The organism is Spongiibacter marinus (assembly GCF_016906995.1).
Taxonomy (GTDB): Bacteria; Pseudomonadota; Gammaproteobacteria; order Pseudomonadales; family Spongiibacteraceae; genus Spongiibacter; species Spongiibacter marinus.
The window spans coordinates 228,687-285,320 of the sequence record NZ_JAFBBD010000007.1 but is presented as its reverse complement, the minus strand read 5'-3'; the positions used below and the strand labels follow the sequence as shown (position 1 = coordinate 285,320).

Here is a 56,634-nt window from a genome sequence, read left to right as displayed (position 1 = left end):
AGGCGGGAAGTCGGTTGCTGGTGGTTTTGGTCGATTACTATCAACCGATAACCCGCCTGTTTTTGCAACCTACCCACCTGAATTTACGAAGAACCGATAAAAAGCCTCAATGCTTAATTCCGCGGTAACGCCAATATTGGCGTATAGCAGCCCCACCGGCAGCAGCGCCTCTTTGATCTCAGAGCCAGGGCGATGCAGCGCGGTCACATCGAAGGGACTAATAATATTCACGCCGTTTTGAATAAACGTGCTTTCCCCCCAGCTCAACACCATATTGCCGGCCCGCAGTTCTACGGGGGCGGAGCCAAGCTCAAAGTTGCCGTAGAGGTAGTAATCCAAAAACTCAGCACCCTGGCTTTGGGCCAGGTCATCAAAGCCCTCCGTTTCCAGGGTGCCGTCAACACGGTAATTGTTTGGCACATGGCCGTGAGCGACGTCACCCTCAGCCAAGGCATAGTCATACCAATATTTGAAACGCGTGAACAAACCGATGTTGTCCAGGCTCAACTCAAGGTCGTGCACCCCCTTGAATAACAGGGAATACATATCACCTTTGTCGTAATTTAAATTCCCATCATCGGTGGTACTCACCGACGCGCGCCCCTTACCGTTGGTGTTACCCGGACTGAGATAGTCCTCATCCGGGTCCTCCGCACGCCAACTGGCACCGAGAGAAAGGGTCGAATTGAAACTGCCTTCAATCTCCCCCCAGTTAAACGTCAACGCCTGACTCTGGATGGGAACACCCAAGGTCAACGCACTTATACACACTGCTAGATAACGACGGGAACCAACTGCTGAAGTGTTCGCCATGCTTATTCTCCTCGCTTTTTGGAGAGCAAAGTCTCTGCTTATTGCAGTCAGACTAAAGCCCAAGACGAGGTCAGCACTTGTCCTAGATCAAGGAATGCGGCATCGCGCCCGCAGAAGTGAATACACAGGCGCACTAAGACACAGGATCGCCAAATGCCTAAACAATGTCGGCTTAGCGCGAGATTACTATCAAAGACAAGTGCATGAAGAAGGGGGATTTATACATAGAAGGGATGGTCTATGACCTGTTCACACCAACGACATCGTCGCTTTAGTGTGAACAGACCACCGACACACTCAACGCAGATATTGTGCGCAAAGGAAAAGTATGACCTATTTACTGGGCAAGCAGCCCATTCACAATGCGGTCATTGGCCATATCTATCGCCTTAAGAACACCATATCGGTAATACTCAGGGGTAGCGACAACAGAGATTTCCGTTGTTTTAGCAGAACCGCCGGTGAACAGGCCCACAGCAGAACTAAAGGCATTGGCGGCTTTTTGACTGCCAGAAGTGGTGTCTTCGTTCCGCCCGTAGGCCCCTCCAACTACAATGGGGTCCTTGAGACTGACATAGCCGTTATCTGAAAAGGTCCCACCTAAGTCAACAAGGAACTGCGCGGCAGAACCCGTCGTCACCTGAATACCTTGCCCTACGGTCACCGAGGCGCTCAGCGTGGTGCTTGTGCCGCCACCAAGAGGCACATCCTTAAAGTAATTCACTTCATAGTCAGTATCACTATCAAAGTACGCGAAATGAACATTGTAGTTGATGGCAAATACTGGTGCGCCCGCAGCTTCAGCCAATTCAGCAAAGGCATAAGGCATCGGCTTAACTTGGCTAATTTGATCGGGCACCGAGTATATATTCAGTGAATTCGCGGAGAAGGTCACCTGCTCAGGAGACGATTTCTTCAAAAAAGAAGACAGCCCCGAAGGCGTATAGGGAGCCTCTAGAGGCTTTAATTTTTTCCAAGGTTTTAGCTTTTGCAAATCGCTGACCGGCCTAACATTGAAACCCTTTGCAGTTAAATCAGCGACAAAGTCAGCATATGCCTCGTCGGTAATTTTTTGGAAGGTGGTATCTGGCACGCCGGTTAAATTGGCCTTCAGGGTACTCTTTGCGTATTGCGAGCCACTGCTTTGACGAATCATGGGGCTTACAGACTTCGACGAGCTTGAGTCCTTAGTTACGAAAGAAACCGCAAACTGCGCAACATAGACATCTTTACGCGCCCCGAGCGTAGCAACATTCTTACTTTCGAGGCGATCACCACCGCCACCTCCTCCTACCGAAGCACACCCCACTATCAACGCGGCTATACCGACGACGACAATTAGCCTTTCTTTCATGCCTATCTCCTTGTCAAAATTATTTTCCAACGATAGGAGAAGCGCATAACGCTTGCACCCCCTTGTTCAGGGGGGATATGCAAAGTGTGTGATAAAAAGCTAAATCAAGGGCGTAAGCTACGGCGACGACGGTGACGAGAAATTTATGACGGTGCATTTAGTAATAACTTTTCCAACCCCGGAGGAAGTGGTTGTTGATCTTGATGCGCGAAAAAATACCTGCTCGAACCGAAGGACGAAAACCTATACTGCTGTGGCGGAGTCTCACCGCCATACTTGGTAACTCTTCATTCAGAGAGTTCGCCGTCAGCCGACTAATTATGGCCGGGCTACTGGGGGCAACACCGTAATTGTTCGTTAGCACTACTTCATCACGCGCGCTTGCACAGCAATTTTCTTCCCGCCGTCACACCGCAAATTGCCACTAAACTCCGCTTCATAGTGTTTTCGCGAGCTGTTAATCACCTTCGCCCGCTCGCTGCCATCTGGCTGTAAACGGCAGCTTGTACCGTCTGCTAAGGTAATGTCCAATTGCTTGAGCGATGAAGGCTGGCCCGGAAGTGTCATCACCTTGGCGGAGATCGCGGCGGCACCCATCGACTTCATATCCTCGCTCATACTCGCGCCGCCTACCATGGCAACCATAGATGTCCCGCCAGGAACGACAATACGGCCTCCAACGGTACCACTAAGGTCACCGGTGTAGTTTACCGTCCAGCCCCTCTCTGATTCGGCGCGGGCACTCCCAACACCCCCTATACACACTCCAAGAATGAGTGAAAAAAACGCACGTATCATCAAGTTAGGCTCAGCGCCAACATCTGGCGCCGTAGCGGTCTTGGCCTGCAGGGTGGTATGAATCATCCGTGATCTCCAATACTGTTTTAGGATGGACTTGATACCCGCTGTCCAGCGGAGTATCTACTCCTCATGAGTGGGGTTCAATGAACCCGGGTATATTCAAGGCGCATCAGCTGGTTTCCCTGAACCAAGGTATCTTTCCCCTTAATTCTCCAAGCCTCTTCACTCTCTCCCCGTTTGAAGACTAAGTAGGCGCGATCGCCCGAGTCACGAACAAATATATCATCGTATACCTGGCGGCTGCCGTTCGCTTCGACAAAGTCATGCCCAATGGTAATTTCCTGCACTCCCATTGCCGAAGCCATGGATCCAAACAGGCCATCAGCGCGGTCTGCAGCAAGTCTGTATTGCCCTTCATAGCCGTGGTCACCACAGGCATGGAGTATAAGCAGGGCGGTAAAGGAGAAAATGAAGCGTAATAGATTCATAACAACACCTTCCTTGGCTAATGTCATTACGACATAGTAAAGCGCGGAAGCACCTTTTTGGCTAGCCATGACCCTGCCTTTTTGCTGTACCGGTGAAGCGTTCACTTTCGCCAACGCAGCACTTCGTATCACGCCTCGTTCCGAACTGGAGAATCAGAAAAACAAAGACGACGGAAATATTTATTCATCTAATTCAGACACTTAAATAGCGATTTGCTTTCAACTACCGCTATAGCGTCAAATGAAATGAACACTGAATGTGGAGGTAGACATGGGAGAGTTTACGGGGCTGATTGCAGCGATCGCTTTAGTCGCGTCAGCTATCGCAATTCCTGTGGTGATGTGGCGATACGGCGACAAAATCGCTCACTGGTTCGACCGTTCTGACAAGGACAAGAATTAAGGATCTTTTTGAAACCGTCTTGCAGACGTCTAAATTTGCCGACCTTAGCCCCAACGACCGAGAAACGGGCTCACATTAAAACTTGAGAGCTACGCAGTAACTGAGAGGTGAGCTTAAGCGAGAGGTCTTCAAAATGTGGCACAGAACCTATCACGGTCGTGCCACAACACCTTTATGGGAGCATAAAAAACCCGGTGCTGCTTTCGCAATACCGGGTTCTTAAATAGTGGCGCGCTCGGGAGGATTCGAACCTCCGACCGCCTGGTTCGTAGCCAGGTACTCTATCCAGCTGAGCTACGAGCGCGTCGAGGTGGCGTACTATATTCAAGGTGGTTTTAGCTGTCAACGGGATTTTGAAAAAAAGCTTAAAAATCCTCGCGTTGAACGACTTTTAACCAACTCAACCGCGCTATTGCGCGGAATACGGCAGGCGCAGGATCCGGTCGCCAATAAAGGAGCCCACGTACACAGCATCGTCCACCCGCTGGGCAACGGTGCCTGCGCCCATAGGCGGCCCGGACACACTGACCACAACTCGGCTTTGCAGAGTGTCTGGGTCGAGCTCCACAATATCAAATGCCGCGGGACAGGCGCCCTCTTCAATACTGGGGCACACAATGAAATCCCCCAGCGTGAAGTTGTGGCTGGCGATTAGCAGCTTGCCGCGACCATCCCACTGGCTGTTGTCCGGATGGCTAATTTCCACCTCCCCAAGCAGCTTGCCTGTGCGGCGATCCAGTTTTTGCAGCGTTGAACCCGCCCAAAGGTTTACAAACAGGGTTTCGCCATCTGCCGAGATTTGAATGCCATTGGGGTAGTCACCGCTAAACCCTGGCAGTTTGCTAAATTGTTCACCGTCCCACACCCAGATGTGGCCAGGGTTAAAGCCCGCCAGAGCGGTAATCTCCTGCCAACCCAGTGTACCGACCGGCGCGTCGCCGCGGGTATACATGTGAGTGGCCATAAAGCCGCCCTCAGGCAAGGCCACAATATCATTCAAGAAGCTGCCTTCAGGGGGAATAACGCAGCCGCGCCAAAAGGGTTCAATCGCGCCGTCTTGGTCACGCAACTCGAAAAACTCCACCGACTCACGGCCACCGTGGTTGACCACCAGCAATTGCAGTGTGCCGCTCTCGTGGCGCGAGAGGTGAATGCCGTGTGGCGCGAAGACGCTTGGGTCCGGCGCGGCACAATCGGCATCCCCCCAACCATCGGAAACCGCCACCTCAGCCATCGGCCATACCTGCTTGCTGCCATCCCGGGTATCCAGCAGGGCCAAAGACCCCGCAACGCTGCCGTGACCCGCCGCCATTTGACTGACGACCAAATGGCGGCCGTCGGGCATGAGCTCCATATCTTCGGGCTTCTGCCAACCACACAATACCTCTCGCTCCGCCACGCCCTGGCAGTCACTAATTACCTGAGGGCGCTCAACGCAGCCAGCCAGCAAGAATGCTGTTATCAATAACGTTTTTTTCACCGTGTTGTCCTTATCGTTATTCACCGCAGACCACCCTGCCGCAAGCGGTGTAGAAAAACCAGTTGTGTCGCGGTCAGTGTTTTTTCTTGACCCTGTAGCAATGAATAGGCTTTAGCGTGGACAATATTGAACACTCTCGACCCCGGCACCTGGCAGCGTAATACCCTGCCTAACCAGAGCTTGTTACACTGCGGCCATGACACAACGATTGCACATTGCCGTATGGATTTTATTGGTGCTAAGCCAACCACTGCTGGCGCTGGAGAGTAGTGCTTCCAGTTTGGCCAGTGAACCCCAGACAAGCCCTACGGCAGTAGCGATGCAGCACTTGGCAAATGCCAGCTGCTGCACTCACCCCAATCAGCAAATGGATTGCGAAGGTCACCAAAATTGCCAATCCACCGAAGAAGCGTCGGCCCACCACTCTGGCGATCATACTGGACTCGATCACAGCCGTTGCTGCGAACAACACTGCGACTGCGCCAATAGTAGCTGCGGGCCAAGCCTGCTCAGCCAACTGGCATTGGCGGTTGCAACATCACGCGACAATATGATCAACAGCGCCGCCGCTGCTTCAGCAAAACGTTACAACGAGCGCCTGTTACGTCCGCCTATCGCTGCGTAATCACCCCCTGTAGCGCGGCAGAATGTACTTTGCCGCAAGTGATTATCGACTTTATAGGACGTTTCCAATGACACTTCGCACTACTATTTTGGCGGGCTTTGCAGCAGCTAGCCTAAGCATTTTAGGCAGCCCCTTACACGCGCAATCAACAAAGGCTGAGCTCACGGTTTATAAATCCCCTCAGTGCGGCTGCTGCACAAAGTGGGCTGACCACATGGATGAAAACGGCTTTGACAGCACCGCGATAAATCGTCACGACATGGCCACACTAAAGGCCAGCCTCGGCGTTCCCAGCGGGCTCCAGTCCTGCCATACCGGCCAAGTGAAGGACTATGTGTTCGAGGGGCATATACCCGCCGACGTAGTAAAACGCTTTCTTGAAAATCCCCCAGAGGATGCCTACGGCCTCGCCGTGCCCGGTATGCCAATCGGCAGCCCCGGCATGGAAATGGGCACGCGCCACCAAGACTACGATGTCATTTTGCTAAAACGCAGCGGCAAGCACGAGGTGTATACCCGCGTTAGTCAGCACAGCGCGCCGTAGGAGAATAACAATGAAACGTGAATATCCACCGGCCAACATCCCGCGCCGGCGCTTTGTCACGGGTGCAGCTAGCGTTATTGCCCTGACAGGCCTCGCAGGCTGCGCGAGTCAGGCACCCCATCAGCAGGCGGAACGACGCCCTAGCGCAGAATTACGTGGCAATCGCTTTGACCTGCACATCGACTATCTACCGGTAAACATCACGGGACTCGACAGTCTGGCAACGGCGGTCAATGGCAGTGTGCCCGCCCCTACCCTGCGCTGGAAGGAAGGTGAAGAAGTGCATATCCGCGTGCACAATCACCTGCCACATACCAGCTCAATACACTGGCATGGCTTGATTTTGCCAACGGATATGGACGGCGTTCCCGGACTGAGTTTTGCCGGTATTCCGCCCGGCGGCTACTACGATTACCGATTCCAGGTAAAGCAGAGCGGCACCTACTGGTACCACAGCCACTCTGGGTTTCAGGAACAGACGGGGCTCTATGGCGCCATTATTATTGACCCTGCAGACGACGACCCGGTCGCCTATGATCGCGAGCACGTCATTGTACTTTCCGACTGGAGTGACGAAGCCCCCGAGGCGCTCTATGCCCGCCTGAAAAAGCAGAGCCATTACTATAATCGGCGCGAACGAACGGCCGTCGATTTGTGGCAAGACATTCGCAGACAAGGCATTGCCGCCACTTGGCGAGACCGCGCCATGTGGAACCGTATGCGCATGAGCGACAGCGACATTGCGGATATCAACGGCATCGCCTACACATTTTTAGTGAATGGGCTCAGCCCAGATGCAAACTGGCTTGGCCAATTCTCCGCCGGCGAACGCCTGCGCTTACGGGTGATTAATGCCGCGGCCATGACCCTGTTCGACGTTCGTATTCCCGGCTTGACGATGACAGTGGTTGCCGCCGATGGGCAAAATATCCAGCCGGTCAGTGTTGATGAATTTCGTATCGCACCGGCAGAGACCTACGATGTGATCATTCAGCCCAGCGCCGACCGTGCTTACACACTGTTTGCGCAGAGCATTGATCGCAGCGGCTATGCGCGGGCAACGCTCAGCCCCAATAAGCAGTGGCAGGCCGACATACCTGCGATGGACCACATTGCGAGGCTCGACCACCGAGATATGGGGATGGCTCACGACAACAGCGCGCACACCTCGATGGCGGGCGACACCATGTCAGCGATGCAGCACAAACGGCCTTCCCACGAGGCGCATGCTCACCACGGCCATCACGCGATGATGTCTGAGCCGCTGCCAGATACCCCAGCACCTGCTGGCCAGGGCAGCAAGCAAACATTCCAGCATGCCGCCACTGAATTTGGTGTAGGTGTTGACATGCGCGCAGGTATGCCTGCCAACGGCCTTTCCGACCCAGGCATTGGCCTACGCGAGCACGCCCAGCGCTATGGCAGAAAGGTTCTGCGCTACAGTGACCTGTTCGGCCTTCACCCCACCCGCGACCCACGCGACCCGGAGCGAGAGCTGGCAATCCACCTTACCGGCAATATGTCTCGCTACATGTGGTCGATGAACGGCGTCATGTTCGACGACGCCGAGCCGATCATTCTGCGCCACAATGAGCGCCTGCGCTTTGTCGTCGTCAACGACACCATGATGACCCACCCCATTCACCTGCACGGCCTGTGGAGTGAGCTGGAGACCGGCGACAGTGGCCACATCCCGCGCAAACACACCGTCATTGTGCAACCAGGGTCGCGTATCAGCTACCTCGTTAGCGCCGATGCCATTGGCCGCTGGGCCTATCACTGCCACCTGATGTTTCACATGCCTGGTATGTTTCGCGAGGTTCGCGTAGTAGGAGGCAAGGTATGAAGAAACACTATGTACTGTGCGCCGCGCTACTGGCGGGCCCCGCGTTGGCCGGGGGCAAAGCCGACCCCGTGCTGGCAAAGTTTATGGTCGACGAAGTTGAGCAACGCAGCGACCATCAGCAGGCATTTAGCCTCCAGGGGTGGCTAGGGACTGACCTCAACAAACTGTGGCTAAAGGCTGAACGCGAGGCGCACGACGGCTCCACAGAGGACGCGGAACTTCAGCTTCTGTACAGTCGCGCCATCGCGCCCTATTGGGATCTTCAAGGGGGACTGCAACGAAGCTTCAGTGAGGATGGTAGCGACGACAGCGTGGTTATCGGCATACAGGGCCTTGCCCCCTACCACTTTGAAGTCGATGCCGCGGTGTTTATCAACGACCAAGCCGAGCTCTCGGCCGAGCTGGAGCTTAGCTACGAACTGAGGCTGACCCAGCGTTGGATTCTGGAACCGGAAATCACACTTGAAGCAGCCGCTCAGGGCGACTCGGAAAATGGGGCCGGCCTGCGCCGGGAGGAGCACGCCTTGCGGCTCTACTACTATCCAGAGCGGGAATGGGCACCCTATATCGGCGCAGTGTGGCAGCAGCTGTATGGCGACACCGCCGACATTGCGCAACGCCGTGGCAACCCCCGCCAGCAGGAACAGTTTGTGGTGGGAGTGCGCGCCTGGTTCTAAGTGGCGAGCGACTATTCCGTAAACCTATAGCCCATAAAAAAGGCCCGCATTACGCGGGCCAACATAACCTGGAGAGGTTATTCGGTTGCCGAAGCACGCAGCCGTGCTGGCGCTTGGCGTAAAACGCTGTGATCACTTCCTAGAAGCGCACCATTAACTCTGCACCGTAGCTGCGCGGCTCACCCGCGAGATACTGGTCGAAACCAAAGCCAGCCTGCAGGTTGATCGCATAGCTATCGTATTCCTCATCGGCCAGGTTTTTGCCCCACACAGAAATACTGTAGCTGTCGTCATTGGCATACCAACTGATGCGACCGTTGTATAACCAGTAGGCATCCTGACGAATTTCACCGTAGCCATAATCGTCGTTGTAGGCGCTGTACCACTGATCATCCTGGAAGTTGGCATTCACATTGACGCTAAGGTAGCCGTGCTGAGTGACGAGCACATCGTAGTCGGCCGAAATACTAAAGTTGAACTTGGGCGCCGAGATCAACTCATTGCCCGACAGGTCAACCGTATCGTCCTGATTGGCGATGGTCTCAGTATTTGCCAAGGTCAGTTCGGTGTACTCCGTATCTAGATAACCGGCTCCCAGTTGCAGGGTAAGACGCTCCGTCACCCGCGCCCACAGCTCGGCTTCCAAACCCTGAATAGTCGAACCACCGGCATTCTCCAAGAAGTTGGAGATGCCCACCACGTTAATGAACTGCTGATTGGTGTAGTCATAATGGAAGGCCGCGGCATTCAAGCGCATGCTGTTATCAAATAAATCGGCCTTAAAGCCCACTTCGAAGGCGTCGATATATTCTGGCGACGCATAGGCAGTTTCCAGCGGTCGCTCGATGTAATAAGCACCGCCGTTAAAGCTGCCGCTGCGATAGCCTCGGCTCGCACTGGCATAGACCATCAACTCGTCGCTGAGTCGGTAATCCAGCCCCACTTTGCCTGTCCACTCTTTCTCAGTGGTATCCAGCTCGGGTGCCGAATCCAGGGTGTAAGGGCCATGGGTATAGCCGGTCTGCGTGATCTGCAGCAATTCCAATGGGTTTTGTAACAGACTCTGAATATCACTCACGGTGAGCGGCAGAGTGATCCACGCATTATCAACACCGGTGGTGTTGCCGGGTACATAGCTACCGCGCGGCGTGCCGTCGTTGGCCAGGCGCGAGATATTCAAATAACTCAGCGTGTTTTTGTCCTGGGTGTAACGCAGACCGACATCCATGCCAAAGTTCGCACTAAAGTCGAAACGCATTTGGCTGTATACCGCGGCGCTGCTCTTTTCGGTCGCCAAACGTTGGTCCAGCTTACCGAAGTCGATCAAGTAGGGAAAAATGGGAATGGTATCTGGCTTCGCCAAGCCCACCCGCAGATCGGGGATCTGATTGAAAATATCGTAGATATTGTTCATGTACAGGTCTTCCTGACCATAGAAGACCCCGGCAATGATGTTAAACATGCCGTCAAAATTCGAGGTAAAACGCAAATCCTGGCTGTAGCTAATGGAGTCAGAGGCCCAGGTTATTTCCAGCAGGCCATTGGGGCTGCCGTCGGTGTCGGCCTTTTGATAATAATCGGCATCCAAGTAGGAGCTGACCGACGTCAGGCTGTAGTTTTCGGCGTTGTAGTTAACCGTAAGCACGGCCAGGTCCGTGTTAGTGACCAGCGCGCCGGCGTTGTTCACCTCACTCTCATGGAAGTCCAGGCCACGGCTGGGGCGTGAATAACCGGTGTAGTCAATAAAGCCGTTGGAGTCGCCTTCTAGACCCGTACCTCGCAGGTCGGTGCGTGGTTCATTGCGCGGCGGTGTGCTGATCGCATCATTATTCGAGGTGGTGTATTTCAGTACCGCGTCCCAGGCATCACTAATGCGCCAGTTTAAGGCCAAGCGCGCGCCTTTAAAGTCGGTTTGTGCGGCATTCTCATCTTTGCCACGCACGTTAACGTAGCCGTCATTTTTCTTAATGCTGCCGGCCAAGCGGCCAGCCAACACACCGGGAATCAGCTCAGACTCGGCAGCGGCCTCAACGGTGGTGGCGTTATAACTGCCCGCGCCAAGTTTCAGGAAGCCACTCGCTGGCTCATCAAAGCCAGGTGTGCGGGTAATAATATTGATGGCACCACCAGTGGTGTTCTTCCCGTAAAGCGTGCCCTGCGGGCCGCGCAAAACCTCCAGGCGCTCAACATCAAAAAAGTTGGCCCCGTGGCTGTATACCGGGCCGAGATAGGCCTCATCAACATAGACGCCTATCGGGCTCGCCTGATTGGAGCTGTAGTCAGACATACTGACCCCGCGAATGGAGAAGATCGGCTGAACGTCACCATAGGGGCCGCTGACCTGCATATTCGGCACCTGGGCCGAGACGTCGTTGGCGTTTTCAAAGCCCAGTTTATCCAACTGATCCCCACCCAGACCGGTAACTGCCACGGGAATATCTTGTGCACTCTGAGAACGTTTTTGCGCCGTGACCAACACTTCTTCAAGTGCCGGTGCGCTGTGGGCCGTTAACGATACCGCCAGCGCGGCGGTCACTGCGCTGCGCATCGCCACTGCCGAACCACGGTGGGCGAGCCTTTTCTTCTGATCGCGGGACATGAACCACTCCTTACTCATCCGGCTGTGCGCCGGTTATTGCTTATTATCAGATGCCGTCATTGGCGATGCTTGTTAAGGACATCGCCCAACGGCAGTGACGAAAGTCTACAGCACAAATAATTGATATTTTCGGACATTTATCCCAATCCTCGGACATATTTATCAAATTGAGCACCAGGTTCTGCACCTCTGCGGGGCAATGCCGTTGCACAAACGAGAACGATTAGCGATACTCAATTTATAATTTCGGACATAACAACAGATGGGTTAAGTGATGCAAAACTGGGACTTCTGCCGCAGTGTAATGAGCGCGCAAATTCTGGTGTCGTTGGGAGAAGAGCTAGGCGCCCCCATACACGCCCTGCTTCACAATAGCGGTCTGAGCCAAACCCACCTCAACAACCCTGAAACAGTGGTTGAAGCCCAGAGTGAACTTGCCGTTATCCGCAACCTGCTTGGAGCACTGCCGCCCATCGAAGGCTTGGGCCTGACCGCTGGGCAGCGCTACCAACTGTCTGCCTACGGCATATGGGGCTTTGCCATCGCCAGCAGCCCCACGCCGAGAAAAGCCATTGAATTGGCGCGTAACTATCAGGAGCTTACCTTCGTTTTTGCAGGCTTTACCATTGCAACGCGCGGCGATAAAACGTGCATTATCTTTGACGACAGCGATGTGCCAGAAGATGTTCGCCTGTTCTGCCTGGAGCGCGAAATGGCCGCCGCCGCGGTAATTATGCGCGAGCTGCTGGGCAGTGATTTTCAACCCGACAGGGTGTGCTTCCGTCACCCGCGCCCGTCGTATGCCGAGCGCTACCACGACAGCTTCGGTGGGCCGGTTGAATTTAATGCCGAATACAATGCCCTGGAATTTCCCAACTCCTTATTGGATATCCCGCGCACCGTCGGCAATGAAAACACCGCGAATCTACTGGCAAAACAATGTGGCGAGCTGCTCGCCAGCCGCAGTGCCCGCCGCGGCCTTTCGGGAAAAGTGAGGGAATTGCTGTTGCGTCAGCGCCCCATGGAGATGGACATGGAGGCGGTGGCAAGCAGCCTGCACATGACCTCCCGCACCCTGCGCCGCAAACTCGATGCCGAAGGCAGTTCATTTCGCCAACTCAGCGACGAGATCCGTCTCACACTGGCGGAAGAGCTACTGCGCAGCACGCCCTTGAGTATTGAACAGATCGCCGAGCGATTATCCTACGCTGATGCCTCTAGCTTCTCGCAGGCTTTCAAACGTATGACCGGCAATACCCCCGGCGCCTTTCGCAAGACTCACCAACGCCGCTAGGCCAGTGAGGAGAGAAACTGCTGGTAGCACTTGGCACTGGCGGCGGGGCGCTCCAGCATCGGCAAGTGACCCGTCTGTTCCATAATGGTAACGCTCGCGTGGGGCAACATGGGTCGCATCACCTCCACGCTACTGACGTCGAGCACCCTGTCCTGACGCCCCCAGATTACCAGTGCGGGCAAAGACAAGGCAGGCAGTACAGCATCTAGCCCACCGTATATTTCCTGTTGGTACTGACGGAAAATAGCGGCTATACATTCTCGGCGCGCCATCGCCGCTCTGGCCATATAGTTGCGAACCAACCTGGGGAGAAAAGGCTGTTTCTCACACACGAGGGCTAAGAGTCGATCAAAGTCTGACTCCGACGACACCAGCAAGGGGTTTACCCCTTTCTCCAGGTCACGCTCCATATCGCAGCGTTCAGGCGCTTGAATACCGCCATTATTAAACAAGCAAATACTGCGCAACTGCTGTGGATAGCGCTGGGCATATACCGCCGTTAAGTGGCCGCCCATTGAGCTACCTGCCATGTGGCAGCGACCGACGCCGAGCGCTGACAAGAGTCCTCTCAATCGCTCTGCCTGGGCAGCCATACTGTAGTCCAAGTCCTGTCGGCAGGGGTTTTCACCAAAGCCCGGCAGGTCCACGGCAATTACGTGGTAATTTGCGCGCAGCCGACCGGCGAAACGCGTCCAGTTATCTTTGTCGGCGCCAAAGCCATGCAGCAATACAATCGTGTCGCGCTTCCCCACGCCACCTTCAAGATAGTGCCAGGGCTGTTCGCCCACCATGCAAAACTTTGCTCGCAGGCCACAGCGCCAGCGGTCAGCAGCCAGCGCTGCACGCGCCAAGTGATCACTTAACATCGCATGCTCCCCGGCTAATTGATCGATGGCGACGCATGGCTTTCTGCCATATGCGCTGCGCTGGCGGGGCTGAACTGGTAGTCATCAGGCGTAAAACGCCGGTGCATCGCCCGAAAACGAAAGGTGAAATCCGGCCACAGCTGAGTGATTTTGCCGCTGCGGTGCTTATACCAGCTGTCGCAGCCCGTGGCCCATATTGAGGTATCAAGCCGTTTGTGCAGCGCGCGGTTAAACTGCTTCTGCACCGCCTCACGCACTTCAACTTCCACACAATGGCGCTGCTCGCATTCGTCTAACAGCCGGCTGATCGCCTGTATTTGCGTTTCGATCATGTACACCATGGAGCTATGCCCCAGGGTTACGTTCGGGCCAACGATCAACATCAGGTTGGGAAAGCCGTTAACCGTTGTGCCCAAATACGCCTCTTCGCCATCGCGCCATGCCTCTGCCAGAGACTGGCCCCCGCGACCGTGAATGATCTGGGCAATGGGGTTTTCGGTGGCATAGAAGCCCGTGCCGAAAATAATACAGTCCACCTCGCGCTCGGTGCCGTTGGCATCGACGATACTGTGCTCGCGAATCTCTTGTATGCCATCGCTCAACAAGCTGACATTCGGCCGCTGCAGGGCGGGGTACCAGTCATTGGAAATCAGCACACGCTTACAACCCACCGGATAGCTTGGCGTGACTCGCTCGCGTAGCGCCGGGCTTTTTACCTGACTACGTATGTGCTGCAGTGCCATGCGCTCATACAGTTTCATTAGCGAGGGGTGCAGCACCATTCCCAGTATGCGGGTTTCGTTGTGGCAGTAAATCTTGCTGCGCAGCGCCAGGCGTACGCCGGGTAAGTAGCGAAAGGCTGCCTTTTCCAACTCACTGTATGGCCGGTCTTTGCGGGGAATAATCCAGTTCGGTGTACGTTGGTAAACATCGAGTTGCGCGGGCTGGTCGGCAATTTCAGGTACAAATTGGATGGCCGACGCGCCGGTGCCAATCACCGCCACGCGTTTACCGCGCAGGTCGTAGCTGTGATCCCAGTTGGCTGAGTGAAAGCACTTTCCGGCAAAGCGCTCCACCCCCGGAATATCCGGCAGGCGCGGCTCGGCCAATCCACCGTTGCCGCTGATCAGCATGCCGACATTGTAATTCCCGCCTGTGGTCTCCAGCTGCCAGCGCTGGCTGTGCTCACAGTAATGGGCAGCGTTGAGTTGGTGGCCAAACCGAATATGAGGCAGCAAATCCCACTTTTCCGCCACCTCCCGCAGGTAGCGCTTTAACTCTGGCTGGGTGGGATATACCCGCGACCAGTCACAGTTGGGTTCGAATGAAAAAGAGTACAGATGAGAAGGCACATCGCAGGCGGCGCCGGGGTAGTGATTATCTCGCCAGGTACCACCGACATCCTCGGCACGCTCAAGGATGATGAAGTCTTCCCGTCCCTTTTTTTTCAACTCTATCGCCATACCCAGGCCGGCAAATCCGGTGCCGACGATGGCATAACTGTGACGTGTTGCAGAGGAACCGCTCGATGGCGCGAGCGACGGTGCAGCAGATGGCATAGGCGTTACCTGTTATTTCTTTTATGAACTACCGCCAAGCTTAGGGGCCGCTAGTCCTTCACCCAATGTCTGCGAAGGACACATCATTTAGTTATTCGGACAGGCACAGACCGGGCTGCCACTACCGCAATTGCGCGATAAACCCTTCCGACTCGGCGATAGCAGCCTCCATGGTTGCAATTAATGCGGTGACATCGCGGTCGATGGTGGCCAATTCACCCTTGATGGCTGAGATCGCCGAAGCATTGAGGTTGTGCTTCAAATACAGCACATTGTCTTGCAGGTTATCCAATACGGGCGCCAAGCTTTTCTCTGAGCGCCGCAGACTTTTGCGCAGACGGTTGTAGCGATTTTTTGTGTCGCGGAGTTTGGCTGCACTGTCATCGCGCAGGCGCGCATTACTGTACAGCGAGAGCTCGTCCTCCCACTCCTCAAACAGGGCCTCAGCCACGCTTTCCACTGCGTCGATACGGTCGCGGATGTCGTCCGCTGCCGCGCGACTGTCTTCAAAGCTGGCATTGAGACGATCGTAAAGTTTTTCTAAGTCGCCGCCGTCAAAACTCACCACCGAGCGAAACTCACCCAAGGCGTCGCGGAATTGCTCCTGTGCCTCGCGCTGCGATTCCGTTGCCTCTTCCACGCGATCAACCAAAATGTCTCGCTTGTGGATCCCCACCTTTTCCATGGCGTTGTAGTAGGTGGATTCACAGGCGACAAGAACCAGTGCAGCAATGACAAGAAATAAGCGCTTAGCGACCATAGGGCATTCCAGTTAGTGGGCGGAGAACAGACCTTGTGTTGTGTGGAGTAGTGTTCTGTGCAAAAGCATAGCGCCCCGCCGCGCTGCGCACAAATCGCATTGCGCACAACTCCACAACGGCGACTATAGTTAGACGCAAAGCGATAAAGCCTTATCTTATTTATGCATTGGAGGGCGCGAATGCCAACAGAACTCGCCAAACAAGATATCACCATCCTGCGTATTCTTCAGCGCGACGCCAGCAAGACATCCAGTGAGATTGCCGAAACCCTCAACATGTCCCAGTCGCCCTGCTGGCGGCGGATCAACCGGATAGAGCAAGCCGGTATCGTGCGTAAAAAAGTCGCCATCCTCGACCGCGAAAAACTGGGTATGGAATTAGTGGTTTTTACCACCGTAAACCTGAGCATTACCGGGCGGCAGCAACTTGAAGAATTTGAATCGTCGGTGAGCGACTTTCCCGAAGTCGTCGAATGCTACACGATGACCGGCGTGTGGGATTATATGTTGAAGATTATCACCCGCGATATTCGCCACTACGAAAGTTTCGTACGCGAGCGCCTACTGAGCCTGCCAATGATCGGCGAAACGCACTCACACATCGCGGTAACCGAAATCAAAAACACGACCGAGCTCCCGCTGGAAACCCAGCTGTGAACCCCGGCCGTTTTGGCCCTCGACGTTAACGGCCGTCGTCGCGCAGGAAATCCGCCACGCAAAAGGCAAGTTCCAGCACTTGGTCGGCGTTTAAACGCGGATCACACTGAGTTTGGTAACACTTGTCCAGGTCCGACTCGGACAGCCGGTACGCCCCGCCAGTGCACTCGGTCACATGCTGGCCAGTCATCTCCAAATGAATGCCACCGGGGTGCTGCTGCTCGCTGCGCAACACGGCAAAGAAGTGGCGAATTTCTTCCAGAATGCGATCAAAAGAGCGTGTTTTGTAGCCATTACCCGCCTTCACGGTATTGCCGTGCATGGGGTCACAGGACCACACAACGCTGCGTCCCTCTTGCTGCACTCGCCGCGCCAGTGCCGGAAGGCGCTCAGCCAGCACGTCGGCGCCCATGCGGGTAATCAGGGTTAGACGACCGGGAATATTGTCTGGGTTCAAAGCATCAATTAAAGCGATCAACTCGTTGCCTGTCATCGACGGGCCAACCTTTACGCCAACCGGGTTTTTAAGGCCGCGAAAGAACTCGATATGAGCGCCATCGAGCTGACGAGTGCGCTCACCGATCCACAACATATGTGCCGAGCAATCGTAGAAGTCGCTGGTTAAATGGTCCTGGCGAGTCAGGGCCTCCTCATAATTGAGAAGCAACGCTTCATGGGAGGTATACAGCTGCGTTTCACGTAGCGTGGGGGTGTTGTCGCTATTGATGCCACACACCTCCATGAACGCCAGTGCATCTTGGATGCTGTGCGCCAAGGCCTGATAGCGCTCGCGCAGAGGGTTGCCATCCAAGAAGCTGAGGTTCCACTGGTTAACCTGGTGCAAATCAGCCAAGCCGCCGGTGGCAAAAGCCCGCAGCAAATTCAACGTGGAGGTGGACTGGTGATAGGCTTGCAACATGCGCTGCGGGTCGGGCGTGCGGGCCGCCGCATCAAACTCGGGGGAGTTGATGATGTCACCGCGATAACTGGGAAGCACCACGGCGTCGCGCTCTTCTGTTTCTGCCGAGCGCGGTTTGGCAAACTGCCCCGCCATGCGGCCAACTTTCACCACGGGTAAACGCCCCGCATAGGTAAGCACGATGGCCATCTGCATCAACACTTTGAAGGTATCGCGGATATTGTTCGCCGAAAAGTCGCCAAAACTTTCGGCGCAGTCGCCGCCCTGAAGTAAAAACGCTCGCCCCTCGGCAACCTCGGCCAACTGGCTGTGTAAGGCGCGGGCCTCAGCGGCAAACACCAATGGCGGCATTGCGGCCAGACTTTGCTCCACTGCGCTTAGCGCCGCAGCGTCGCCATACCTCGGCTGTTGCAAGGCGGTCTTATTTCTCCAGCTATCTCGGCTCCACGTTGTCACCTATTCCCTCCTTCAGTTTTCTGTTGCGGCTTGCCTACCCTGTGCCAACAATACCTCTTCAGCCATCGCTTCGGCCACCACATGGGGCGGGCACAATTGCTGGGCTGCCCGCTTGAAGATCAGCCCCAGCTTGTCGCCAATGCCCTCGACATGCTGCAACAGTGTCGACTCAGCATCGGCTGACAGCGCCCCGCCGTGCTGGCGCTGATGATAGACCGCAATAATACCCCCGGCATTAATAACAAAGTCCGGCACGTATAAGACACCGCGATCGGCAAGCTGCTGCGCCTGAGCCGGTGTAGCCAGTTGGTTATTGGCGGCACCGGCAATGATCGACGCCCTCACCTGTTGCACTGTTTCCGCATTTAGCACGGCCCCCATTGCGCAGGGCGCCAAAACATCCACCGGCTGACTCAATATGCTCGCTGGCTCGACCACCTCTGCCCCAAGTACCTGCAGGGGTGTCAGTAATGTCGGGTTCACATCGGCAACCAGTACGGTTGCACCGTCTTCGATTAACCGCCTCGCGAGGTGGCTGCCAACGGCCCCCGCTCCCTGAATTGCCACCCTCACACCATCGAGGTTATCGCTGCCGCGTTGCTGTTGCAGTGCCGCGCGCAAACCACAGTAAACACCGTAAGCGGTGTATGGCGACGGGTCACCGCCACCGTGGCTGTCGAGCCCGGAAACATAGCAGGTGTGTTTGGCTATTTGCGCCATGTCGGCCACCGTGGTGCCGGAGTCTTCAGCCGTGACATAGCGGCCGCCCAAACTATCAATAAAACCGGCCATTGCCTCAAGTAGCGCGGCATTTTTTTCGCGCGAGGGGTCACCAATAATCACCGCTTTGCCACCACCTATTGGTAGCCCGGCAAGCGCAGATTTATAGGTCATACCACGCGACAGCCGCAGCACATCGTCAAGCGCCGCCGCATCGTCCGCGTAGGGGTACATTCGCAAACCGCCCACCGCCGGCCCAAGCTGGCTGCTGTGCACAGCAATAATTGCCCGCAAGCCCGTGGAGCGGTCTTCGCAGAACGCGACAAGCTCGTGTTGATCAAAAGAGGGGGCGCTAAACACTGCCATAAACGACACCTTTTTATGTTTGGCTCGTGGCGCTAGCCAGTTCGACAAAGGGCAACGCATCGCCATTAAATTTTGCCAACAGGCTGCGGCGAGCGGCTGCATAGCGTTGAGCGTTCGCCTGCTTCACATGACCAAAGCCCCGCACCTTGTCCAGGCTGCTTACCAGCTCTAGCGCGTAGCCTCTGTTTTCGAACGTTAACTGCGCGGCGATGTCGGCGAGATCTGCGAGAAATTGCTCGCATAATTCTCGCTCCATGCGCCGCTCCGCCGTGTAGGAAAAAATATCCCAGCGACTTCCTCGCAGGCCCTTGGCCGCGGCGAGTAGTTTAAACGCCGGCAGACACCAGCCAGGCAAGCGGCGCTTTTTGTGCTCGCCGGTATTAGGGTCTACACGACTTAGCAGGGGCGGCGCCATATGAAACTGCAAAGTGAAATCCCCTTCGAACTGCTCGCGCAATTGCCGCATAAACTCCCCGTTAGTAAATAAGCGGGCAACCTCGTATTCATCTTTATATGCCATGACATGGTAGAGCGTGCGGGCCGCCGCGATGCTCAGCGACAATGCCTGGTCACCCACCACCGCGCGCTCACTATCGGCAAGCTGCGTTATTGCGTCGCGGTAACGCTGGGCATAGCGCGCGTTTTGATAATCACACAGCTGCCCGTAACGGTGCTCGACAATCTCGTCCAGGCCGGACAGTGGTTGCCAGTGCTCGGCGGCAAGGCCACTGGCCCGTCGCACAGCCAACTCATCGATTGCCGCCCTGCGCCCCCAGCGGAATGCCCGCTGATTGAATTCCACTGCAACATCGTTCAACTCTATCGCCGCGTCTACCGCCTCGCTGGAAACGGGAATTAAACCGCGTTGAAAGGCGTAGCCGAGCATAAAGAAATTACTGGCGACGGCGTCGCCCATCAGGTGAGTGGCCATGACCGTGGATTCAATAAAGTGAACCTTTCCGGCGCCGACCTCCTCTTCAATAATTTGCTTCATTTCACGGGCAGGAAAGGCCGCATCGGGGTCGAATATCGACGCCGATGTTGGCGCCTCGCTATCATTAATCACCGCATGCGAGCGCTCTATATTCACCTTCGCCATCGCCTCGTCGCTGGCACTCACTACCAAGTCGCAGCCCAACAAAAGGTCGGCGTCACCCGCGGGAATACGCACCGCATTGATGTCGTCCTGACGGCGGGCGATGCGCAAATGGCTTACGACTGGTCCAAATTTTTGCGCCAGCCCCGTCTGATTCATCGTCGCGCAGCCCTTGCCTTCAATATGCGCCGCCATCGCCAATACCGCGGTAACGGTAAGCACCCCAGTACCGCCAATGCCTGTAACGACAATATTCCAAGGTTGCTCCAGACTGTGCGCTGTTGGCTCCGGTAGCGCGGCAAAGTCATCCTCTGCTGTTGCCGTGCTCTGCCTTAAACGGCCGCCGATCACCGAGACAAAACTGGGGCAAAACCCCTTCACGCAGGAGTAGTCTTTGTTGCAGGCGCTTTGATCAATCTCGCGCTTACGACCCAGCTCCGTTTCTACCGGCACCACCGATAGGCAGTTGGACTTTTTCGCGCAGTCACCACAGCCTTCGCATACCGCCTGGTTGATGACCACGCGGCGATTGGGGTCATCCATCAACCCACGTTTACGCCGTCGGCGCTTTTCCGCCGCGCAGGTTTGCTCGTAGATCAATACGCTGCAACCTTTTACCCGGCGCAGCATTTCTTGCACCGGGAGCACGGCATCGCGATGGTGAATACTCAGCCCTTCGGTCTCGGCGAGGGTGTGCTTTTCAGGTTGGTCAGAAACGAGCGCGATGCGCTCAACGCCCTCTCCGCGCAGCTGCAAAATAATTTGTTCCACACTGAGCTGACCGTCTACCGGCTGGCCGCCGGTCATTGCCACGGCATCGTTATAGAGCAGTTTATAAGTGATATTCACGCCGGCAGCGATGGCCTGCCGGATCGCTAAAATTCCCGAGTGGAAATACGTGCCATCACCGAGGTTCTGGAAAACATGCTCAGTGTCGGTGAAGGCAGCCTGTCCGATCCATGTCACACCCTCGCCGCCCATTTGCGTAAACGTTTGCGCGGGGCGGCTTTCCATAAACGTGCTCATGTAGTGGCAGCCAATACCCCCCATGGCAATGCTGCCCTCCGGCACTTGTGTAGAGGTATTGTGGGGGCAGCCTGAGCAGTAATGGGGTTTGCGATCAATCTTGTTGCGTTTACTCGCCAGCGACTGCTCCTTCTGCTGGTAAAAACTCAGGCGTTTTTCAATGTCTTCGCTCTGATAAAAACGGCGGATCCTCGCCGCAATGGCCCTGGCCACCATTGCCGGGGTGAGTTCGGACACATTGGGCAGCAGGTCTGCGCCGTGTTCGTCAAATTCACCGATCACCCGCGGCCGCTTGTCGACGGCCCAGTTGTAGAGCTGACCAGTGAGTTGGTCTTCGATGATTGAGCGCTTCTCCTCGACGACCAGAATCTCTTCCAGGCCGCTAGCAAACTCGTGGGTAAGCACTGGCTCCAGTGGCCACGGCATCCCCACTTTGTATACACGCAAACCGATTGCGGCGGCGCTGTCGTGATCGATACCCAAATCCTCCAGCGCCTGCATAACATCGAGGTAGGCTTTGCCGCTGGTGATAATGCCCAAACGCGGCTTGGGACTATCAATAACGATGCGGTTGATATGGTTTGCCAGGGCAAAGGCGCGGGCCGCATAAATTTTGTATTTATTCAGCCGGCGCTCCTGATCCAGGGGAGTGTCGGGCCAACGCAGGTGGACACCATCAGCGGGCAAAACAAAGTCCTCGGGCAACACGATATTGATGCGATGGGGGTCTATCTCGGCTGAGATCGCCGAATCCATATTCTCGGTGATCGCTTTTAAGGCCACCCAGCTACCGCAGTAACGCGACAACTCCCAACCAAAGACGCCGAGATCTAACACTTCCTGTACATTTGCCGGGGCCAGTACCGGAATCGAGGCACCGATAAACATATGCTCTGACTGATGAGGCAGCGTAGACGACTTGGCTGCGTGATCATCCCCCGCCACCGCGAGTACGCCACCGTATTGGCTGGTGCCGGCAGCATTGGCATGTTTGATGACATCCATGCTGCGGTCGACACCCGGCCCCTTGCCGTACCACATGCCGAACACGCCATCGTACTTCGCATGGCCGTTTAACCCGAGCTGCTGGCTACCCCAAACGGCGGTTGCCGCTAAGTCCTCGTTGATGCCCGGTACAAACTTGATATGGTGGCGGTCCAGGTAATCCTGAGCCTGCCACAGCGTCTGATCCAGTGTGCCCAGTGGCGAACCACGATAGCCCGAAATGAAGCCCGCGGTATTCAGGCCTCGCTCCTGGTCGCGCTGATGCTGAAGAATGGGTAAGCGCACCAAGGCCTCTATCCCGGTGAGATAGGCCCGGGTCGTGTCCAATGCGTATTTGTCTGCCAGCGATACCTTGCGCAGTGCCATGCTGCTACCTGCCTGTTATTGTTTTGACATGGACTAATAATAGGCAGCAGATCGCGAAATTTTTATGTTATTCAGACAGACTAAACGCAGATAACGGTCTAATTTAGACCCAAAAATAAGCGATGCAAAAAAAGCCCGCTTACGCGGGCTGAGTGATTAGGGCCTGTTATTGTTTACTTCACAATATTGCCCAAGTTCAATAGCTGGGTTTCGCCACTGTTGTCATCGACGCCGTCGTTGTCATTGATGATCAGCACGTCGCCATTGGCCATCAGGGCGGCCCCCTCAATTTTTTCGGGCACCAGTCCGCCGGGCATCTGCAAGTCATCCATCAGGTCACGCACCAATGTTTTGGTCACGGTATCGCCGGTTACCAAGCCACTAAGGTCGAACTCATAAAGGCGCTTAATTGCCGCATCAGGGCCGCCTTGGTTATCGCGCTCGATGACCATAAAGCGCTCGCCACCCAGTGCGGTAATCTCAGACAAACCAACCCAACCACCGTTTTGGGAAAGCGCAGCATCCAGGGGGTAGAAGAAGAAGTTCCAGGTACTCGTGGCCGGATCGTAAACACCAATGCGCGGTTCAGTGTCACCTTGCCAGGCGCGCTGGAAAGCCACGTAGACTTTACCGCCCTGCTCCGCCACGCCTTCAAAACCGAAGCGCTGCTGCGTGGCGTTAACGCTGCCAGGCAGGGTGATTACCTGCTCGATCACCGCCTCAGCCGATAGCTTGATAAGCATATTCAAACTGTTGATCGGCCGGTTGTCATCGCCGATGGTTCCGCTGCCCTCTGAGACCAACCAAAAGCCCCCGTCGCTGGCTTGAGCCAAACCTTCCGGGTCGAGGTTGACCGTTTTATCATCGTTCACCAGCGCCGCGCGGTCTGCGACATCAAAGACGCCAACGCGACTGGGGTGGTCGTCATCAACACTACTATCCGCGAGCGCGATGGCAGGCAATGACGCGAGTACATCGTTGCTGTCGAGAATGCGCATTTCTTTATTCAAACGCGCTGGTTGCTCGGCGGTGTCGATGGTAAAGATCCGGCTGCGCTGATAGAAGCTGTCTTCAACGGCATATACCGTGGTGGCCTGGTGGCGGTCAGCGGCGAGCGCCGATATCGCCGAGAAGGGAATCGGGCTGCCATCTTCACGGTCAGTGGAGAGCACAGTGGGGTACTGCGCAGCAGCGGAGTCGTAGCGATAGATATTGAGCGCCGCGCGGAATTTGTCATCGCGGGCATCTTCTTCACTGGCCACCACCAGCAAATTTCTCGAGGGGATCGCAAGCGCTCCCTCGGGCCCCAGTGCCGTGGGTAATACCTGCTTTAATACCGGCTTGCGCAGATCCGCCACATCGTAAACGAAGGCAACACTTGAACGCTCCGAGTTCACGAACAAATAGCGCTCACTGCCAAACACAGCAAATTCCGCATTCTCTGGTTCGTTACCTTTATTGCCGGAACGCCCGTCGGGGTAATGCCCAAGTCGCGCCACCCAGTGATCGAGCTGCTCAGCACTGTCGAAATGCAGTTCGCCCTCTTTATCGAAAACGCTGAACCCGCGGCTACCGCCATTAAGGTCACCCTCGTTGGCCGTAGCGAAATACTGGCTTGACAACCACGTCACCCCATCGGGCTCACGGGGAACTGCACTGAGTGAGTCGACCTGACTGATTAACGCCAGCTCCTCTTCCTGGGTATCAACGCCGTTTAGATCGACGGCGCCAGCACTAAAATGATTAACGATGCTGCCATCTGTCAGGTCGATTAATACCAAGTGGTTGTTTTCCTGCAGGGTAACCACCGCGATGTTGTCAGCGTTGATGTCCACATACTCTGGCTCGGGGTCTTCGGGGAACAGCGTGGCAAGACCGGTCAAGGCGACATTGCGCACCGCCCACGACGCCGGATCAGCGGCGGCAATATCGACAATATCGACACTGCCCGCCGGTAATTGAGGAGGCTCGCCATTTCCAAGGTCCTCGTCGCGCTCATTCTCAATGGCCGCGGCGGCGTAGCGACCGTCGGGGCTTACTGCGACTGAATCGGGCTGCCCAGCGAGATCAAGCTGTTGAACGATGCTGCGGCTAGCGATATCCACCACCGCCAGTTTGCCGGATACGTTGACAAAATCCGCGGAGGTATTCACACCCACTAGCGCATAACCGCCCTTCACCGCCACCGAGGTTGGCTCGCCGCCAAGCGGCAGTGAACCCAGGCCGGTGGGTTGGTCTGGCGTGGTGATATCGACAAAACCAATACTGTCGCTGGGGCTGTCGGTGTAAATCAGCACATTGCCATCTTCGCTGGCGGCAACAATCTCTGCCGCCGTTTCGGTGTCGGTATCGCAGCTGGCATCCAGCTGCTGACAAACGGCGTAGGTGGCGATGCGATTGAAATTTTTGTCGCCATTGAGCTGAGTTGGATCGCACAGGGTGGTCGACTGATCAACCTCTGCGGTATCTAATACGCCGTCGCCGTTATCGTCCAAACCTGAATCAATGCGCAAACCGCCGTCGAAACACTGGAGGTCGCCCACCGGCAGCCGGTGTTGGCTAATTAGGCTGTTTATGCCGTCGCTGCCATTCTGACCGTCGCTGCCATTGCTACCATTTTGACCGTCACTGCCGGCAACACCCTGCGGACCCTGAGCACCGTTTCGGCCATCGTCACCACCACAGGCCACCAACATCAGCGATGACGCAATTAGCACCCCACTGGCGATCGCATTCTTTGTAAAACGCATTATTGTTCTCTCCAACTCGGAATAAGGTTGGGGAGCAGGCTAATAGAGCAGAACTACATTTTGACGACGGTTTTGTTGCAGGAAAGAGACAGCGGCGAGGATTGCCCTCGCCGCGGGTATTTTAGTCTTGGTAACCGCTGATGTGCTTGGCGGCCTGGTAGGCGAAGGTCATTGCAGGCCCCAATGTTGAGCCCGGGCCCGGATAGGTTGGCAGCACCGCCGCGCTACAGTTGCCCACCGCGTAAAGGCCATCGATTGCCTGGCCATCCTCTTTCATCACCTGTGCGTTGGGGTTCGTGGCCAGCCCGCCCTGTGTGCCAAAGTCACCGGCGTCGACACGAATCGCATAAAACGGCGCTTCGTCAATGGCGCCCAAACAGGGGTTGGGCTCAAAGCGCTGATCGCCATAGTAGCGGTCATAGGCCGAGTCGCCGCGCTGGAACTCAGGATCTTTACCGGTTTTCGCATAGCCGTTCATTTTTTCAACGGTCTTTTCGAGGTTGTCGGCGTTAATGCCCAGCTGCCCGGCCAACTCGCGAATACTGTCAGCCTTGCCGACCAACTTGGTGTCAAACCAATTCTTGGGAATCGTCCAGTCCGGTTTGAGTTGGGCCGTCATTAATGGGCCAACAATGTAGTCGCGGCGAAAACGCGCGTCGAACACCTGGTACATCGGTGAGCAGGGGTTCTCTTCGCTGTGCACTTGGTAGAGGTCTTTCTGGAAGGCCATATAGTTTTGCGACTCATTGGCAAAACGCTCGCCATTCATATTCACCACACAGGAGCCAGGGAAGGATTTCTCCATAATGCTCAACCGCGGTGCCGGCTCTCCTGGCACGGAGATCGTGGTACACCACCAGGCGCCATCCATCAGGCGGGTAGCCGCTCCCAGGCGCATACCCTCGTTGATCGCGTCGCCAGTGTTGCCGTCCACCCCACCGCTCCACTGAGTACTGGTGGGCGCGGGCAAATATTTTTCGCGCATGGCTTGATTCTTCTCAAAGCCGCCAGCCGCCAGCACCACGCCCTTGCGAGCCTGAATGCGCATACGCTTGCCTTGCTTGCTAACTTCGGCACCCACCACGCGACCATTCTCTTCGATCAGCGATAGCATGGGGCTTTCGGTCCACAACGGAATGTCGCGCTTCTTCAGCGAGTACCACAAGCGCGCCACTCCCGCAGCCCCGGTACACACCTTGCGGCTTGTTTTACGGCCGCGCAGCAGCCAGGCGAAATCCAGGAAATAGCTGGCCATCAGTTTCAGCGTCAGCTTTACCCAACCCGGCCCCTGAACGGTTAGCAACGCCGCCTCAACCTGAGTGAAATAAATACGATCAAACAGGCGCATCATGTGATGCGAGGGGCGCAGGCGTTTGACATCGTCGCCCAATAGCGAAGAATCAAAACGCTCCGGCTCCATTGAGCGGTGGCCCGTGCGCGAGCCTTCGACATTGGTGTAGTAATCAGGATAGTGTTCCAGAGTTTCGTAGCGCACATCGCTGCGCTGGTGCAGAAACTCGACCATCTTCGGGCCGTTCTCCAGATAGGCATCGACCATTTCTTCAGGCACCGCGCCCTCGGGCGTGGTATTCAGCAAGTATTGTTTTGCATCCGCGATGCTGTCCTGCGCGCCCGCCGCCTTGGCATAGCGATTATTGGGAATCCAAACACCGCCACCCGACGTTGCGCTGGTACCACCAACAAGCTCGGATTTTTCAAGCAATAGGACGTCGGTAACACCCATTTCGTAGCAGCTGAGAGCGGCGGTCATGGCGCCATTACCACTGCCGACCACCAAGACGTCGACGCTGTGATCCCAGTTTTGTTCTGTCATAGTTCTTATTCCGGCGTGCTGGCCCAGTTATCGCGGTCGAACTGCGTCCATCGGGCGTATTTAAAGTGTATGATCGGCCATCATGGTAGCCCCACGCCCCGCAGCACCCAATCATCCGTCTGCATGAGGCTGGCCCGTACTCGGAGAAATCACATGTCGACGCTCTATGACCGTTATTTATCGCGCGCTATTGATCAACACGGCAGCATCGCTGCCATAGAAGCGCAATTGCCCAGCCATAAGAGCCCCGCTGAACTGATCGGCACACCGGACGACCGCTACCTCGCTGAAATGGCGGCCTGTATTTTTCGTGCGGGCTTTGTGTGGCGCGTTGTCGGCCAAAAGTGGCCTGGCTTTGAGGAGGTTTTCAATCGCTTTCTGCCCATCTGGGTGGCGATGCGCTCCCCCGAGCAGATAGAGGAGATGGCCAGCGATACGCGAATTATTCGCAACCTGAGCAAGGTGCGCGCGGTACAGGAAAACGCCCATTTCGTTTTAGAGCTGCAGGAGAAGCATGGTGGCGTGGGCCAATTCCTCGCCGATTGGCCCAGTGATGACACCATCGGTCTTTGGGCATATCTGAAAAAACATGGCTGCCGACTCGGCGGAAATAGCGGCCAATACTTCCTGCGCTTTGTCGGCAAGGATACTTTCGTATTGAGCCGCGACGTGGCCACCGCCTTGATGGCCGAGGGAATTGTTGACCGCACCCAGATCACTGCCAAACGCGACCTGATCAAGGTGCAGGATGCCTTCAATACGCTGCAGGCCCAGAGCGGCCGACCACTGTGCGAGATCAGTATGATTCTCGCACTTTCTCTGGGCCCGCGCTGAACCTTCGCTTAGTGCAGGTCGGCGACCACACCGACTTGCGGCAGGTTGGCTAAGCCGATGTCCCGGGCGTGTTCCTCGAAGTCTTTGTTCTTCCAGAAGAATGCGCCGGGCATCGTGGTCGGTACAACCAATACATAAAACAGCGCCCGCCCAATTACCGCATAGGCCAACACACACAAGCTCAACGCCGCCGCGATCAAGCCTGTGGCGATGCCACCCTGCGTGAGGGTAAGGCCGAGGGCAATCACCGCGCTAAGCAACAACAGCGCATTGCGCAGCAGATAACTTTTGGCAAACACCGTTGTTTGAATGTAATGGGAAACGCTGCCCTCGTTGTTGGCAACATTCATTGCTCGGGCATGTTGCCACAGGCCCAGCCCCTCGATTAGCGCAGCGACCATAATCAGCCCGCCCCCCAGGGCAAGCATGGCGACGGTGTTTTCAGCTGCGCCGCTGGCCGGCGCGCTAAGCAACATAAACCACAAGCAAACAATACCGCCGAGAGCCAGGGCAGAGCCAACAAAGCTGCTACCTGTTTGCCAGTGATTCCAAAAGGGCCGCGCAGGAATTCGATAGCAGCGATACATGTAATACAGGCCAACGGCGCCAGACACCAGTGCGAGTGTACTCAACACAGCGGCAGCTACCGGGTAGTGCCCCCAATCGCCAAACCAACGCTGAAATACCGCATTATCGGGCAGCACGCTCAGTAAATGCAGGCCGGCAAACACCATGTATAGCAGCATGCCCAAGCCCTCGCGGCACACTGGGGAATGGCGAAGATTATTGAAGCCGCGGTAAAAGCGCAGCGGCTTGCCCAAGTGGGTTGCCGACATCAGCATACCGACACCTGCCAGGGCGACAACCAGCGCAACAAACGGCACATACAGCGCCGATGAGCGCAGCGCGAGTATCGGCTCAAGGGCGAATGCCGAACCCAGCGTACTGATAGCAAAGGCCCCCAAGGACGCCTGACTAACCAGTGTAAAAATCACCAAGGGGTTTTCGCGAGAGCTCAGCTTGTCCAGCCCCCAACGCTTTTCAACGCCTTTTTTCTGGTCCACGACCGGGCGGTACTCACCCTGCTCATCTTTGTGATATTTCACCGCCATACCATCGGTGCGCGTCACCTCATCCGGCATGCGTTTAGTTTGCTGGAAGCGAATATTCGGATGCGTAATTTCCGGGCTGGGAAAACCGGGAATACTGAGCTTCGCCTGCTCGCGATTCTCCGGCAGATCTTCCACGACACCAAAATTAAGCGCGTTACCCAGGCAGGCAGAAACACAGGCCGGCTTTAAATTTACTTCCAGGCGATCAACGCACATATTGCATTTGCTCACCTGGCCTTTTATTGGGTCTAACTGCGGCGCATTGTAGGGGCACACCCACGTGCAATAACCGCAGCCAAAACAGGTTTCCGGGTCTTGCAATACCGCGCCATACTCAACATGTTTGGTATAGGCGCGCGTTGGGCACCCCTTCAGACACACCGGATCGTCGCAGTGATTACAGGCCATTGAGATATTCATGCGCTTGAAATCGGGGTAACTGCCTCCCTCGACATAGCCCACTGACCGAAAGCTGATATGCGCTGGGTTATCATTTTTTTCACTGCACGCAGCCTCACAGGCGTGGCAGCCAATGCAGTTGTCGGCGGTAAAGTGAAAGGCGTGTTGCTTGTTGCGATTTGGGTTGCTGCCCACGCCCGGCTCTTCATTGATAAACATTTCGCGCCCGGCAGGCACAGCGCCGCCGCTGCGGGCGATCAGATCAATGGGCGCCTCATAGTAATTCACCTCAGGCGCGCCAGACTCTTTCAGGAAAGCGTACTGCGGCTCATCGTCTCGAACCTTCCACATAAACTAAGCCCTTCTTGGTGTAATGGGGGATGTCACGGCTAACACGGCCAACTAGAAAGCCCGGCGTTCAACGTTGAGTCGCGCCGCCTCCTTTTGATCAATATGTTCAATGCGCACGGCACACTGCTTGAAGGCTGGCTGGCGGGAATAGGGGTCAAGCAATCCCAGCGACAGCCGGTTAACACAATCGTGATAATGCATAGGGATAAACAGCATATTGCGGGGAACCCGCTGCGTGAGCTGCACCATAACGACAGCGTCGCCGCGACGCGACACCAAACGCACATAGCTCTGGTGGCTCACCCCGGCCGCGCGCGCGGAGTCTGGATTCATTTCCATGTAAGGCGTTGGACTGAACTTATTGAGGTTTCCAATTTTTCCGGTTTTAGTGCGGGTGTGGAAATGCTCCACGACACGGCCGCTGTTCATCCAGAAAGGATAGTGCTCATCCGGCACCTCATTGTCCTCGATGTAGTCCATGGCCAGCAGGTTGGCGCGCCCGTTTGTAGTGGGGAATACGCCGTCGCTGTACAACCGTGGGCTACCCGTTTCATCACCCTCGCGCATCGGCCATTGGATGCCGCGCTGCGCTTCAATCAGATCATGGCTCATGCCGGAGATATCCAAATTCCGGCCGCGACCTTTTGACAACTGCTTCATTTCATCGAAGATTTCAGAGGTCGTCTCGGGAAAAGCGATTTCCCTGCCCCGCTCAAAACGTTTGGCCAGCTGCGAGAAAATCCAATGATCGGGCTTGGCGTCCCCCGGCGGCGAGGTAAACTTGCGCACCAAATTTACCCGCCGTTCAGTGTTCGTTTGTACCCCTTCTTTTTCCCCCCACACGGCAGCAGGAAGATAAACATGGGCATAGTCGACCGTTTCACAGTCGCGGTAGCCGTCCTGCACCACCATAAATTCGAGCTTCTCCAAGGCCTTTTTAATTCGCGGTTGGTTCGGCATGGAGGTCAACGGGTTGGTGGCAACAATCCACAAGGCCTTAATATCGCCCGACTCTATTGCCGGAAAAATATCGGTCTGTTGCAAACCGCGCTTTGCTGGAAAGAAGGATTCATCAACCCCCCAAAACTGGGCCACCTCCTTGCGGTGCTCCGGCTTCTCAAGCATACGATAGCCCGGCAGGCCAGAGCAGGATGACCACTCCCGGGTGCCCATGGCGTTGCACTGCCCGGTAATAGACAGGCTGGTCCCGCCGGGCACGCCGATATTGCCGGTAATCAGGTTGAGGTTATTAATGCCGCACACGCCGTCGGTGCCGTGGGTACTCTGATTAATACCCATCGTCCAGATACTCATTGCCGACGGTGCCTTTGCGTAAATGCGGGCCACATGCTTGATGGTGTCTGGGTCGATACCACATATTCGCGAGGCGGTGATGGGGTCATATTTTTCTACTGTCGCGACAAGCTCATCAAAGCCGTTGCAGTGGGCGTCTATATAAGCCTGATCCTGCAAGCCCTCCTTCAAAATGACGTGAGCTAAGGCGTTTAGCAGCACCAGATCAGTACCCGGTGTTATCGGTAAGTGGATATCGGCAAATTGCGCAAGCATGGTCACTCGCGGGTCGACAACAATCAGTGGAAACTTGCGCTTCTCCAACGCCTCTTTTAGTCGCCAATAAATAATGGGGTGTTGCTCAGGGAGGTTTGAGCCAAAGGCCATCAGGCAGTGAGTATTTTCGAAGTCCTCGTAGCAGCCGGGCGGCCCATCAGCGCCGAAGGAGCGTTTATAACCGGACACTGCCGATGCCATACACAGTGTGGTGTTGCCATCGTAGTTGTTGCTACCAATTACCCCGCGAACCAATTTTCCCAGGGTGTAAAACTCTTCTGTCAGCAGTTGGCCGGTAGACACAATCGCCACGCTATCGCGACCGTACTTCTGCTGGATTCGCATAAACTCCTCAGCCGTGCGATCGAGCGCGCTATCCCAACTGGCTGGAGAAAACGCGTCGTATATCCGGTCGCGCATCAGCGGCTGCGTACCACGACCAGCGGTGCCACTCAGTTCATGCTCAAAGATACCCTTTATGCACAGCTTGCCCTGATTAACCGGCGCATTGCCCTTGCCGCGACTCGCCACCGGCTTTCCGTCGGCATTCAAACCGACCTCAATTGAGCACCCCGTGGAGCAATAACCACAGACGGCGTACTTCCAGTCCACTACCTGCTTGTCAGCAATCGTAATGGGCTTGCGTTTTCTGCGACCGAATATCATGAAATCCCTCATTGTTGCGCACTGTTTGTGTGCTAAACCGAGCCCACGGGGGCTAAAAAAGCGCACCAACTTGGTGAATTGCCAAGCAAATCACCGCATCTACTCTGGATTTAACAAGAACTATGCCAACTAACTAAATCAGGCTGAAAGCCAGTAAATACGGCGGGCTATTCGGCAACACAGAACAACTCGCCCTCAATTGGGGCATGACAAGTTGGGGAGTATTTAACAGGAGGGGGTCGAAATTCAGGCAAAAAAAAGGGGCCCTCAGGAGCCCCTTCCGGTATGCACTAGTCGCGATTTATTTAGCGACTTCTGCTTCCATTACTGCAACAACGCGGCGGTTAGCCTGACGGCCTGCCTTGGTGCTGTTGTCAGCGATAGGACGCTCTTCACCGTAACCAATCGCACTCAGGCGGCTGGCATCAATGCCGAACTCTTTAATCAGAGCACTGCGAACGGCGTCGGCGCGACGCTGAGACAGCTGCTTGTTGTAGGCCGCAGCACCAGTGCTGTCAGAGTGACCTTCAACAACGGCTTTAACACCACCGAAGCGCTTCATGAACTCAGCGACTTTCTTCAGCTCGCTGATTTGCGAAGCAGGAATCGCATCGGAGTTCAGTGGGAATTTCACGTCCATTTTGATCGACTCGGTGTGCTTGAGTACAAACTTACAACCGAATTTATCAACCTGACGGCCCGCTGGTGTGTTGGGGCACTTGTCGCGGTAGTTAGGTACACCGTCACCGTCTTTGTCCAAGGCACAGCCTTTGGCGTCAACGGCAACACCTGCTGGTGTGCCTGGGCACTGATCCGCACCATCTTCAACACCGTCAGCATCGCTGTCATTGCTTTGAACAGGCGCTGGAGCAGGAGCCGGCTTAGACTCGCCGCCGAACGCGTAGCTTAGGCCCAGAGAGACGATACCGTCGTCTGTTTCAGTATCAAAGCCGTAGTAATAACGGGCATCAGCGCGCAATGACAACGGGCCGGAAAGCGCATAGCGTAAACCACCGCCAACATTACCGGTAGTGATGCCTTGGTCATCCTGGGCTTCGAAATTATAGTAAGCGTCGCCCAAACCTATAGCCGCGTAGGGGGTCAGACGGTCGTTATTTTCGATATTGTAGTAGCGCAGGGCACTTACTGAGAGAGAGAGATATTCTGCATCGCGAGCTGCTACGTCATAGCTGTTATCTGACTCAGAATATACCGCGCCGACCTCGACACCCCAATTCTTGCTAATTTGTTTTTCAATACTTAGAAGTCCGGCAGCGGTCTCATCCAGGTCCCAAGCAGAATCGAAAACTTGATAACCTACGCCGGCATTTAAGTACCACTTGTTGCTGTGGTCATCTGCCATCGCTGGTGCGGCAATTACCGCAGCAATCGCAGCACCCATTAATTGTTTACGCATTTTGTAGCTCCCCTGATTATCACTTAGGTCTTCCGTTGCCCTACCTTAATGGTGGGTCTTGGCTCAAGAATAACACGCAAGTATGCCCTTGCACGCCTGCTTTTCAGTAATTTTACCGCGACGGCGTTGCAAAGAGTTATAGAAGCTCCGCAAGAAAGAAGCAATCACTATTCGCAACGCCACGCCCGCACCGAGAGTCTGGATTGAGTGAAAAGTTCACTCACCAAGACATTATTTCTTTTACAAACGGGATCGTCAGTCGCCGTTGCCGCGCTAGGCTGTGACGGTCTAAGTCGCTTAGTACGCCAAATAGCGCTTTTAGATCACGCTGGCAACGGCGATAGATAAACTCTGCGAGGGCCTCGTTAATATCCAGGCCCATAATTTGAGCGCGGTGACAAAGCGCGGCGATTCGCTCATCCTCGCTAAGTTCAGAGAGTCGATAAACGCTAAAGCTCTGCAGGCGAGACGCCAGGTCAGGCAGCTCAATCGCCAACTGATCAGGGACGTCGGTAGACGCAAAAAGCAGCGAGCAGCCCCCGCCAAGCGCGCGATTATAGAGACTAAACAGCGCCACTTCCCAGTCGCTGCGGCCGGCAATGGCTGACAAACCGTCAATGCACACGAGGTCTGCCAAATCGGCATCTTCCAGCACCATTTCAGCGGGATAGTCCAGCAATTCTGCAGCGGGGATATAGCGCACCGAACGCCCCTGCGCGTCGGCCAACTGGCAACAGGCCTGCAACAGGTGCCGCCGACCGCTGCGCCCAGCGAGGTAAACCAGCTTCTCGCCCTGTCCCGTTGCCACCCCCTTTAAGACTGCTACCGGAAGCTGCTGCGACGGGGCGACATAGTAATTATCAAAGGTCGCTTCCGTATCGAGGCTAAGCGCGAGGGGCAACTGCGTTGACGCCATCAGTCCTCGTCCTCGTCTTCAAGCACCAGGGGGATTTCTCCACCTTCTTGATACCACTCGCTGCGCAAATAGGCGTCGTGAAGATAGCCGGCCATCACCTTCATTACCGAGGCAACCGGCAGCGCTAATAAAATGCCAAGAAAGCCGAACAACTGGCCCCCTGCTAATATGGCAAATATCACCATTACCGGGTGCAGGCCAATTTTGTCACCCACCAGCGACGGCGTTAAATACAAACTTTCTAACAGTTGGCCAATACCAAACACCACTGCAACGCCCAGCAATTGCCAGGACAGGTCAAACTGGAAATACGCCGCCAAACCCGACGCAGCGATGCCCACGATAAACCCTAAGTAGGGAACAATACTGGCCAGGCCTGCAGCCAGGCCCAACACCAATGCCAGATCGAGCCCGAGGATAAACAAACCGACGGTGTATATCGCACCGAGCGATAACATCACCAAAAATTGCCCGCGCGCAAAGGCACCTAATATCTCGTCGCATTGGCGCGCGATATCAACATACAGCGCTTCGTGGGAACGCGGCAGCAGCTTGCGAATTGCCGCCATCATCACATCCCAATCGCGCAACAGATAGAACGTAACAACAGGGATGAGCGTGATGTTCGCCACCCACGTCATCACCGCGACACTGGAGCCACTTATTTTTTGCCACACATAGACAAAAATGCCACCTGCCGCATCCCAGTGTTTGCTGATCGCTTCTTTAGCCGTATCGATTGGCTGGGCCTGCTCAGGCAAATCCAAAAATCCACGCAACCCGGGCAACGCCGTCTCTTGCAACCATCCAACCAGCGCGTATAAACGCTGCACCAGCAGTTGCATTTGATCCAGCAACAACGGCAAGGTGATTAAAAACATCAGCAGCGAGAACAGCGACAAGCCGCTGAAGACCAACACCACCGACATGGTTCGGCCCACGCCTCTGGCCTCTAAGCGGTCGGCGAGCGGATCCCCCATATACGCCAGCACTGAGGCAATGGCGAAAGGCATTAATATTGGACTGAGGGCATTGAGCAACCACGCCAGCAGTAAAAGTCCCCCCAGCCACCATAACCAGCGAACATTCACTGTCATGGCTGCCCCTGCCAGATATAGTTGCCTTGCGTCGCCAGTGGCGACCGGCTGCGGCCTGCGCCCTCAGCGGCGCGGCGCAGGCGGCCGTCCAGCTGCAGATAGCGCTCGACTTTATCCATATCGTCTTTCAACACCAATTCCAGCACCAACTCCTCGCCAAACGCCCACGCCGCATTCGCGTGCTCTATGACCGCAAGAGATTCCAGATAACTCACCATCTGCGCGTAGTCGTCAAAGCGCGTGAGGCCACTCACATGGATCAGCGTGCGCCCACCGGCACCAGCAACACTGTTGACCGCGTAGCGACGCGCTTGAACATCGGCGACCCGATCGACCGCTGCCGCCAGAAAACCATTGTCTTGCTGACTCTGGGTATCAAAGCGTTCGCCACTCTGCTCATCGAGCAAGGCCCAGCTCGCCAACCACTGGCCAGTGGATAACTGGGAAGCCCGCCCCATAAGAATGAAAGGCGGCGCATAGCGCTGCGAGGCTTCGCGAACTCGGGCCTCGGGCATTTGCCACAAAGCCTGCGCACTCAGATTACCCGCATCAATCAAGTCGAATAGCGGCAGCTGCAATGCCAGGCCACGGCGTGCCACAGCATCCTGGAGCGCCTTTTCTAGGTCCGGGTGGCTACCGCTGCCGAGGAAACTTCGCCCCTCGGGGGTGTCGACAACCAGCCACAGTAATACCGTGGGACGATTTGCCGACCACACTGGCAAACCGGCTGATTGAAGCACCGCATTGACCTGCCGAGGAGAGAACTTCATGTCCAGCCAAAGACGCTCTTCGCCATCGGTGTTTTCACGGCGATAACTGTAGCGAGTCAAAAATGGTTCGGGGGAAGCCAGTGCTTCAGAAAGTGCGGAGGACTGTGGCAGCTGGCCCTGGCCGGACACACGCACAAAGACTTGCTCCAACGCACTGGCCGCGCCGCGGCGGAGAGTCGCAGGGGACTGTTCAGCAACGGCCTCGCGCCCCTTGTAGAGGTCATCGACACGGCCCGCGACGGCGGCCGAGCACAGGCAGGCAGCTAACAACAATAGCAGCGGCCGCTTTAGCGCATTAATCACAGTATTAAAATCCCTCTACCTGAAACTGGCGCCACAGTTTAGCAAGGCGCGCCTACCAAGTCCTGAAGCAGCGCAAAATTCCCGATTTAGCTGCTGAATTGCGCGACCAACCAAGCTAGAATAGCGCCCTCAAAGAGGACAGCCAAGCACTATGACTGATACCAACAAGCCCAGCCTGAGTTACAAAGATGCCGGTGTAGACATTGACGCCGGAGATGCACTCGTCGAGCGCATCAAAGATGTTGCCAAACGCACGCGTCGCCCAGAAGTCATGAGCGGCCTCGGTGGTTTTGGCGCCCTGTGCCAACTGCCGACCGGCTATAAAGAACCCGTCCTGGTGTCGGGCACAGACGGTGTCGGCACCAAGCTAAAACTGGCGATGGACACAGGCATTCACAACAGCATTGGAATCGACCTCGTCGCAATGTGTGTCAACGACCTGCTAGTAACAGGCGCTGAACCGCTGTTCTTCCTCGATTATTACGCTACAGGCAAGCTCAACGTCGATATTGCCAGCAGTGTCGTTACCGGCATCGGCGCCGGTTGCGAACAATCGGGCTGCGCACTGGTCGGCGGTGAAACCGCAGAAATGCCCGGCATGTATGAAGGTGAAGACTACGACCTGGCTGGCTTCTGTGTTGGCGTTGTGGAGAAGTCCAGCATTATTGACGGCAGCTCTGTTCGCATCGGCGATGCACTGGTTGGCATCGGCTCCTCTGGCCCTCACTCCAACGGCTATTCGCTGATTCGCAAAATCATCGACCACAGTGGTCAGGCGCTCGACAGCGAGTTTGGCGACAGCACACTGGGTGAAACCCTGCTCGCGCCCACGCGCATCTACGTGAAGCCCGTGCTGAATATCATCAAACAGTTCCAGGTTAATGCACTCGCCCACATCACTGGCGGTGGCTTACTGGAAAATATCCCTCGCGTACTGCCGCGCAATACCCGCGCAGTTATCGACAGCGACAGCTGGCAGCGCCCCGCCATCTTCGACTGGCTGCAAGAGCAAGGCAATGTCGAAGCACGCGAAATGTACCGCACCTTCAACTGTGGTATCGGCATGGTCATGGCCGTATCAGCAGAGCAAGCCGATAGCATTGTCGACATGCTTCACCAGCACGGTGAGACAGCCATGGTCATTGGCCGCATTGAGGCCGGCGATGACGACGCAGACCGAGTGGTTATCAGCGACCTGTAAATGATGGGCTGTCGTATTGTAGTTCTGATCTCCGGTGGCGGCTCGAACCTGCAGTCCATTATTGATGCCGCCCAAGCGCAGCAGCTGGGCGGTGGCGACGTCGTCGCCGTTATCAGCAACAAGGCTGACGCTGGCGGCCTGCAGCGGGCCGAACGCGCCGGAATAGCCACTAACTGCTTGCCACACACCGACTTCAGCAGCCGCGAGGCGTTTGATGCCGCTCTGCAGGAAACCATCGACCAACATCGGCCCGACCTCGTGATCCTCGCTGGTTTTATGCGCATTCTCACAGGCGGCTTCGTGCGCCACTACCTGGGGCGCTTGCTGAATATCCACCCCTCACTGCTGCCGAAGTACCCAGGCCTCAACACCCACCAGCGCGCGCTGGATGCCGGTGACCGCGAGGCCGGCGCCACGGTGCATTTTGTTACCGAAGAGCTGGATGGCGGCCCGGCGATAATTCAGGCAAAAATACCGATAAACGCTGGCGATGATGCTGCAACTCTTGCCGACAAGGTCTTGTCCAAAGAGCATCAAATTTATCCTTTGGCGGCTCGCTGGTTTGCCGAAGGGCGATTGTCTCTCGTGGCTTCAAAGGCGGTACTCGATGAACAGGAACTTCCTCAGCACGGCGTTATCTTTAACGAGCATTAAGGCCCTGGCGAGCGCTCTGCTGCTTGCCTGCGGTGCCGGCCTTGTCCACGCCGACGCCGATGCCCTAACCCCCTATCGCGCGCACTACCAAATCAGCCACGACGGTCTCAGCACCAAGGCTGAACGTATTCTGGAGCGCGACGGCGACCACTGGCGGCTCAGCCAGCACGCGAAATTGTTTTTCTTTAAAGTCGACGAAGAAAGCAAACTGGAAGTGCACAAGGGCACGTTGCGCCCCCTGTCTTACCGCTACGAAAACAATGTCAGCAGCAAGAAAAACCTCGAACTGACCTTCGACTGGGCCAAGCAAACCGTTTCCGACAAGCAGGCCAAAAAGCCCTGGCAGAAAGCCCTCAAGCCTCACTTCAGCGACCAACTGAGCGCCCAACTGCAGTTGCGTGAAATGTTGATCAAAGGCCAGCTGGATTCACAGCAGAATCAGACGGTGGTAAAAAGAAAGGGCAAGCTCAAAACCTATGGCATCAGCCGCATCGGTGAAGAGCGTATTGAGACGGCAATGGGCACATTGCAAACCGTGAAGCTGCGCAAGCATCGCGACGGCAGCAGCAGCGAAACGTTTATCTGGCTGGCGCCAGAATTGAACTACTTGATAGTGAAACTAGAACAACGCGAAGACGACGAGCTTTATTCGATGAACCTGCTCAGCGCCGAGTTCGACACGCCCTCGCGCTGAGCAATCACGCACTATCAGGTTTTTGGCAGCGTCACGCCGCGCTGTCCCTGATACTTGCCGCCCCGGTCGCGGTAACTCACCTCGCACACCTCATCAGATTCAAAAAACAGCATCTGCGCGACACCTTCATTGGCGTATATCTTCGCCGGCAGCGTGGTGGTATTGGAAAATTCCAAGGTCACGTGACCTTCCCACTCGGGTTCCAGTGGCGTGACATTCACGATGATGCCACAGCGCGCGTAGGTGGACTTACCCAAACACACCGTCAATACACTGCGCGGAATCCGAAAATACTCAACGGTGCGCGCCAGCGCGAACGAGTTGGGCGGAATAATGCAGGAATCGCCCGTAATGTTTACGAAACTGCGGTCGTCAAAGGCCTTGGGGTCAACCGTTGCCGAGTAAGTATTGGTAAACACCTTAAACTCATTGGCACAGCGCACATCGTAGCCGTAGCTGGAAGTACCGTAGCTGATGATTCGATTGCCATCCTGCTCGCGCACCTGCCCCGGCTCGAAGGGCTCGATCATCCCTTCTGACTCGGCCATTCGACGAATCCACTTGTCTGATTTAATCGCCATTGCTTTCCCCTGAGCCGCCGCATTGGCAGCAAATAGTATTAATCGTCGCTAATAGAAATCTGTGGTGCCGCCGCACTGCTGCGCTGGCGTCGGGCCAACTCCACCGCAGTGGCCGTGGCCATATCGCGATACAATTGTGCCGCTTCACTGTCAGGCGCCTGTGTCACCACCGGGGCGCCGCGATCCGCTTGTTCGCGAATCTGCATCGACAACGGCAAGGCGCCCAGCATCGGCACAGCATAGTCACGAGCGATATGCTCGCCACCGCCCTCACCAAATATATGTTCGGCATGACCGCACTGACTGCACACATGCACCGCCATATTCTCGACCACGCCCAGCACCGGCACCGACACTTTGGCGAACATCTCAATGCCCTTCTTGGCATCGAGCAAGGCGATGTCCTGTGGCGTCGTGACCACAACAGCACCTGCAACAGGTACCTTCTGTGACAGGGTCAACTGAATATCACCGGTTCCCGGCGGCATATCGATAATCAGGTAATCCAGGTCCTGCCAATAGGTTTGGTATAACAACTGCTGCAGCGCACCGGTTGCCATGGGACCGCGCCATACCATCGGTGTTTTCTCGGTCACCAAATACGCCATCGACATTGACTGGATACCCTGCGCCTCAATGGGCAACAGATACTGTGTACCGTATTGCTTGGGACGCACACCCGGCTCAACGCCCAGCATCATCTGTACGCTTGGGCCATATATATCGGCATCCAACAGGCCAACTCTCGCGCCTTCTGCGGCCAGTGCCAAGGCAAGATTCACCGACGTGGTCGATTTACCCACGCCTCCCTTACCCGATGCCACCGCAATAATATTACGGACATTTTCCATGTTTTTAATGCCCTGTGACGCCTGGTGAGCGGCGATTTCCCAACTCACACTCACCTCACAAGACAGCCCCTGCGCCGCCAAACTGTCGCGCAAAAATGCCTCGTGCTGCTGTTGGTGGCTGCGCGCCGGAAAGCCCACCACCACCTCGCAAACACCCTCGGCAGGCATGCGAATGTTGGCAATACTTGCCAGCGGCTGACTGAGCCCCGGCAGGGTTACGGCTGACAAGCACTCTTGAATGGCGTGTTCAGATGGCAAAACAGGCTCCTATATGGGCGGCCTCGGCGAGGCGTCACTACAGCGGCTAAGCGGGCGAGTATACGCCGCAGCAGGCGCCCTCACAACGGCCGCATAGATGCGTCGGCAACGTAAAAACGCTATAGTATCGCCCCCCGACGGCAACGCCGCCGGACAGTCTACACCGCGGTATACGCCGCTACGTCTCTGACTCATTGTTTTATGAAGGATTAGCATGTCGCGCAAGATTCTGGTTACCAGTGCCCTGCCCTACGCCAATGGCCCACTGCACCTGGGGCACCTCCTCGAATCGATACAAACCGATATCTGGGTGCGCTTTCAAAAATTGCGCGGCAACGACTGCGCCTACCTCTGCGCTGATGATGCCCACGGCACCGCGATTATGCTGACGGCGGAAAAACTCGGCATCACCCCGGAGGAGCAAATCGCTCGCGTCAAGGCTGAGCACGAGCGCGACCTCGGCGGCTTCCTGATCGAGTTCGACAACTACTACAGTACCCACTCCCCCGAGTGCCAACATTATTCGGAAGAAATATACCGCCGCCTCGAGGCCAATGGGCATATCGAAAAACGCGAAATCACCCAACTATTCGACCCCGAAAAGCAGCTCTTCTTGGCTGACCGCTATATCAAAGGCAGCTGCCCGAAGTGTAAAACCGAGGACCAATACGGCGACAATTGCGAAGCCTGCGGTGCCACCTACACCCCCGCCGAGCTGATCAATCCGCGTTCGGCCATCTCCGGTGCCACTCCCGTCGAGAAAGCCTCCACCCACTACTTCTTCAAGCTGGGCGACTTCGAGCAACTGCTCCGCGACTGGACCAGCAGCGAGGCCCTGCAACCACAGATCGCCAACAAGCTTCGCGAATGGCTCGATGCCGGCTTGCAAAGCTGGGATATTTCCCGCGATGCGCCGTACTTTGGTTTTGAAATTCCCGGCGCACCCGGCAAGTACTTCTACGTTTGGCTGGACGCGCCCATCGGCTACATGGCCAGCTGCGCCAACTGGTGCGAGCGCGAGGGCCGCAGTTTCGATGACTACTGGGCAAAAGGCTCAACGGCCGAGCTCTACCACTTCATCGGCAAAGACATCATCAATTTCCACGGCTTGTTCTGGCCAGCCATGCTCGACTCTGCGGGCTTCCGCCAGCCCACGGCCATCTATGCCCACGGCTTCCTTACCGTCAATGGCAAGAAGATGTCCAAAAGTCGCGGCACCTTTATCAGGGCAGAAACCTATCTCAAACACCTGCCCGCCGAGTACCTGCGCTACTACTTTGCCGCCAAGCTCTCCGGCGCGGTCGACGACATCGACCTGAACCTGGAGGATTTCACCAAACGGGTGAACGCCGATTTGATCGGCAAGCTGGTCAACATTGCCAGCCGCAGCGCCAAATTCGTTCACAAAGGCAATGAAGGCCGCCTGAGCAGCGAGCTTCACAAGCCGGAACTGTGGCAACAGGTAACCGGCGCCGCCGACGACATCGCCACGCACCTCGAGCGCCGCGATTACGGCAAAGCCGTGCGCGAGATTATGGCACTGGCCGACGCGACCAATGAATACTTCGACGCCTGTGAGCCCTGGAAGCTGGCAAAACAGGAAGACGGCAAGCAAGAAGCGGCGGCGGTCGCCTCGCAGTGCATCAACGTGTTCCGCGTCCTGGTTACCTACCTCGCGCCGGTGCTGCCAAAGCTTGCCGAGCAGGTTGAGCAATTCCTGAATATTCGCCTGAGCTGGTCAGAGGAATTCACCCCACTACTCGACCATAAAATTGAGAACTTCAAAGCCATGATGGCCCGCGTCGACAGCGACAAGGTGCAAGCCATGGTCGACGACAGTCGGCAATCCATCGAGGCAGCGAAGACCGTACAAAAAGCCAGCAAAAAGCCAGAGAAAAAGGCGGCGCAGATCAATGACGATGCCATTGCGGACACGATAGAGTTTCCAGACTTTGCCAAAATAGATCTGCGCCTGGCCAAGATTGTCGATGCCCAGGCCGTTGAAGGGGCAGACAAATTGCTGCAACTGACGCTGGATCTCGGCGAACACGGTCAAAAACAAGTGTTCTCGGGGATCAAAGCCGCCTATAGCCCCGAGCAACTGATCGGCAAACTCACGGTGATGGTGGCCAATCTGGCGCCGCGCAAGATGCGCTTCGGTGTGTCTGAGGGCATGGTGCTGGCCGCAGGCCCGGGGGGCGACGAACTGTGGCTGCTGGAACCCCACGAGGGCGCCAAACCCGGCATGAGAGTCCAGTAAGCATTATCGATTTTGCCGATAATGCATTGTGGATTAAAAGATTTTAAATTGAACACTTGATCGAAATAAAATAGCATCTCGATCACAATAAATAGCGGGCGGTCATTTGTAGCCGCCCTGCTCCACGGCAATAGAGGCAAGCGCTTTGCTAGCGGATTACACAATACTTTTGCTCGGCGCCATTTTAGTGAACAACTTCGTGTTGGTTCAGTTCCTTGGCCTGTGCCCCTTTATGGGCGTGTCCAGCAAGCTGGAAACCGCTATTGGCATGTCGAGTGCCACTACCTTCGTACTGACACTGGCCTCTATCTGCAGCTGGATGACCTACGAATGGCTGCTGCAGCCGCTCGGTTTGGAATACCTGCGCACCATTACCTTTATCCTGGTGATCGCCGTGGTTGTGCAATTCACCGAAATGGTCGTGCGCAAAACCAGCCCCCTGCTCTACAAAGTACTGGGCGTTTTTCTGCCGCTCATCACCACCAACTGCGCGGTGCTCGGCGTCGCCCTGCTGAACATTAATAAAGAGCACAACTTCGTCGAATCCGCGCTCTACGGTTTTGGTGCCGCGGCGGGCTTCTCCATGGTGTTAGTGCTGTTTGCCGCCATGCGCGAGCGCATCGCCGTTGCCGATGTACCGGTGCCCTTCAAAGGTGCCGCGGTTGGCATGGTAACCGCCGGGCTGATGTCTCTCGCCTTTATGGGCTTTGCCGGACTGGTATAGCGGAGCCTTTATGATCGAGCTAATTACTCAACACCCCTTCGCTGCAGCGCTACTGGCACTGGTCAGTCTGGGCCTGGTATTCGGCGCACTACTGGGTTTTGCTTCGGTAAAATTTAAGACCGAAGGCGACCCCATCGCCGACCAGGTAGAAGCGCTGCTGCCGCAAACCCAGTGTGGTCAATGCGGCTACCCTGGCTGCCGCCCCTATGCCGAAGCCATTGCCAATGGCGACGACATTAACAAATGCCCGCCCGGCGGCGAGGCGACCATCGCCGCACTAGCCGACCTGCTGGGTGTGGAGGCCAAACCCCTCGACGCCGCCGAAGAAGCCGTGCCTTCTGTGGCCTATATTCGCGAGGACGAATGCATCGGCTGTACCAAGTGCATTCAAGCCTGCCCCGTCGACGCCATACTCGGCGCCGCCAAGCATATGCACACCGTTATCGCGAGCGAGTGCACCGGCTGCGACCTCTGTGTTGAGCCCTGCCCGGTGGATTGCATAGAGATGCGGCCCATCGAGACCACATTGCAGACCTGGCACTGGGACAAGCCGCAGCCGACAGAAGACCTAATCGCCAGCGACCGCCGCGGCAACTCGCCGATTGAAGCGGCCTGAACGCACGCCCGAGGATAGTCACGAAGCATGAGAAAGATTTGGGACATTCACGGCGGCATTCATCCGCCCGAGAATAAAACACAATCACTGCAAGACAATATCCGCGCCGCCGGCATTCCGGCCCAATTGATTGTGCCCCTGTCACAGCACATCGGCGCGCCCGCCGCGCCCATTGTTAATGTCGGCGACCGCGTACTAAAAGGTCAGATGATCGGCGAGGCCAAGGGCTTTGTCAGTGCCCCCGTGCACGCGCCTAGCTCTGGCACAGTGGCCGCCATTGAACCGCGTGTCATCCCCCACCCGTCGGGCATGAGTGCGCCGTGCGTGGTAATTAACTGCGACGGCAAAGACGAATGGATCAGCCACCAGGGCATTAGCGACTACCGCAGCCTCGACAAAAACACCCTGGTCGACACCATCCGCAACGCCGGTATTGCCGGGATGGGCGGCGCCGGTTTTCCAAGCTCGGTAAAACTCAGTGGCGGTAAAGACAAACCCATCGAAACACTGATCCTCAACGGCACCGAGTGTGAGCCCTATATCACCGCCGACGATATTTTAATGCAGGAACGCGCCGCCGAAATTATCGCCGGCGCCGAAATCCTGCGGCATATTGTTGAGCCCAACGAGACCCTGATCGGCGTTGAAGACAACAAGCCCGAAGCGCTGGCAGCCATGCGCGCTGCCGCCGAAGGCACCGGCATTGAAGTAGTTAGCTTCCCCACCAAGTACCCGTCAGGCGGCGAAAAGCAGCTAATTCAAATTCTCACCGGCAAGGAAGTCCCCTCCGGCGGCCTGCCCGCCGATATCGGTATTGTCTGTCAGAATATCGGCAGCGCTCGCGCCATCTATCGCGCCGTTTGCCACGGTGAACCGCTGATCTCCCGCGTAACCACTGTCACCGGTGAGGCCTGCAGCACACCGCGCAACTACGACGTGTTGATCGGCACCCCGGTGCAATATCTACTCGACCTCAGCCACTTCGACGCCAGTCGCTGCATTCGCCTGATTATGGGTGGACCGATGATGGGCTACACCCTGCAAGATACCGCGGTGCCCATCGTCAAAACCAGCAACTGCGTGCTGGCACCCACCGTTGAGGAGCTGCCGCCACCGCCACCTGCACAAGCCTGTATTCGCTGCGGCATGTGCGCCGAAGCCTGTCCGGTATCGCTGCTGCCCCAGCAAATGTACTGGTTTTCACGCGCGCAGGAGCACGACAAACTCGAGGAACACAACCTCGCCGACTGCATTGAATGCGGCGCCTGCTCCTACGTCTGCCCCAGCAATATCCCGCTGGTGCAGTACTACCGCGCCTCCAAGGCAGAAATTCGCCAGGCCCAGCAAGACAAGATAAAGGCCGAGCGTTCAAAAGAGCGCTTCGAGGCGCGGCAGGCACGTATCGAACGCGAGGCCGCCGAGAAAGAAGCCAAGCGCAAGGCGCGCCTGGAAGCGGCTAAGGCCAAGCAACAATCTGCCACCAAAGACGGCAGTAAAGACGACATTATCCAGGCTGCGATCGCCCGCAGTAAGGCGAAAAAGTCCGGTGGCGCCGACAACCCGCCGCAAGACCCCGCCCAGGCGGCCATTGCCCGCGCCCAAGCCGCGCGAAGTGGCGACGCCGTCAGCGAAACTGCCGAAGAAAAAACCGCCCGTCTGGAAAAACAGCTGGCCAGCACTGAAAAACGCTTGGCAGCGGCCCAGCAAAAATTACAGCTAGCCATCGACAACAATGATGACAATGTTGAGGCCTTCCGCAGCGGCGTAGAAAAAACCGAGGGCAAGTTGCAAGCACTGCGCAAGGAGCTCGACGCCCACCGCGCCAGCCAGGCACCTGCGCCCGCCGAAAGTGTTAGCGACGACCCGGCAGCCGCGGCGATCGCCCGCGCCCAGGCCAAGCGTGCAGGTGGGGCTGAAACGGAAAGCCCGGATGCCGCCCGCGAGCGCCTGACGACGCAAATTGCCAGCACCGAAAAACGCCTCGACGCTGCCCAGCAAAAACACGCTGATGCGCAGGCCCAGGGCGATGTCAATGCTGCCGCCTTTGCCACCGCCGTAGAAAAAACCCAGGCGAAGCTGGACAAGCTGCGCGCTGAACTAGCGGCGCTTCCCGCCGCCGAGCCTGAACCGGCCGCCGAGGCAAGCAATGCCGACGACCCCGCCGCTCAGGCCATTGCCCGGGCACTGGCCGCACGCAACGCCAATGCCGAGTTGAGCGAGGCGGACAAGGCGCGCAACGCGGTCAGCTCGCTGGAAAAACGCATTGCCAAAACCCAGCAAAAACTCGACCAAGCCCAGGCCGATGGCGACGACAACGCCGCGATTCTGTCCGACACCCTGGCCAAATTGCAGGGCAAGCTGGACGAGGCTCGTCAGGCCTTGGACGCCCTTAGCCAGGAAGAGGGCTGATCATGGCGTTTTTGAAAGTAAGTTCCCCCCACGCCCACGGCCCGATGAGCACCGGCCGCGTCATGCGTCTGGTGTTAATGGCGACCATTCCAGGCTTGGTGGCACTCACCTGGTTTTTTGGTTTTGGCACCCTCACCAATGTGTTGTGGGCCAGCCTGAGCGCCCTCGCTTTTGAAGCATTGGCCCTGAAGCTGCGCAAACGCCCCATCGCGTTTTATTTAAACGATTGCAGTGCGCTGGTCACCGCGTTCTTACTCGGTATCGCTCTGCCACCCGGCTCGCCCCTATGGCTGATTCTGGTGGGCACCGGTTTCGCCATCTTACTGTGCAAGCACATGTACGGCGGCATGGGCTACAACCCGTTTAATCCGGCAATGGCAGCCTATGTATTGCTGCTGATCTCCTTCCCGGTTGAAATGACTAACTGGCTGGCACCGCGCGGCGCCGTGCCAGCATCCGAGCTTCTCGGCCCCATCGACGCACTGTTGCGCAGCCTCGGCATTGGCAGTGCCCCCATAGACGGTGTGAGCATGGCCACACCGCTGGATATCCTCAAGCAAAACGACGCGCTACTGGTCGACGACCTGTGGGCACAAACCCCGCAATTCGGCACCGTAGCAGGCATCGGTTGGGAATGGGTCAACCTGGCCTTTTTGCTCGGCGGCCTGTATCTACTCTATCGCCGTGTCTTCACTTGGCACGCGCCCCTGAGCATGCTGCTGGCGATTGCCATTATGGCTCTGTTGTTTAATGACGGAGGCAGCTCTGCCTCCGGCGGTGGCGCACTGTTCAATCTGTTCAGCGGCGCCACCATGTTCGGTGCGTTCTTCATTATCACCGACCCGGTAAGCTCGGCAGTGTCCAATCGCGGGCGGGTGATCTACGGCGCGTTGATCGGCGTGCTGGTCTACATTATTCGCGCATGGGGTAATTACCCTGACGCCGTCGCCTTTGCGGTGCTGTTAATGAACTTTGCCGCGCCCTTCATCGACCACTACACTCAGCCGCGCACTTACGGGCATAAAAAGCCCAACGCGCAGGAGAAAGCGTAATGCTCGGCCAATCCATTACGAAAAACGGTTTGCTGCTGGGACTGTTCGCCGTGGTGACCACCGGCGTAATCGCCGGCACCTATCTCTCTACCCGCGGCTTGGTGCAGGACAATATTCGCGCCGCCGAGGAACGCGCCCTGCTGGAAATTATCCCCCGTGATCGCCACGACAATAGCATGCTCGACGACGCCGTTGCGCTTGGCGACGATGCCCTCCTCGGCCTTCGAGAGCCGCGCAATGCCTACCGCGCCAAACAAAACGGTGAGGTAGTGGCGGTGATTCTCCCGGCGACCGCCCGCGATGGCTACACCGGCGATATCGACCTGATCATCGGCGTCAATCGCGACGGCAGCGTAGCCGGTGTGCGGGTACTGAGCCACCGCGAAACACCGGGCCTGGGCGACCAGATCGACTACAAGAAAAGCCAGTGGGTAGACGGCTTTATCGGCCGCAGCCTGCTCAACCCCAAATCAGAAAAGTGGGCAGTGAAGAAAGATGGCGGCGTCTTCGACCAGTTCACCGGCGCCACTATCACGCCGCGCGCCGTTACCGCTGCCGTGAAACGCAGCCTGGAATTCTATGCGCAGCAGCGGCCCATGTTGCTAGACGAAGTGAAGCAGGAGAAAGGCGATGAGTGATGTGAACTACCGCGAGATCTCCCTGAATGGCTTGTGGAAAAACAACCCCGCCATCGTGCAACTGCTGGGCCTGTGCCCACTGCTGGCCGTTACCGGCTCGGTGATCAACGCCATCGGCATGGGGCTGGCCACCATCTTCGTACTCACGGTGTCAAATACCTGCGTGTCGCTGATTCGCAACATCACCTCCGATGCCGTGCGACTGCCGGCCTTTGTAATGATTATTGCCGCCGCCGTAACCTGCATAGAACTGTTGATGCAGGCCTTCGCCTATGAGCTGTTTCAGATTCTCGGCATCTTCCTGCCGCTGATTACCACCAATTGCGTGATTCTCGGCCGCGCCGACGCCTTCGCCAGCAAGAACCGCCTGCTGCCGTCTATGTACGACGGTTTCATTATGGGGCTGGGCTTTTCAGCGGTGCTAATTCTGCTCGGCGCTATCCGCGAAGTGGTTGGCACGGGCCATATCTTCGCCAACATGGAGCTGTTGTTCGGCGAATCAGCAAAGGCCTGGAAGATTGTTTTGGTTGACGACTACAAGGCCTTCCTGGTGGCGATATTGCCCCCCGGCGCTTTCATCTTCACTGGCCTGATTATCGCCCTGAAAAACGTGATCGACGGCGAGATTCAAAAACGCGAGGCAGCCAAAGCGGAAAACACCGCGCCGACCAGTCGCCGCGTACGGGTCACCGGCAATATTAGCTAAGCCAACGCTAAGGCGGGCTTAGCTCCGCCTTACAGCCCAAATAACAGGTGCTGGCTGAGATCGCCCACCAAATCCACATGCATTTCGCGGCGGGCAAAGCCCCACACGCCCTCCCGCTTGCACAGCTCATCCCGGTATCGACCGCTGATAATAGGCTGTAAGGCCAGTGCATCGGTGGCCTGCAGCACGGTATAGCAGGAACGCGCCGTCGCGCTGGCCGCGCCCGGCGAATGTTCGATAATCACATTACTAATCAGGTGGCGGGTTTTCGGCGTGTTGCTATCGGCATAGAGGCGCGTCGACTGCTGGTACATCGCCAGCACGGCCTCCTCGCCACTCACCACGCTGTTGTGCGCCGGCGCGACAATATCGGCGTCGCGAAACAAGGCCGCGACGCCGGCAAAGTCGCCGGCATCAATTTTTTCAGCGTAGAGATACAGTAAGTTTTCAATCTGGCGCGCGTCGTCCACGGCGACCTCACTCAAGTATTAGCGAGGGAGTACTACACGCAATTTTGCTGCACCGGTCAAGCCGCCCACCACGGCGCAGCGATTCGCGCCAGGTACTACGCAGATTGCAGCATCATCCGATAGCGGCCGGGCGCCTGACCATACCAGCGCTTAAACGCTTTTTGGAAAGCACTTTGGTCGCTAAAGCCAAGCTCTGCGGAAATCTCCAACAAGCCAAGTTCACGGCGCGATATCAGCCCCAGTGAACGCTCCTTGCGGGCATCGTCCACCAAGCTTTTGTAACTGGTTTCGGTGTTGTTTAACCGCCGCTGTAAGGTGCGCGGCGCAATGCCAAGCTGCGCGGAAATATCCTCCAGCCGGGGCACACCGTCGGCCAGCTGACTCACGATGCAGTCGCGCACATCTTTGATCAAACGGTCTTCAAATTGCAGGTTCGACAACTCAATCAGCGCCGCCTGCTCCAGCGATTTGTGAATACCGGGATGAGGGTAAAGCGTTGGCTGGTCGAGCAGTTCACGACCGAAGTGCACCGCATTTAATTTTTTACCGAAGGACACCGGCGCTTCAAACAAGGCTTCCATTTCCGCCTCACGCCCCTGGGCACCGTGAGCGAAATGAACTTCTCGGCGCGTGGCACCGCGGTCCAGCATCGGCTTGTTAACGCGATACCAATTGGCAAAGAAAAATTCGACAACGTGCACCGACGCCTGCTGCCGGGGCGGTTGTTGCCAGCTCAGGCAAGCCGTGCTGCTATTTACCTCGCTTAGCACCATATCGCCGTGGTCGATCAACAGGCGTGAAAAGCGCTGCATCGCATCCACCGCCTCGCGAGTATTGGAAGCGCTCATCCCCAGATAATTCACCATTCCCCAGGGCGTGCGTGAACAATGCGTGCCCGCTTTCGCGCCAAGGCAGGGGTCACCCAGCAAGTTCGCACCGGCGTCCAAGGTCATTTCAAACAAGCGCAGGGGAACGCGCCCTTGCTCACTAATGTGAGATAGGGGATTCAAACGCAATACCGATTGCAGCTGCCGGCTGCTGAGCCCCTGGCCCTCAAGGTACTCTAGAAGGTTGTCGAGATATTCTTTGCAGACTGTTGGTGTTCGCATTTCACCCTCCCCACAAAACGCCCAGACAAAACACTGCGGGCGAATCTGTCACTGTTATTGTTGTGGGCGGCACGCCGCCGGTATGACCTGAACTGCGTAACAGACTAGCAATTTCGCAGCGAGACTTGTCCCCCTCCGCCACTAAAAGTATTATCATTAGTGACCGTCAATTTGTATCATTTATGGCCATAGTCGATTATTCATTGTGCAATTAATAGAAATGGAGCAGCTGGGTGCCCGTTTGCTGCGGGTACTTTGGCGCCTACTGCAACAACACTATCCCGACATAGACTGCGCGGCGCTCGGTCGGCGCTGCGAGCTGGGCGAGACCTGGTGGCAGGCAACCGGCAACGATACGCTGGTAAATGTAATGGTGTTGTTAAACGCCCTGCGCGACGATGGCGCGCCTGCCATTGCACTTGAACTGGGCGACCTTGCGCAATTGAGCGACCTCGGCCTGCTCGGCTATGCCATGCTTACCGCCGCCAACTGTGAGCAAGCCACGAATATCAGTTGTCACGCCTTCAGCGAAGCGAGCTTTTTAGTGCGGGTACACCTTGAGCGCGGCGAGCAACACGCGCTCATTCGCTTTGAACTCACCGACAACGCCCTGCCCATCGAGCAGCTGTTAATGGAGCTGTGCAGCGTCGCTGCCTGGCGCTATGTGCAAGGGATACTGCCCGAGGGCCGCGCCGCCGTGCCCGACTATGTAGAACTGACCAGCAGTCCACCTGACCACGCCGAGCGCTACCGCGAATTGCTGGGCTGCGAGGTGGTGTTCGACGCCCCGCGCAACACCATCGCCCTGCCCCTGCACTGGCTGAGCCGACCTATCCCCAGCGGCAATGAACAGGCGCTGATCGCCTGCTCTCACCACGTGCAGCAAATCGTCAGCGAGAGCTATCGCACAGCCGGCATTGCCCCGCAGGTTAAACGCCTGTTGATGTCGCGCCCCCAAGACTGCGAATTCAATTTGGCAAAAACGGCAAAGCTACTGCGTTTAAGCCCGCGCAGCCTGCGCCGACATTTGGAACAGAGCGGTCACAGTTTTCGCCAAATTTGTCTGAGCGTGCGCATGGAATTAGCGCGGGAGTACCTGTTTAATACGCACATGAGTTTGAAGGAGGTGGCCTACCAACTCGGTTATAAACACCCGAGCAACTTCAACCGCGCCTTCAGCGATTACTATGGTCAGTCCCCGCAGACGATGCGACGGCAGCACTACCAAGCCTTTCAGCGCGCAGAGCCACCTGGCGCAGGCTGACAACTCTGGCGTCGAAAACCCTACTGATGTAGACCCACTGGCCCCACAATAGCGGGCTAGCTGGCAACCGCCACACTTTAACTTGCTAAGAAGAAAAAAGGTTTACCTATGATCGCAGCCGACAACACCCCGATTCTGGTCGGAGTCAGCCAGCAGACCTACCGCGACACCGGCAACCCCGAGCGCACCCCTACCGATGCGCTGCAGGAAGCCCTGCAAGGCGCCCTCGACAACACCGGCAGAGGCGATGCACTGCGCGGCGCCATTGACGCCCTGTGTACCGAGCCCAGCCTGTTGGAAGTCTCGGAAGAACTGGCCGCATTACTTAACCGCTTCCCCGGGCCGGAATTAGCCAAGCGTTTGGGCTTTGATAATGCCCAGTGCCTGAAAGCCCCCGACGGCGGCAACGGCCCGCAAATGTTGATCAACCACTTCGCCGATGAGCTCAACCGCGGCAAGCGTCGCGCCGTGGCGATCTGTGGCGGCGAACTGACCGCGAGCTTTCGCACTCTGCTCGGCGGTGGCGGTGATATCGGCCACTGGCAGCAAGGCGCCAGTGGCAATACCGAACAGCCCTGGGCAGAACGCGACGGCGCCCACGCCCAGGAACACAAACACAATTTGTGGTTGCCCACCCATATGTACGCGCTGTTTGAAAATGCGCTGCGCCACCGCTACGGCCACAGCCTTGAACAACACCAGCAGCATATCGGCAAGATCATGCAGGGTTTGAGCGACACCGCTGCCGCCAACCCCGACGCCTGGTCCTACCAACGGCCACGCAGCGCCGAGCAACTCACTGGCTTTAACGAGCGCAGCCCCTGCCTGGCACTGCCCTATAACAAATACCTATGCGCTCAGATGAATATCGACATGGCCGCCGCGGTGATTATGACCACCGTCGGCACCGCACGCGAACTCGGCATTGACGAAGACCGCTGGGTCTACCTCAATGGTTGCGCCGAAGTGAATGATGTGTGGTTTGTTGGCGAGCGCGCTGACCTTTCCCGCTCCAACGCCGTCGCCCTGGCCGGTAAAACGGCACTGGCGCGCGCCAATTGCGAGATCGACGACATCGCCCTGATGGATATTTACAGCTGCTTCCCCTGTGCGGTGGAACTGGCCTGCGATGCGCTGGGTATCGACCCCTTCGGTGAGCGGGCACTGAGCCTCACCGGCGGCCTGCCCTACTTCGGTGGCCCCGGCCACGGCTACAGCCTGCACGCTGTCGTCACCATGGCCGAGCAACTGCGCCAGCAACCCGGCGCCAATGGCATGATTACCGCCAACGGCTGGTATATGACCAAGCAGGCCATTGGTATTTACAGCACGCGCCCTGCTCACCAAGACTGGCAGCGCGGCGACGATGCGCCCCTGCAACAGCAGATCGACAGCCAAGACCACCCCCGTATTGACGACGCCCCGGAAGGCCCCGGTGTTGTGGACAGCTTCACCGTGGTCTGCGACGGCGACGGCCCGCAGCAGGGCATTATCGTTGGCAGCCTGGACAATGGCCGACGCTTCATTGCCCACACCGAGAAAGACGACGCCCTGCTCGCGCAAATGATGCATGAGGATATGATCGGGCGGCGCGGCGTGGTGTCCACCGGCGAGGAGCACAATCTGTTTAGGTTCGACTGAGTCAATCCGTACGCGCGGCGGCTGAAAACGCCGCCCATAAAAAAACCGGCAAATGCCGGTTTTTTTATGGCTTATCACCAGTGTGTGGCACGCGCTACTTACGCCATCGCGCGCGCATCACCGGTTTGCTTTAACAGGGTACGCAAAATCGCCTGACACTCTTTGCGGCTCATCAGTACCGGCACCGGATAGCCCGCCCCTTCCTTCACCGCATCCGCGGCAATGGCAGCAATATCCTCTTCACGCAGCGTATCCAGTACATCGGGCACACCCAGGCGCGTATTCAAATCCGCCACCGCATCGATAAACTTCTCTGCCGCTTGGGCATCGCCAGTGCTGGTATCGGCCACACCAATCAAGCGCCCCAACTCAGCCAGCGGTTGTTCGGATGCCTTGGCCATAAAGCGCAATACCTCAGGCATCACCAATGCGTTTGCCAAGCCGTGTGGCGTGCCGTAATGGCGCCCTAACTGGTGAGCGATCGCGTGAACATTACCCACCCCAGCATCGTTAATTGCCATGCCAGCGTAGTAGGCCGCTAACGCCATTTGCTCACGCGCCTCGGCGTCGTTGCCGTCGCGGTAGGCGCGTGGCAGGTAGTCGAAAATCATTTTTACCGCCGCATAGCCGTAGCCATTGCTGCTCTCGGTGCCCCACAGGCTGATGTAGGTTTCCACCGCGTGGGTCAGCGCATCCATCCCCGTGGCGGCGGTAATCGGTGCAGGCATCCCCAGCAGCAGATCCGCGTCCAACGCCACCGCTTTGGGCAGCATTTTCGGGTCGGCCAAAAAGCACTTTTCATGACTCGCCGGGTCGGAAACCACCGCAGCAATCGTCGCCTCTGAACCGGTGCCCGAGGTGGTGGGCAATGCAAACAGGGGCAGCGGCATAGCCTTCACTTTGAAGTAGCCTTCCAGCTTGCGACCGTCGCGGCCATTGGTCGCCGCCGAGGCAATGGTCTTGGCGCAATCAATTGACGAGCCGCCACCAATCGCCAACACCGCATCGCATTTGTGCTGCTGTTGCAGTGCCAGGCCTTCATCAACCATTGCAAAAGTGGGGTCGGGAAGAATGCCATCATAAATTACGCACTCGACACCCTCTTCCTTCAACACATCAACGGCCTTACCGACAATGCCCAGCTCCACCAAAATTTTATCGCTGACAATTAACACGCGCTGCGCGCCTTGGCGGGCGATATGTCGACACAGCTGCGCCGTGCTTCCCTGGCCGTTGAAGGCCATATACGCGAGCGACGGCATCAACTTGAAGGGAATAGCGATCAACGCCAGATACGTGCGCTGTAGCAGGGTTCTAAAAAATTTACTCATCCTTAACTCCATAGCAGGACAGTGATTCTGTAATAGCCAGTTCGGTATACGTAGTGGCTACCGACCAGTGGATCATGCCTTATCAGGCAGTTTCGCCCTGATACTTAGGCACGATACTCGCGCGCAGTTCTTTTTTCAGTATTTTGCCGCTGGGGTTACGTGGCAGCGCCGCCACATATTCGATCAGCTTCGGCGTTTTAAACCCGGCCAGTGAACTGCTACAGTGTTCAACCATCTCATCGACGGTGATCTCACCGTCCTCGCCAGCCACCAGCACGGCCAGGGGGACCTCGCCCCATTTTTCGTCCGGCACACCAATCACCGCTGCATCGGCAATTTTCGGGTGAGACATCAATACATTTTCAACTTCCGCGGGATAAATGTTTTCGCCGCCGGAAATAATCAAATCTTTCACGCGGTCTTTAATAAACAGATAGCCGTCTTCGTCCAGATACCCGGCATCGCCGGTGTGCAACCAGCCGTCCACCACGGTTTTTGCAGTGGCCTCTTCGCGTTTCCAATAGCCCTTCATCACCTGTGGGCCACGGCCGAGAATTTCGCCCACCTCGCCGGTAGGCAGCGTATTGCCCTTGTCATCGACAATACGCAACTCGGTGCCAAACACCGCGCGACCGCAGGAGCGCAGCAATTCAGGCTTGCCCTGCAGAGCACGCATATGGTCGTCGTTAGTGAGGAAGGTCAGTGCGGTGGTCGACTCCGTCTGACCATAGCCCTGATAAAACTCGCAGTCGAAGACTTCCAAACAGCGCTTTAACAGGTCCACCGAAATCGGCGACGCGCCGTAGTTAATCCAGCGCAGGTTCGGGAATTCGTATTTCTCGATATCGGGAATGCAGGCCAGTGAGAACTGCAGCATCACCGGCACCACAGAAACATAGGTGATGTTCTCATTGGCCATGGTCTCGATCATGCCAATGGGGTCGTAGTCGCGGTGCAACACCAACTCGCAGCCGTAATACACCGCCATCAAGGCACCCACCAAGCCCAGGGCATGGAAGGTAGGTGCAATAATTAAGGCGCGGTCACCGGCGCGCGGCGCGCGGCCAGTGGTCAGCGGCGCTTGAATGCTGTTACAGATCAAATTGCGGTGGGTCAGCAAAGTGCCCTTAGGCAAACCGGTGGTGCCGCTGGTGTACATTTGAAACAGCACATCATCGCCGTTCAGGGTCACCGCGTCCGGCGTCAGTGGTTCGCCCAACCACTCGTTTAAGGGCACTGCGCCATCGACGTCACCCACAATAGAAACCTGCTCAACACCAGCCAGGTAGGAGCCGATCAATGGCGCAAATTCGCCGTCGACAAACAGCATGCGTACGTCGGCGTCTTCAGCAATAAAGCCAACCTCATCTGCGGTAAGGCGGTAGTTAATGCCAACCGGCACCACACCGGCGCGCGCACAACCGAGAAAAACCAGGA

General features: G+C 56.6%; 46 protein-coding genes and 1 tRNA gene (1 of these 47 cut by a window edge). 20 read left to right on the top strand and 27 right to left on the bottom strand.

Annotated elements, in window-relative coordinates; translation table 11 throughout:
• Window positions 1–69 precede the first annotated feature (69 nt).
• The 4 genes from HNR64_RS12710 to HNR64_RS12695 all read right to left on the bottom strand — a co-directional run bounded on the left by HNR64_RS12710 (window position 70) and on the right by HNR64_RS12695 (window position 3,525).
• Complete coding sequence (locus HNR64_RS12710) at window positions 70–813, bottom strand: DUF1302 domain-containing protein (RefSeq protein ID WP_204996807.1); 744 nt, start codon at window positions 811–813, stop codon at window positions 70–72.
• Between the two features lie 337 nt (window positions 814–1,150).
• Window positions 1,151–2,167, bottom strand: a complete 1,017-nt coding sequence (locus HNR64_RS12705) for a hypothetical protein (RefSeq protein WP_204996806.1) — start codon at window positions 2,165–2,167, stop codon at window positions 1,151–1,153.
• Between the two features lie 363 nt (window positions 2,168–2,530).
• The gene (locus HNR64_RS12700; RefSeq protein WP_204996805.1) at window positions 2,531–3,031 is read right to left on the bottom strand and encodes a hotdog family protein; all 501 of its coding nucleotides are present in this window, start codon (window positions 3,029–3,031) and stop codon (window positions 2,531–2,533) included.
• Window positions 3,032–3,108: 77 nt separating this feature from the next.
• Window positions 3,109–3,525: a hypothetical protein gene (locus HNR64_RS12695; RefSeq protein ID WP_204996804.1), complete on the bottom strand. Its 417-nt coding sequence runs from the start codon at window positions 3,523–3,525 to the stop codon at window positions 3,109–3,111.
• Window positions 3,526–3,727: 202 nt separating this feature from the next.
• Between HNR64_RS12695 and HNR64_RS17405 the strand changes: the two genes are divergently transcribed.
• Window positions 3,728–3,859, top strand: a complete 132-nt coding sequence (locus HNR64_RS17405) for a hypothetical protein (RefSeq protein ID WP_275587354.1) — start codon at window positions 3,728–3,730, stop codon at window positions 3,857–3,859.
• 227 nt (window positions 3,860–4,086) lie between these two features.
• Here the strand turns inward: HNR64_RS17405 and HNR64_RS12690 are convergent.
• Both HNR64_RS12690 and HNR64_RS12685 read right to left on the bottom strand, forming a co-directional pair.
• Window positions 4,087–4,163 (bottom strand) — tRNA-Arg (locus HNR64_RS12690).
• Window positions 4,164–4,268: 105 nt separating this feature from the next.
• Window positions 4,269–5,363 (bottom strand): SMP-30/gluconolactonase/LRE family protein, encoded by a 1,095-nt coding sequence (locus tag HNR64_RS12685; protein WP_204996803.1) that lies wholly within the window; start codon window positions 5,361–5,363, stop codon window positions 4,269–4,271.
• A gap of 172 nt (window positions 5,364–5,535) precedes the next feature.
• Here HNR64_RS12685 and HNR64_RS12680 point away from each other — a divergent pair, with 172 nt between their 5' ends.
• The 4 genes from HNR64_RS12680 to HNR64_RS12665 all read left to right on the top strand — a co-directional run bounded on the left by HNR64_RS12680 (window position 5,536) and on the right by HNR64_RS12665 (window position 9,031).
• Window positions 5,536–5,964, top strand: coding sequence for a hypothetical protein (locus HNR64_RS12680; protein ID WP_204996802.1), 429 nt, complete (start codon window positions 5,536–5,538; stop codon window positions 5,962–5,964).
• A gap of 67 nt (window positions 5,965–6,031) precedes the next feature.
• On the top strand, window positions 6,032–6,508 hold the full coding sequence (locus HNR64_RS12675; protein WP_204996801.1) for a DUF411 domain-containing protein: 477 nt from the start codon (window positions 6,032–6,034) through the stop codon (window positions 6,506–6,508).
• 10 nt (window positions 6,509–6,518) lie between these two features.
• Window positions 6,519–8,354 (top strand): copper resistance system multicopper oxidase, encoded by a 1,836-nt coding sequence (locus tag HNR64_RS12670; protein WP_204996800.1) that lies wholly within the window; start codon window positions 6,519–6,521, stop codon window positions 8,352–8,354.
• Window positions 8,351–9,031 (top strand): copper resistance protein B, encoded by a 681-nt coding sequence (locus tag HNR64_RS12665; protein WP_204996799.1) that lies wholly within the window; start codon window positions 8,351–8,353, stop codon window positions 9,029–9,031. Before HNR64_RS12670 ends, HNR64_RS12665 begins: the two co-directional genes overlap by 4 nt.
• A 139-nt stretch (window positions 9,032–9,170) precedes the next feature.
• Here HNR64_RS12665 and HNR64_RS12660 read toward each other — a convergent pair whose 3' ends face one another.
• Window positions 9,171–11,630, bottom strand: a complete 2,460-nt coding sequence (locus tag HNR64_RS12660; RefSeq protein WP_239547818.1) for a TonB-dependent receptor — start codon at window positions 11,628–11,630, stop codon at window positions 9,171–9,173.
• A gap of 304 nt (window positions 11,631–11,934) precedes the next feature.
• Here HNR64_RS12660 and HNR64_RS12655 point away from each other — a divergent pair, with 304 nt between their 5' ends.
• The gene (locus HNR64_RS12655; RefSeq protein WP_204996798.1) at window positions 11,935–12,924 is read left to right on the top strand and encodes an AraC family transcriptional regulator; all 990 of its coding nucleotides are present in this window, start codon (window positions 11,935–11,937) and stop codon (window positions 12,922–12,924) included.
• On the opposite strand, the gene HNR64_RS12650 is transcribed toward HNR64_RS12655, so the two are convergent.
• The 3 genes from HNR64_RS12650 to HNR64_RS12640 all read right to left on the bottom strand — a co-directional run bounded on the left by HNR64_RS12650 (window position 12,921) and on the right by HNR64_RS12640 (window position 16,109).
• Complete coding sequence (locus HNR64_RS12650) at window positions 12,921–13,790, bottom strand: alpha/beta fold hydrolase (RefSeq protein WP_204996797.1); 870 nt, start codon at window positions 13,788–13,790, stop codon at window positions 12,921–12,923. The two genes, HNR64_RS12655 and HNR64_RS12650, sit on opposite strands and share 4 nt — an antisense overlap.
• Before the next feature lie 14 nt (window positions 13,791–13,804).
• A complete protein-coding gene (locus tag HNR64_RS12645) occupies window positions 13,805–15,349 on the bottom strand; it encodes a flavin-containing monooxygenase (RefSeq protein ID WP_204996796.1) in 1,545 nt (514 codons plus the stop codon).
• 121 nt (window positions 15,350–15,470) lie between these two features.
• The gene (locus HNR64_RS12640; protein WP_204996795.1) at window positions 15,471–16,109 is read right to left on the bottom strand and encodes a DUF2959 domain-containing protein; all 639 of its coding nucleotides are present in this window, start codon (window positions 16,107–16,109) and stop codon (window positions 15,471–15,473) included.
• Between the two features lie 180 nt (window positions 16,110–16,289).
• Here HNR64_RS12640 and HNR64_RS12635 point away from each other — a divergent pair, with 180 nt between their 5' ends.
• A complete protein-coding gene (locus tag HNR64_RS12635) occupies window positions 16,290–16,766 on the top strand; it encodes an Lrp/AsnC family transcriptional regulator (RefSeq protein WP_204996794.1) in 477 nt (158 codons plus the stop codon).
• Window positions 16,767–16,791: 25 nt separating this feature from the next.
• Here HNR64_RS12635 and HNR64_RS12630 read toward each other — a convergent pair whose 3' ends face one another.
• The 5 genes from HNR64_RS12630 to HNR64_RS12610 form a co-directional block, all read right to left on the bottom strand.
• On the bottom strand, window positions 16,792–18,141 hold the full coding sequence (locus HNR64_RS12630; protein ID WP_204996793.1) for a class II 3-deoxy-7-phosphoheptulonate synthase: 1,350 nt from the start codon (window positions 18,139–18,141) through the stop codon (window positions 16,792–16,794).
• Window positions 18,142–18,153: 12 nt separating this feature from the next.
• Window positions 18,154–19,227, bottom strand: coding sequence for a Glu/Leu/Phe/Val family dehydrogenase (locus tag HNR64_RS12625; RefSeq protein WP_204996792.1), 1,074 nt, complete (start codon window positions 19,225–19,227; stop codon window positions 18,154–18,156).
• Window positions 19,228–19,240: 13 nt separating this feature from the next.
• Window positions 19,241–22,720 (bottom strand): indolepyruvate ferredoxin oxidoreductase family protein, encoded by a 3,480-nt coding sequence (locus HNR64_RS12620; protein WP_204996791.1) that lies wholly within the window; start codon window positions 22,718–22,720, stop codon window positions 19,241–19,243.
• 173 nt (window positions 22,721–22,893) lie between these two features.
• On the bottom strand, window positions 22,894–25,470 hold the full coding sequence (locus tag HNR64_RS12615) for an esterase-like activity of phytase family protein (protein ID WP_204996790.1): 2,577 nt from the start codon (window positions 25,468–25,470) through the stop codon (window positions 22,894–22,896).
• Window positions 25,471–25,591: 121 nt separating this feature from the next.
• Window positions 25,592–27,304, bottom strand: coding sequence for an FAD-binding protein (locus HNR64_RS12610; protein ID WP_204996789.1), 1,713 nt, complete (start codon window positions 27,302–27,304; stop codon window positions 25,592–25,594).
• 153 nt (window positions 27,305–27,457) lie between these two features.
• On the opposite strand from HNR64_RS12610, the gene HNR64_RS12605 reads away from it, so the two are divergent.
• Complete coding sequence (locus HNR64_RS12605) at window positions 27,458–28,138, top strand: DNA-3-methyladenine glycosylase I (protein ID WP_204996788.1); 681 nt, start codon at window positions 27,458–27,460, stop codon at window positions 28,136–28,138.
• Window positions 28,139–28,146: 8 nt separating this feature from the next.
• Here HNR64_RS12605 and HNR64_RS12600 read toward each other — a convergent pair whose 3' ends face one another.
• From HNR64_RS12600 to HNR64_RS12575, 6 genes are all read right to left on the bottom strand, one after another.
• Window positions 28,147–30,000 (bottom strand): DmsC/YnfH family molybdoenzyme membrane anchor subunit, encoded by a 1,854-nt coding sequence (locus HNR64_RS12600; protein ID WP_204996787.1) that lies wholly within the window; start codon window positions 29,998–30,000, stop codon window positions 28,147–28,149.
• A gap of 51 nt (window positions 30,001–30,051) precedes the next feature.
• On the bottom strand, window positions 30,052–32,235 hold the full coding sequence (locus HNR64_RS12595; protein WP_204996786.1) for a molybdopterin oxidoreductase family protein: 2,184 nt from the start codon (window positions 32,233–32,235) through the stop codon (window positions 30,052–30,054).
• 301 nt (window positions 32,236–32,536) lie between these two features.
• Window positions 32,537–33,652: an OmpA family protein gene (locus HNR64_RS17200; protein ID WP_239547817.1), complete on the bottom strand. Its 1,116-nt coding sequence runs from the start codon at window positions 33,650–33,652 to the stop codon at window positions 32,537–32,539.
• A gap of 220 nt (window positions 33,653–33,872) precedes the next feature.
• A complete protein-coding gene (hda, locus tag HNR64_RS12585; RefSeq protein WP_204996785.1) occupies window positions 33,873–34,568 on the bottom strand; it encodes a DnaA regulatory inactivator Hda in 696 nt (231 codons plus the stop codon).
• On the bottom strand, window positions 34,568–35,665 hold the full coding sequence (locus tag HNR64_RS12580) for an AI-2E family transporter (protein WP_204996784.1): 1,098 nt from the start codon (window positions 35,663–35,665) through the stop codon (window positions 34,568–34,570). Before HNR64_RS12580 ends, hda begins: the two co-directional genes overlap by 1 nt.
• Window positions 35,662–36,738, bottom strand: coding sequence for a DUF2066 domain-containing protein (locus tag HNR64_RS12575; RefSeq protein ID WP_204996783.1), 1,077 nt, complete (start codon window positions 36,736–36,738; stop codon window positions 35,662–35,664). The genes HNR64_RS12580 and HNR64_RS12575 overlap by 4 nt, the downstream gene beginning before the upstream one ends.
• A gap of 151 nt (window positions 36,739–36,889) precedes the next feature.
• Between HNR64_RS12575 and purM the strand changes: the two genes are divergently transcribed.
• From purM to HNR64_RS12560, 3 genes are read left to right on the top strand one after another with little or no spacing between them, the layout of a single operon-like run.
• A complete protein-coding gene (purM, locus tag HNR64_RS12570) occupies window positions 36,890–37,939 on the top strand; it encodes a phosphoribosylformylglycinamidine cyclo-ligase (protein ID WP_204996782.1) in 1,050 nt (349 codons plus the stop codon).
• A gap of 3 nt (window positions 37,940–37,942) precedes the next feature.
• Window positions 37,943–38,593, top strand: a complete 651-nt coding sequence (purN, locus tag HNR64_RS12565; RefSeq protein ID WP_204996820.1) for a phosphoribosylglycinamide formyltransferase — start codon at window positions 37,943–37,945, stop codon at window positions 38,591–38,593.
• Window positions 38,547–39,287, top strand: coding sequence for a DUF3108 domain-containing protein (locus HNR64_RS12560; RefSeq protein ID WP_204996781.1), 741 nt, complete (start codon window positions 38,547–38,549; stop codon window positions 39,285–39,287). Before purN ends, HNR64_RS12560 begins: the two co-directional genes overlap by 47 nt.
• Before the next feature lie 14 nt (window positions 39,288–39,301).
• Here HNR64_RS12560 and dcd read toward each other — a convergent pair whose 3' ends face one another.
• Both dcd and apbC read right to left on the bottom strand, forming a co-directional pair.
• Complete coding sequence (dcd, locus tag HNR64_RS12555; RefSeq protein ID WP_027873484.1) at window positions 39,302–39,868, bottom strand: dCTP deaminase; 567 nt, start codon at window positions 39,866–39,868, stop codon at window positions 39,302–39,304.
• 38 nt (window positions 39,869–39,906) lie between these two features.
• On the bottom strand, window positions 39,907–40,977 hold the full coding sequence (gene apbC, locus HNR64_RS12550) for an iron-sulfur cluster carrier protein ApbC (protein ID WP_204996780.1): 1,071 nt from the start codon (window positions 40,975–40,977) through the stop codon (window positions 39,907–39,909).
• 214 nt (window positions 40,978–41,191) lie between these two features.
• On the opposite strand from apbC, the gene metG reads away from it, so the two are divergent.
• The 7 genes from metG (at window position 41,192) to HNR64_RS12515 (ending at window position 49,382) form a co-directional block, all read left to right on the top strand.
• A complete protein-coding gene (gene metG / locus HNR64_RS12545) occupies window positions 41,192–43,237 on the top strand; it encodes a methionine--tRNA ligase (RefSeq protein ID WP_204996779.1) in 2,046 nt (681 codons plus the stop codon).
• 145 nt (window positions 43,238–43,382) lie between these two features.
• Window positions 43,383–43,961: an electron transport complex subunit RsxA gene (rsxA, locus tag HNR64_RS12540; RefSeq protein ID WP_027873481.1), complete on the top strand. Its 579-nt coding sequence runs from the start codon at window positions 43,383–43,385 to the stop codon at window positions 43,959–43,961.
• A 10-nt stretch (window positions 43,962–43,971) separates the two neighbouring features.
• Window positions 43,972–44,577 (top strand): electron transport complex subunit RsxB, encoded by a 606-nt coding sequence (gene rsxB / locus HNR64_RS12535; RefSeq protein WP_027873480.1) that lies wholly within the window; start codon window positions 43,972–43,974, stop codon window positions 44,575–44,577.
• A 27-nt stretch (window positions 44,578–44,604) separates the two neighbouring features.
• A complete protein-coding gene (rsxC, locus tag HNR64_RS12530; protein ID WP_204996778.1) occupies window positions 44,605–46,986 on the top strand; it encodes an electron transport complex subunit RsxC in 2,382 nt (793 codons plus the stop codon).
• Window positions 46,987–46,988: 2 nt separating this feature from the next.
• Window positions 46,989–48,038 (top strand): electron transport complex subunit RsxD, encoded by a 1,050-nt coding sequence (gene rsxD, locus HNR64_RS12525; RefSeq protein WP_204996777.1) that lies wholly within the window; start codon window positions 46,989–46,991, stop codon window positions 48,036–48,038.
• Window positions 48,038–48,676 carry an electron transport complex subunit RsxG gene (rsxG, locus tag HNR64_RS12520; protein WP_204996776.1) on the top strand — a complete coding sequence of 213 codons (639 nt, stop codon included), beginning with the start codon at window positions 48,038–48,040 and terminating at the stop codon, window positions 48,674–48,676. The genes rsxD and rsxG overlap by 1 nt, the downstream gene beginning before the upstream one ends.
• Window positions 48,669–49,382 (top strand): electron transport complex subunit E, encoded by a 714-nt coding sequence (locus tag HNR64_RS12515; protein ID WP_204996775.1) that lies wholly within the window; start codon window positions 48,669–48,671, stop codon window positions 49,380–49,382. The genes rsxG and HNR64_RS12515 overlap by 8 nt, the downstream gene beginning before the upstream one ends.
• Window positions 49,383–49,411: 29 nt before the next feature.
• On the opposite strand, the gene HNR64_RS12510 is transcribed toward HNR64_RS12515, so the two are convergent.
• A complete protein-coding gene (locus HNR64_RS12510) occupies window positions 49,412–49,852 on the bottom strand; it encodes a nuclear transport factor 2 family protein (protein WP_204996774.1) in 441 nt (146 codons plus the stop codon).
• A gap of 95 nt (window positions 49,853–49,947) precedes the next feature.
• Window positions 49,948–50,961, bottom strand: a complete 1,014-nt coding sequence (locus HNR64_RS12505; protein WP_204996773.1) for an AraC family transcriptional regulator — start codon at window positions 50,959–50,961, stop codon at window positions 49,948–49,950.
• 205 nt (window positions 50,962–51,166) lie between these two features.
• Here HNR64_RS12505 and HNR64_RS12500 point away from each other — a divergent pair, with 205 nt between their 5' ends.
• Entirely contained in the window at window positions 51,167–52,225 is a 1,059-nt protein-coding gene (locus HNR64_RS12500; RefSeq protein WP_204996772.1) for a helix-turn-helix domain-containing protein, read from the top strand.
• A gap of 108 nt (window positions 52,226–52,333) precedes the next feature.
• Window positions 52,334–53,866 carry a hypothetical protein gene (locus HNR64_RS12495; protein ID WP_204996771.1) on the top strand — a complete coding sequence of 511 codons (1,533 nt, stop codon included), beginning with the start codon at window positions 52,334–52,336 and terminating at the stop codon, window positions 53,864–53,866.
• A gap of 98 nt (window positions 53,867–53,964) precedes the next feature.
• Here the strand turns inward: HNR64_RS12495 and HNR64_RS12490 are convergent, their stop codons facing one another.
• On the bottom strand, window positions 53,965–55,197 hold the full coding sequence (locus tag HNR64_RS12490) for an iron-containing alcohol dehydrogenase (RefSeq protein WP_204996770.1): 1,233 nt from the start codon (window positions 55,195–55,197) through the stop codon (window positions 53,965–53,967).
• Between the two features lie 82 nt (window positions 55,198–55,279).
• Window positions 55,280–56,634, bottom strand: partial view of a long-chain-fatty-acid--CoA ligase gene (locus HNR64_RS12485; protein WP_204996769.1) — the 3' portion only. It continues 1,372 nt past the right edge of the window; 1,355 of the gene's 2,727 nt are visible here — the last part of the coding sequence; its start codon lies off the right edge, out of view — the gene reads right to left on this strand; the stop codon is at window positions 55,280–55,282.

Bases quoted from the DNA above. Each gene is read 5' to 3' on its own strand.
- HNR64_RS17200 (WP_239547817.1), bottom strand. From the start codon at position 33,652: ATGCGTAAACAATTAATGGGTGCTGCGATTGCTGCGGTAATTGCCGCA.
- HNR64_RS12695 (WP_204996804.1), bottom strand. From the start codon at position 3,525: ATGGCTAGCCAAAAAGGTGCTTCCGCGCTTTACTATGTCGTAATGACA.
- HNR64_RS12495 (WP_204996771.1), top strand. From the start codon at position 52,334: ATGATCGCAGCCGACAACACCCCGATTCTGGTCGGAGTCAGCCAGCAG.
- rsxD (WP_204996777.1), top strand. From the start codon at position 46,989: ATGGCGTTTTTGAAAGTAAGTTCCCCCCACGCCCACGGCCCGATGAGC.
- HNR64_RS12605 (WP_204996788.1), top strand. From the start codon at position 27,458: ATGTCGACGCTCTATGACCGTTATTTATCGCGCGCTATTGATCAACAC.
- HNR64_RS12490 (WP_204996770.1), bottom strand. From the start codon at position 55,197: ATGAGTAAATTTTTTAGAACCCTGCTACAGCGCACGTATCTGGCGTTG.
- HNR64_RS12615 (WP_204996790.1), bottom strand. From the start codon at position 25,470: ATGCGTTTTACAAAGAATGCGATCGCCAGTGGGGTGCTAATTGCGTCA.
- HNR64_RS12515 (WP_204996775.1), top strand. From the start codon at position 48,669: ATGAGTGATGTGAACTACCGCGAGATCTCCCTGAATGGCTTGTGGAAA.
- purN (WP_204996820.1), top strand. From the start codon at position 37,943: ATGGGCTGTCGTATTGTAGTTCTGATCTCCGGTGGCGGCTCGAACCTG.
- HNR64_RS12700 (WP_204996805.1), bottom strand. From the start codon at position 3,031: ATGATTCATACCACCCTGCAGGCCAAGACCGCTACGGCGCCAGATGTT.
- HNR64_RS12640 (WP_204996795.1), bottom strand. From the start codon at position 16,109: ATGGTCGCTAAGCGCTTATTTCTTGTCATTGCTGCACTGGTTCTTGTC.
- HNR64_RS12600 (WP_204996787.1), bottom strand. From the start codon at position 30,000: ATGTGGAAGGTTCGAGACGATGAGCCGCAGTACGCTTTCCTGAAAGAG.
- rsxB (WP_027873480.1), top strand. From the start codon at position 43,972: ATGATCGAGCTAATTACTCAACACCCCTTCGCTGCAGCGCTACTGGCA.
- HNR64_RS17405 (WP_275587354.1), top strand. From the start codon at position 3,728: ATGGGAGAGTTTACGGGGCTGATTGCAGCGATCGCTTTAGTCGCGTCA.
- HNR64_RS12610 (WP_204996789.1), bottom strand. From the start codon at position 27,304: ATGACAGAACAAAACTGGGATCACAGCGTCGACGTCTTGGTGGTCGGC.
- HNR64_RS12705 (WP_204996806.1), bottom strand. From the start codon at position 2,167: ATGAAAGAAAGGCTAATTGTCGTCGTCGGTATAGCCGCGTTGATAGTG.
- HNR64_RS12580 (WP_204996784.1), bottom strand. From the start codon at position 35,665: ATGACAGTGAATGTTCGCTGGTTATGGTGGCTGGGGGGACTTTTACTG.
- HNR64_RS12655 (WP_204996798.1), top strand. From the start codon at position 11,935: ATGAGCGCGCAAATTCTGGTGTCGTTGGGAGAAGAGCTAGGCGCCCCC.
- HNR64_RS12665 (WP_204996799.1), top strand. From the start codon at position 8,351: ATGAAGAAACACTATGTACTGTGCGCCGCGCTACTGGCGGGCCCCGCG.
- HNR64_RS12560 (WP_204996781.1), top strand. From the start codon at position 38,547: ATGAACAGGAACTTCCTCAGCACGGCGTTATCTTTAACGAGCATTAAG.
- dcd (WP_027873484.1), bottom strand. From the start codon at position 39,868: ATGGCGATTAAATCAGACAAGTGGATTCGTCGAATGGCCGAGTCAGAA.
- HNR64_RS12710 (WP_204996807.1), bottom strand. From the start codon at position 813: ATGGCGAACACTTCAGCAGTTGGTTCCCGTCGTTATCTAGCAGTGTGT.
- rsxC (WP_204996778.1), top strand. From the start codon at position 44,605: ATGAGAAAGATTTGGGACATTCACGGCGGCATTCATCCGCCCGAGAAT.
- purM (WP_204996782.1), top strand. From the start codon at position 36,890: ATGACTGATACCAACAAGCCCAGCCTGAGTTACAAAGATGCCGGTGTA.
- hda (WP_204996785.1), bottom strand. From the start codon at position 34,568: ATGGCGTCAACGCAGTTGCCCCTCGCGCTTAGCCTCGATACGGAAGCG.
- HNR64_RS12660 (WP_239547818.1), bottom strand. From the start codon at position 11,630: ATGTCCCGCGATCAGAAGAAAAGGCTCGCCCACCGTGGTTCGGCAGTG.
- HNR64_RS12680 (WP_204996802.1), top strand. From the start codon at position 5,536: ATGACACAACGATTGCACATTGCCGTATGGATTTTATTGGTGCTAAGC.
- HNR64_RS12595 (WP_204996786.1), bottom strand. From the start codon at position 32,235: ATGATATTCGGTCGCAGAAAACGCAAGCCCATTACGATTGCTGACAAG.
- HNR64_RS12505 (WP_204996773.1), bottom strand. From the start codon at position 50,961: ATGCGAACACCAACAGTCTGCAAAGAATATCTCGACAACCTTCTAGAG.
- HNR64_RS12635 (WP_204996794.1), top strand. From the start codon at position 16,290: ATGCCAACAGAACTCGCCAAACAAGATATCACCATCCTGCGTATTCTT.
- HNR64_RS12675 (WP_204996801.1), top strand. From the start codon at position 6,032: ATGACACTTCGCACTACTATTTTGGCGGGCTTTGCAGCAGCTAGCCTA.
- rsxG (WP_204996776.1), top strand. From the start codon at position 48,038: ATGCTCGGCCAATCCATTACGAAAAACGGTTTGCTGCTGGGACTGTTC.
- HNR64_RS12620 (WP_204996791.1), bottom strand. From the start codon at position 22,720: ATGGCACTGCGCAAGGTATCGCTGGCAGACAAATACGCATTGGACACG.
- HNR64_RS12650 (WP_204996797.1), bottom strand. From the start codon at position 13,790: ATGTTAAGTGATCACTTGGCGCGTGCAGCGCTGGCTGCTGACCGCTGG.
- metG (WP_204996779.1), top strand. From the start codon at position 41,192: ATGTCGCGCAAGATTCTGGTTACCAGTGCCCTGCCCTACGCCAATGGC.
- HNR64_RS12645 (WP_204996796.1), bottom strand. From the start codon at position 15,349: ATGCCATCTGCTGCACCGTCGCTCGCGCCATCGAGCGGTTCCTCTGCA.
- HNR64_RS12670 (WP_204996800.1), top strand. From the start codon at position 6,519: ATGAAACGTGAATATCCACCGGCCAACATCCCGCGCCGGCGCTTTGTC.
- HNR64_RS12625 (WP_204996792.1), bottom strand. From the start codon at position 19,227: ATGGCAGTGTTTAGCGCCCCCTCTTTTGATCAACACGAGCTTGTCGCG.